The sequence below is a fragment of the Propionigenium maris DSM 9537 genome, from assembly GCF_027925155.1.
Taxonomy (GTDB): Bacteria; Fusobacteriota; Fusobacteriia; order Fusobacteriales; family Fusobacteriaceae; genus Propionigenium; species Propionigenium maris.
In genome coordinates, this window is the sequence record NZ_BSDY01000020.1 from 1 (window position 1) to 56,519 (window position 56,519).

The 56,519-nt window shown below is 41.5% G+C and carries 57 protein-coding genes, 2 pseudogenes and 1 riboswitch; of the genes and pseudogenes, 54 read left to right on the forward strand and 5 right to left on the reverse strand.

Going from position 1 to position 56,519, the window contains the following annotated elements; genetic code table 11:
* The first annotated feature begins 656 nt into the window (after positions 1-656).
* The 15 genes and pseudogenes from QMG11_RS15445 (at position 657) to QMG11_RS15515 (ending at position 14,663) form a co-directional block, all read left to right on the forward strand.
* On the forward strand, positions 657-1,172 hold the full coding sequence (locus QMG11_RS15445) for a transposase (protein WP_281837198.1): 516 nt from the start codon (positions 657-659) through the stop codon (positions 1,170-1,172).
* 146 nt (positions 1,173-1,318) lie between these two features.
* Positions 1,319-3,574, forward strand: coding sequence for a chitinase (locus tag QMG11_RS15450; RefSeq protein ID WP_281837199.1), 2,256 nt, complete (start codon positions 1,319-1,321; stop codon positions 3,572-3,574).
* A gap of 80 nt (positions 3,575-3,654) precedes the next feature.
* Positions 3,655-4,179: a TlpA family protein disulfide reductase gene (locus QMG11_RS15455; RefSeq protein ID WP_281837200.1), complete on the forward strand. Its 525-nt coding sequence runs from the start codon at positions 3,655-3,657 to the stop codon at positions 4,177-4,179.
* Positions 4,180-4,682: 503 nt separating this feature from the next.
* Positions 4,683-5,870, forward strand: a complete 1,188-nt coding sequence (locus QMG11_RS15460; RefSeq protein ID WP_281837201.1) for a type II secretion system F family protein — start codon at positions 4,683-4,685, stop codon at positions 5,868-5,870.
* A 10-nt stretch (positions 5,871-5,880) separates the two neighbouring features.
* Complete coding sequence (locus QMG11_RS15465) at positions 5,881-6,375, forward strand: type II secretion system protein (protein ID WP_281837202.1); 495 nt, start codon at positions 5,881-5,883, stop codon at positions 6,373-6,375.
* Complete coding sequence (locus tag QMG11_RS15470) at positions 6,317-6,751, forward strand: type II secretion system protein (protein ID WP_281837204.1); 435 nt, start codon at positions 6,317-6,319, stop codon at positions 6,749-6,751. The genes QMG11_RS15465 and QMG11_RS15470 overlap by 59 nt, the downstream gene beginning before the upstream one ends.
* Before the next feature lie 8 nt (positions 6,752-6,759).
* On the forward strand, positions 6,760-7,173 hold the full coding sequence (locus QMG11_RS15475) for a type IV pilin protein (protein WP_281837206.1): 414 nt from the start codon (positions 6,760-6,762) through the stop codon (positions 7,171-7,173).
* Positions 7,173-7,592: a hypothetical protein gene (locus tag QMG11_RS15480; protein ID WP_281837207.1), complete on the forward strand. Its 420-nt coding sequence runs from the start codon at positions 7,173-7,175 to the stop codon at positions 7,590-7,592. The genes QMG11_RS15475 and QMG11_RS15480 overlap by 1 nt, the downstream gene beginning before the upstream one ends.
* A complete protein-coding gene (locus QMG11_RS15485) occupies positions 7,589-8,131 on the forward strand; it encodes a hypothetical protein (protein WP_281837208.1) in 543 nt (180 codons plus the stop codon). Before QMG11_RS15480 ends, QMG11_RS15485 begins: the two co-directional genes overlap by 4 nt.
* Positions 8,121-8,648 (forward strand): hypothetical protein, encoded by a 528-nt coding sequence (locus QMG11_RS15490; RefSeq protein WP_281837209.1) that lies wholly within the window; start codon positions 8,121-8,123, stop codon positions 8,646-8,648. Before QMG11_RS15485 ends, QMG11_RS15490 begins: the two co-directional genes overlap by 11 nt.
* Positions 8,649-8,778: 130 nt before the next feature.
* Positions 8,779-9,150: a hypothetical protein gene (locus QMG11_RS15495; RefSeq protein WP_281837210.1), complete on the forward strand. Its 372-nt coding sequence runs from the start codon at positions 8,779-8,781 to the stop codon at positions 9,148-9,150.
* Positions 9,151-9,161: 11 nt separating this feature from the next.
* Positions 9,162-10,547 (forward strand): type II secretion system protein GspD, encoded by a 1,386-nt coding sequence (locus QMG11_RS15500; protein ID WP_281837212.1) that lies wholly within the window; start codon positions 9,162-9,164, stop codon positions 10,545-10,547.
* A complete protein-coding gene (locus QMG11_RS15505) occupies positions 10,528-12,225 on the forward strand; it encodes a GspE/PulE family protein (protein WP_281837214.1) in 1,698 nt (565 codons plus the stop codon). Before QMG11_RS15500 ends, QMG11_RS15505 begins: the two co-directional genes overlap by 20 nt.
* Positions 12,218-13,204, forward strand: a complete 987-nt coding sequence (locus QMG11_RS15510) for a hypothetical protein (RefSeq protein WP_281837216.1) — start codon at positions 12,218-12,220, stop codon at positions 13,202-13,204. Before QMG11_RS15505 ends, QMG11_RS15510 begins: the two co-directional genes overlap by 8 nt.
* A 235-nt stretch (positions 13,205-13,439) precedes the next feature.
* Positions 13,440-14,663, forward strand: a pseudogene (locus QMG11_RS15515) (IS256 family transposase).
* An 83-nt stretch (positions 14,664-14,746) separates the two neighbouring features.
* Here the strand turns inward: QMG11_RS15515 and QMG11_RS15520 are convergent.
* Positions 14,747-15,691, reverse strand: coding sequence for a transposase (locus QMG11_RS15520; protein WP_281837218.1), 945 nt, complete (start codon positions 15,689-15,691; stop codon positions 14,747-14,749).
* Between the two features lie 413 nt (positions 15,692-16,104).
* Here QMG11_RS15520 and QMG11_RS15525 point away from each other — a divergent pair, with 413 nt between their 5' ends.
* The 10 genes from QMG11_RS15525 to QMG11_RS15570 all read left to right on the forward strand — a co-directional run bounded on the left by QMG11_RS15525 (position 16,105) and on the right by QMG11_RS15570 (position 26,056).
* Positions 16,105-16,608, forward strand: coding sequence for an APC family permease (locus QMG11_RS15525; protein WP_281837219.1), 504 nt, complete (start codon positions 16,105-16,107; stop codon positions 16,606-16,608).
* Positions 16,609-16,716: 108 nt separating this feature from the next.
* Positions 16,717-16,899, forward strand: coding sequence for a hypothetical protein (locus QMG11_RS15530; RefSeq protein WP_281837220.1), 183 nt, complete (start codon positions 16,717-16,719; stop codon positions 16,897-16,899).
* A 412-nt stretch (positions 16,900-17,311) separates the two neighbouring features.
* Positions 17,312-18,736 carry an NAD(P)/FAD-dependent oxidoreductase gene (locus QMG11_RS15535; RefSeq protein ID WP_281837264.1) on the forward strand — a complete coding sequence of 475 codons (1,425 nt, stop codon included), beginning with the start codon at positions 17,312-17,314 and terminating at the stop codon, positions 18,734-18,736.
* A 17-nt stretch (positions 18,737-18,753) separates the two neighbouring features.
* The gene (locus QMG11_RS15540) at positions 18,754-19,101 is read left to right on the forward strand and encodes a DUF1667 domain-containing protein (RefSeq protein ID WP_281837221.1); all 348 of its coding nucleotides are present in this window, start codon (positions 18,754-18,756) and stop codon (positions 19,099-19,101) included.
* 26 nt (positions 19,102-19,127) lie between these two features.
* Positions 19,128-20,636 (forward strand): glycerol kinase GlpK, encoded by a 1,509-nt coding sequence (gene glpK / locus QMG11_RS15545; protein ID WP_281837223.1) that lies wholly within the window; start codon positions 19,128-19,130, stop codon positions 20,634-20,636.
* A gap of 172 nt (positions 20,637-20,808) precedes the next feature.
* On the forward strand, positions 20,809-22,545 hold the full coding sequence (gene ptsP / locus QMG11_RS15550; protein WP_281837225.1) for a phosphoenolpyruvate--protein phosphotransferase: 1,737 nt from the start codon (positions 20,809-20,811) through the stop codon (positions 22,543-22,545).
* Positions 22,542-22,811: an HPr family phosphocarrier protein gene (locus tag QMG11_RS15555; protein ID WP_281837227.1), complete on the forward strand. Its 270-nt coding sequence runs from the start codon at positions 22,542-22,544 to the stop codon at positions 22,809-22,811. The genes ptsP and QMG11_RS15555 overlap by 4 nt, the downstream gene beginning before the upstream one ends.
* Positions 22,812-22,815: 4 nt before the next feature.
* Positions 22,816-23,682, forward strand: a complete 867-nt coding sequence (locus tag QMG11_RS15560) for a 4-hydroxy-3-methylbut-2-enyl diphosphate reductase (RefSeq protein WP_281837230.1) — start codon at positions 22,816-22,818, stop codon at positions 23,680-23,682.
* The gene (locus tag QMG11_RS15565) at positions 23,682-25,310 is read left to right on the forward strand and encodes a S1 RNA-binding domain-containing protein (RefSeq protein ID WP_281837231.1); all 1,629 of its coding nucleotides are present in this window, start codon (positions 23,682-23,684) and stop codon (positions 25,308-25,310) included. The genes QMG11_RS15560 and QMG11_RS15565 overlap by 1 nt, the downstream gene beginning before the upstream one ends.
* Before the next feature lie 341 nt (positions 25,311-25,651).
* On the forward strand, positions 25,652-26,056 hold the full coding sequence (locus QMG11_RS15570) for a hypothetical protein (protein WP_281837232.1): 405 nt from the start codon (positions 25,652-25,654) through the stop codon (positions 26,054-26,056).
* A gap of 322 nt (positions 26,057-26,378) precedes the next feature.
* Here the strand turns inward: QMG11_RS15570 and QMG11_RS15575 are convergent, their stop codons facing one another.
* The gene (locus QMG11_RS15575; protein WP_281837233.1) at positions 26,379-26,891 is read right to left on the reverse strand and encodes a GNAT family N-acetyltransferase; all 513 of its coding nucleotides are present in this window, start codon (positions 26,889-26,891) and stop codon (positions 26,379-26,381) included.
* Positions 26,892-27,039: 148 nt separating this feature from the next.
* Between QMG11_RS15575 and QMG11_RS15580 the strand changes: the two genes are divergently transcribed.
* Positions 27,040-27,657 carry a non-canonical purine NTP pyrophosphatase gene (locus tag QMG11_RS15580; protein WP_281837234.1) on the forward strand — a complete coding sequence of 206 codons (618 nt, stop codon included), beginning with the start codon at positions 27,040-27,042 and terminating at the stop codon, positions 27,655-27,657.
* 35 nt (positions 27,658-27,692) lie between these two features.
* On the opposite strand, the gene QMG11_RS15585 is transcribed toward QMG11_RS15580, so the two are convergent.
* Both QMG11_RS15585 and QMG11_RS15590 read right to left on the reverse strand, forming a co-directional pair.
* Complete coding sequence (locus tag QMG11_RS15585) at positions 27,693-28,133, reverse strand: GNAT family N-acetyltransferase (RefSeq protein ID WP_281837235.1); 441 nt, start codon at positions 28,131-28,133, stop codon at positions 27,693-27,695.
* A 228-nt stretch (positions 28,134-28,361) separates the two neighbouring features.
* Positions 28,362-29,012, reverse strand: coding sequence for a hypothetical protein (locus QMG11_RS15590; protein ID WP_281837236.1), 651 nt, complete (start codon positions 29,010-29,012; stop codon positions 28,362-28,364).
* Between the two features lie 338 nt (positions 29,013-29,350).
* Between QMG11_RS15590 and QMG11_RS15595 the strand changes: the two genes are divergently transcribed.
* The 26 genes from QMG11_RS15595 to QMG11_RS15720 all read left to right on the forward strand — a co-directional run bounded on the left by QMG11_RS15595 (position 29,351) and on the right by QMG11_RS15720 (position 53,695).
* Complete coding sequence (locus QMG11_RS15595; protein WP_281837237.1) at positions 29,351-30,409, forward strand: hypothetical protein; 1,059 nt, start codon at positions 29,351-29,353, stop codon at positions 30,407-30,409.
* Positions 30,387-30,761: an ASCH domain-containing protein gene (locus QMG11_RS15600; protein ID WP_281837238.1), complete on the forward strand. Its 375-nt coding sequence runs from the start codon at positions 30,387-30,389 to the stop codon at positions 30,759-30,761. Before QMG11_RS15595 ends, QMG11_RS15600 begins: the two co-directional genes overlap by 23 nt.
* A gap of 462 nt (positions 30,762-31,223) precedes the next feature.
* The gene (locus tag QMG11_RS15605) at positions 31,224-31,826 is read left to right on the forward strand and encodes a DUF445 domain-containing protein (RefSeq protein ID WP_281837239.1); all 603 of its coding nucleotides are present in this window, start codon (positions 31,224-31,226) and stop codon (positions 31,824-31,826) included.
* 19 nt (positions 31,827-31,845) lie between these two features.
* Positions 31,846-32,841, forward strand: coding sequence for a Holliday junction branch migration DNA helicase RuvB (gene ruvB, locus QMG11_RS15610; RefSeq protein ID WP_309302096.1), 996 nt, complete (start codon positions 31,846-31,848; stop codon positions 32,839-32,841).
* 2 nt (positions 32,842-32,843) lie between these two features.
* Positions 32,844-33,269 (forward strand): RrF2 family transcriptional regulator, encoded by a 426-nt coding sequence (locus tag QMG11_RS15615; protein ID WP_281837241.1) that lies wholly within the window; start codon positions 32,844-32,846, stop codon positions 33,267-33,269.
* A 10-nt stretch (positions 33,270-33,279) separates the two neighbouring features.
* Positions 33,280-33,993 (forward strand): RsmE family RNA methyltransferase, encoded by a 714-nt coding sequence (locus QMG11_RS15620; RefSeq protein ID WP_281837242.1) that lies wholly within the window; start codon positions 33,280-33,282, stop codon positions 33,991-33,993.
* Complete coding sequence (mtaB, locus tag QMG11_RS15625; protein WP_281837243.1) at positions 33,980-35,284, forward strand: tRNA (N(6)-L-threonylcarbamoyladenosine(37)-C(2))-methylthiotransferase MtaB; 1,305 nt, start codon at positions 33,980-33,982, stop codon at positions 35,282-35,284. Before QMG11_RS15620 ends, mtaB begins: the two co-directional genes overlap by 14 nt.
* Entirely contained in the window at positions 35,271-36,257 is a 987-nt protein-coding gene (locus tag QMG11_RS15630) for a LytR family transcriptional regulator (protein WP_281837244.1), read from the forward strand. The genes mtaB and QMG11_RS15630 overlap by 14 nt, the downstream gene beginning before the upstream one ends.
* A gap of 8 nt (positions 36,258-36,265) precedes the next feature.
* Positions 36,266-36,601, forward strand: coding sequence for a ribosome silencing factor (gene rsfS, locus QMG11_RS15635; RefSeq protein ID WP_281837245.1), 336 nt, complete (start codon positions 36,266-36,268; stop codon positions 36,599-36,601).
* Positions 36,602-36,603: 2 nt separating this feature from the next.
* Entirely contained in the window at positions 36,604-37,023 is a 420-nt protein-coding gene (locus QMG11_RS15640; protein ID WP_281837246.1) for a hypothetical protein, read from the forward strand.
* Positions 37,023-38,813, forward strand: a complete 1,791-nt coding sequence (gene mrdA, locus QMG11_RS15645; RefSeq protein ID WP_281837247.1) for a penicillin-binding protein 2 — start codon at positions 37,023-37,025, stop codon at positions 38,811-38,813. Before QMG11_RS15640 ends, mrdA begins: the two co-directional genes overlap by 1 nt.
* A gap of 78 nt (positions 38,814-38,891) precedes the next feature.
* A complete protein-coding gene (locus QMG11_RS15650) occupies positions 38,892-40,760 on the forward strand; it encodes a ribonuclease J (RefSeq protein WP_281837248.1) in 1,869 nt (622 codons plus the stop codon).
* Positions 40,761-40,777: 17 nt separating this feature from the next.
* Entirely contained in the window at positions 40,778-41,083 is a 306-nt protein-coding gene (gene yhbY, locus QMG11_RS15655; RefSeq protein ID WP_281837249.1) for a ribosome assembly RNA-binding protein YhbY, read from the forward strand.
* Positions 41,084-41,103: 20 nt separating this feature from the next.
* Positions 41,104-41,565, forward strand: coding sequence for a divergent PAP2 family protein (locus QMG11_RS15660; RefSeq protein ID WP_281837250.1), 462 nt, complete (start codon positions 41,104-41,106; stop codon positions 41,563-41,565).
* A 13-nt stretch (positions 41,566-41,578) separates the two neighbouring features.
* Positions 41,579-43,405: a 1-deoxy-D-xylulose-5-phosphate synthase gene (gene dxs / locus QMG11_RS15665; RefSeq protein ID WP_373877240.1), complete on the forward strand. Its 1,827-nt coding sequence runs from the start codon at positions 41,579-41,581 to the stop codon at positions 43,403-43,405.
* The gene (locus QMG11_RS15670) at positions 43,398-44,225 is read left to right on the forward strand and encodes an HD domain-containing protein (protein WP_281837251.1); all 828 of its coding nucleotides are present in this window, start codon (positions 43,398-43,400) and stop codon (positions 44,223-44,225) included. Before dxs ends, QMG11_RS15670 begins: the two co-directional genes overlap by 8 nt.
* Before the next feature lie 32 nt (positions 44,226-44,257).
* Positions 44,258-45,058, forward strand: a complete 801-nt coding sequence (locus QMG11_RS15675) for a TlyA family RNA methyltransferase (protein WP_281837252.1) — start codon at positions 44,258-44,260, stop codon at positions 45,056-45,058.
* Positions 45,059-45,068: 10 nt separating this feature from the next.
* Positions 45,069-46,385 (forward strand): S41 family peptidase, encoded by a 1,317-nt coding sequence (locus QMG11_RS15680; protein WP_281837253.1) that lies wholly within the window; start codon positions 45,069-45,071, stop codon positions 46,383-46,385.
* A 140-nt stretch (positions 46,386-46,525) separates the two neighbouring features.
* Positions 46,526-47,230 (forward strand): 16S rRNA (cytidine(1402)-2'-O)-methyltransferase, encoded by a 705-nt coding sequence (gene rsmI, locus QMG11_RS15685; protein WP_281837254.1) that lies wholly within the window; start codon positions 46,526-46,528, stop codon positions 47,228-47,230.
* A 47-nt stretch (positions 47,231-47,277) separates the two neighbouring features.
* Entirely contained in the window at positions 47,278-48,201 is a 924-nt protein-coding gene (ylqF, locus tag QMG11_RS15690; RefSeq protein WP_281837255.1) for a ribosome biogenesis GTPase YlqF, read from the forward strand.
* Between the two features lie 142 nt (positions 48,202-48,343).
* Entirely contained in the window at positions 48,344-49,165 is an 822-nt protein-coding gene (locus QMG11_RS15695; RefSeq protein WP_281837256.1) for an NAD+ synthase, read from the forward strand.
* Positions 49,165-50,034 carry a dihydropteroate synthase gene (gene folP, locus QMG11_RS15700; RefSeq protein WP_281837257.1) on the forward strand — a complete coding sequence of 290 codons (870 nt, stop codon included), beginning with the start codon at positions 49,165-49,167 and terminating at the stop codon, positions 50,032-50,034. Before QMG11_RS15695 ends, folP begins: the two co-directional genes overlap by 1 nt.
* A gap of 14 nt (positions 50,035-50,048) precedes the next feature.
* Positions 50,049-50,429, forward strand: coding sequence for a hypothetical protein (locus QMG11_RS15705; RefSeq protein WP_281837258.1), 381 nt, complete (start codon positions 50,049-50,051; stop codon positions 50,427-50,429).
* Between the two features lie 191 nt (positions 50,430-50,620).
* Positions 50,621-52,171, forward strand: a complete 1,551-nt coding sequence (locus tag QMG11_RS15710; RefSeq protein WP_281837259.1) for a hypothetical protein — start codon at positions 50,621-50,623, stop codon at positions 52,169-52,171.
* Positions 52,171-52,788 carry a LytTR family DNA-binding domain-containing protein gene (locus QMG11_RS15715; RefSeq protein WP_281837260.1) on the forward strand — a complete coding sequence of 206 codons (618 nt, stop codon included), beginning with the start codon at positions 52,171-52,173 and terminating at the stop codon, positions 52,786-52,788. Before QMG11_RS15710 ends, QMG11_RS15715 begins: the two co-directional genes overlap by 1 nt.
* Before the next feature lie 133 nt (positions 52,789-52,921).
* Positions 52,922-53,695, forward strand: a complete 774-nt coding sequence (locus QMG11_RS15720) for a MerR family transcriptional regulator (RefSeq protein WP_281837261.1) — start codon at positions 52,922-52,924, stop codon at positions 53,693-53,695.
* Between the two features lie 185 nt (positions 53,696-53,880).
* Here QMG11_RS15720 and QMG11_RS15725 read toward each other — a convergent pair whose 3' ends face one another.
* Positions 53,881-55,362, reverse strand: coding sequence for a Na+/H+ antiporter NhaC family protein (locus tag QMG11_RS15725; RefSeq protein ID WP_281837262.1), 1,482 nt, complete (start codon positions 55,360-55,362; stop codon positions 53,881-53,883).
* A 100-nt stretch (positions 55,363-55,462) separates the two neighbouring features.
* A riboswitch (Lysine riboswitch) is annotated at positions 55,463-55,644 on the reverse strand.
* Between the two features lie 264 nt (positions 55,645-55,908).
* Between QMG11_RS15725 and QMG11_RS15730 the strand changes: the two genes are divergently transcribed.
* The gene (locus QMG11_RS15730) at positions 55,909-56,319 is read left to right on the forward strand and encodes an NfeD family protein (protein WP_281837263.1); all 411 of its coding nucleotides are present in this window, start codon (positions 55,909-55,911) and stop codon (positions 56,317-56,319) included.
* Positions 56,320-56,323: 4 nt separating this feature from the next.
* A pseudogene (locus QMG11_RS15735) lies at positions 56,324-56,519 on the forward strand (SPFH domain-containing protein); the annotation flags it as partial.

The following is a 56,519-nucleotide window of genomic DNA, read 5'->3' on the forward strand; positions in this document are numbered from 1 at the left end:
GTAGTTTGAGGTATATACATTACTGGTCATATCCTTTCGAGTAGAATTTTGTGTGGTAACTCAATTATTACTCTATATTGGATATGATTTTTAATTTTTTGTGAATTACTTTTGCAACACTCTATTTACTATTACTTAAATTAGGAAAGAAAGAAATCAGAGCAGAAATAAAACTTAAAATTAGATAATCCATATATGAAATGTTTTTTCACAATTTGAAAGACCGAGGAGAATTGCTTCACTTATAGCAAGTGTCGCTCCATTTTTAGCTTCTGCATAATGTAACCACATGTTAATATATCCAAATATTTCTTTTAAATTTTCTTCCCCTTTCTTCTAAGCTTAGAAGAAACGATCAGTTTGTCTTCCACCATTCTATAGAGAGTTTGTATAGGCTACAATAAATTGGACAGCCTATACAATTAAATTTTTAATACTCTCTCTTCCTTTAAATAAATTTGCAAAGGGCATTACCTTGAAAACCTATGTTAGTCAAGAGCGCTTACATTTAGGTCAACCACCATTAATATTTTCTTGTTTTAACGAGTGGCTTTGACACTTATGCTTGATGAGGTAAAAATGTTATTTTTAGAGGAGTGTTGCAAAAGTAACTCACAAAAAAATTAAAAATCATATCCAAAATGAAGTATAAACAAGTGACCAAACCAACTTATATTCAAAAGGATATGACTAATAATATATACTTTGAGAACAACACTCAGGGAATCCCTTTATCTTTTGGAATTACTACAGCAAATATTTACGACTCAAGGTGTGAATACTTAATAGATTCTTTAAGGAGAATTAAGCCAGGCGCTGACATTATTGCAAATAAAGGGTACGATGTCAGCAGATTACTTAAATACTCAAAAGACTTAGATATTAATTTAATCTGTCCTTTAAACAAGCGAAAAGCTAAAACTATTGAATTAGATAAGATAAAAGGTTCATTGAGGAGATCTAACTATACTTATCTACTATCTAGAAGAGGAAAAATGAGATATGGTAAGCGTTGGGAAATAGAAAGGTTGTTTGGAAATTTAAAAGAAAACTATTCCATAGATAATCGCAGAGTCAGAGTTATTAGTAGGAAGTTTTTCAATGTAAGCTTCAAATTACTATTATTAACACTAGCCTATACTTTGCTAATTAAGGCTACAGTATTTAAATAATGTGTTTATATTTTTTTTCAGAAAAAGAGTACTTACTTAAAGTCAGTATAATTCAACGGTGGTTCAGTCTATTACATGAACAGTGTTAAGGGTGCATAACTTCAACTAAAAAGTTGTGAAAGAAATATAAAAAAGGAGAAAGAGAAATGTTGAACAAATTTTACAGAGCAGCACTTTGCATTTGTGCTTCAATGGTCTACCTGGGTTTTTCAAATCCAGCTTACGGCGATGGTACAGTTATCAGGGATAGTGAACTTGAAAAACTAGATGTATGGAAGGATAGATCTCAAGAAGAAAAAGATCTTATATTTAGTATCCCGAACTTAAAAAAGGCCGCTGAGACCTCTTATGCCTACAGTCCTGAGGAAACAAGGGAGATACATGAAGTGATGAGAAGTGTCTACCCCGTCGGAGAAAAAATTTCAAGAGAAGCGTTCTCTGAAGAAGATTGGGCTAAACTTCCAGGAAATGTAAAAAGAGTTATCCGTGTTTTCCCTGAGGAAGACTTTGACTATGTTTTTCCTGTAAGAAGTTCTGTATATACTTATAAGGGGCTTATTGAGGCCATCGCCAAGTGGCCGCTCTTTGGAAGCGAATTATCTGCAAACCATAAGTATGTAGATACAACAAATACCGAAGAGGCCCTGGATATGGTGACCCGTGCAGAATTGGCATCGATGTTTGCCCACTTTGCACAAGAGGTAGGAGCTCACGCTGCCCAAGGGGAATCGGTGGCTCTGGATGGCTATGTCCATAGCGGTGCCATAAAACTTCATGATGATCACCCTGAGCAATTTCCAGAACAGTGGAGACAGGGACTATTTCACATAGAGGAAGTTGGATATGCTGGTACAGATAGAGTAGGATACAGACTTTGTGGCTATGAAACTTTCCAAGGGAAGGCATTTCCATGTGGAGATGAAAAAGCTTCCTATCATGGCCGGGGAGCAAAACAGCTTTCCTATAACTATAACTATGGACCATTTTCAAGATTGATGTATGGTGATTACAGACTTCTTGAGAATCCAGAAATGATCTCAGATACATCAACGCCTGAAAGTGCTCAGGAAGCAGGTTACCTTTCATTTGCAAGTGCGGTATATTTTTATATGACTCCAAGAAGTCCTAAACCGTCGATCCATGATACCGTTGTAGGTTTCTGGACTCCTAATGAAAGAGATATTGCAGCAGGACGTGAAGAAGGTTTTGGAGTTCAAACACTTATCATTAATGGTGGTAGTGAGTGTGGCGGTAGTCAAGAGGTAGCTCAATCTCAAAACAGATTGACATACTTTAAAGCTTTGGCAGAGTATTTTGGTGTGTGGAATGGATGGTATGACGGTTTAAAATCTGGTTGTACCAATACGCAGGTCTTTGATGAGGATCAGACGAGCGAATATTCATATGATGCTTTCTTCACAGAGGACTGGAATAATCCTGGAAAGTGTCAGCTTGTTCCTTGGGAGGAAACAGGGTTCACCCCGCTAATGACCGGGGACCAATCACAGTGTGCGGATAGCGAAGACAAGAAATCCTTCCCGAGTGACACTTATTATGAAGATGCTTACTTCACCTATAACTCTTCAACACTTTCTAGTGCTCCGTTGCACAATAGTGAAGTCGATTATTTTGTTAATGCACTTGTACAGGATGAGAATGCCGTCGCATATCGTGCAAGAAAGATAGTTCCAAAAAATATAGAAGTGACCAATAGTGAATATTGGGAAGAGATCGATGAAGCGGCTATTGTAGAAAATGAAGGAGATTCAGGAGATTCAGGAGACTCAGGAGCACCAGGACTAGTAGGAGTGTCAAACTTAGAAGATCTTACGCACGAGGATGTATTTATTGATGATCCTAATGTTTATTATAGTCACACATATATTATAGAAGGAGACTATGTATACTATGCTAAATGGTGGATAAACATAGCACCAAGTACAGGTGATGAGGCTTGGGAACTAACTGGTCATGTTGATGACATAATTAAGGATCCAGAAACTCCAGAGGATCCAGAAACTCCAGAAGTAGATAATGGTTTACTAGGGGACTCAAACTTAGAAGATCTTACGTTAGAGGATGTATATAGTCCTAATGGTAACTATAATCAGACATATACTATAGAGGGAGACCTTGTATACTATGCTAAATGGTGGGTAAACGTAGCACCAAGTACAGGTGATGAGGCTTGGGAAGAAGTCGGGTATATTAAAGATGGAGAGATAATTGAAGGAAAAAATCCGGAGGCATCTGCTGAATGGGATGTAACCAAGGTTTACAATGAGGGGGATATAGCTGTATACCTTGGGGAAACATACAGAGCTCACTGGTGGGTTCAAGGAGGAGATGACCCGAAAACTGCATATGAAAATGATGCTTGGGCTGTTTGGAGAAAACAATAATTAATCTGGAGAAGTTGCTGCCTTCGGGCAGTGACTTCCTGTTTAAAGAAGCATAAAAATTGAAACTATGGGAGTTGGAAATGAAAAGAACAATAATGATCTTTTTAATTTTATTAAGTACAGTGGCTTTTGGAGCAAGAGAGGGGCTGGAAAAAGGAGAAATCTTCCCAAAGTCTAAACTTTATAACACTGCGGGGGAGTTAGTGGGGAATACCGATGATTACAAAGGAAAGATAACCATCTATAACTTTGGTACAAGCTGGTGTTCTTGGTGTGTCAGAGAAAAACCTCTACTCAATGAATTTTACAATAAAAACAGTGGTAAAATAAATGTTGTTTCTATAATGTTGGATAGAAGTGGAAGTGCAATAGATAAGTTCTTCGAGGAAAATCCCGCTGATTTCCCTCATTTTTTTGACAAGGGCCAGGAGATGTCAAAAAAATATGCTGTGAAGACTCTGCCGACTACCTATATTGTAGATGAGGATGGAACAATTCTTACTGAATTTTCTGGAAGCATTGAATGGGACAAGAAGAGTAAGCAGTTTCTGGAAGATCTTAGGATTTTAAAAAGTAAAGCTGTAGCTAATAAGGGGGGGAATTAAGTTTTTGCGGTAATATTTCCGCATTTTATCTCTGAGTTCTATAATTTTACCAACAACTTTAAGGAAAAACCTTATCGGTTTCTAAGTTCGGGGCAATTCTGTGAAGAAAACTTTAGGCCTAACAAGGAGCCTGACCTTAAAAAATTTCAAGATAACAATGCTCGCATTTCATTTGATGATACTATTTTTGAAAAACCATACACTAAAGAAAATGATGATGGAAAAGAAGGTTTATTGTACCTAAATTACAGAGATATATTGCAATTCATAAAAAACTATCCTTTAGGTAAATCTTCAGTAAGAACTTCCAAAATATAGGCATATATTTTATTTGAAATATGCCTATATTTTGTTTGAAAAAATTAAAACTAAGAAAAATCAGTTTAGAATTAATTTTCTATACTATCATATAGACGGAAAATTGTTTTTTTATAAAAAGTTACGGATTACATCTGAAATATTTATTTTATATTTTGAGGAGTAAGATTTGTGGGAGGAAATTGATGTACTACTACAGGTGCGGGGACAGGGAAGGAAGGGTAGTGGAGGGCTATCTGAACCTAGGTTCCAAGGGAGAAGCAAAAAAGCAGCTGGAAGGCAATGAATACAAGATTTTTGAGCTGAGGAGGGAGAAATCTCCCATGAGGATGAGAAGAAGGGGGAGGGATAGAAGGGAGATCCTTCTTTTTTCCAAGATTATGGCTTCCCTCCTGAAAGCCAAGATACCCCTTCCTGAAACTCTCTCATCCGTGTATACCCAGATAAAGGACAGGGAGTTTAAAGATACCATAGAAGGAGTAATAAGGGAGGTCAAATCGGGGGTTCCCCTTTCTGGAGCTTTCAGGAAGTCCCCCAGGTATTTTAATGAGTTTTACTGCTCCATCATCGAGGCAGGGGAGAGAAACGGGGTGCTGGAAGAGACCTTTTCCATGATCTATACCTATCTTCTGAAAAAAAATAAGATTGAAAAGAAGATAGTGTCCGCCTCGGTTTACCCGGCATTTTTGCTGATATTTTCCCTGGTAGCGATATTCTTCCTGAGCATGGTGGTACTTCCCTCCTTTGCCAACATCTATGATGCCTTTGAGAAGGAACTTCCCTATGTGACTAGGGCAGTGCTGGCAGTAACGGGGGTATTAGCCTCCTACTGGCATGTGGCACTGGTTTTGCTGGGGGCGGGAGGATACTTTGCCTTTGAAGCTCTCAGGAAAGAGGAATACAGGAGAAGGTTGGATTCCGCGCTTCTTGCAATAAAACCTCTGAAGGCCTTTATCTATAAGAGAGAGATAAGCGGATTTTTTTCCATCCTCTCCCTTTCCATAAAAAGCGGGATGGATATAGTATCTGCTCTCAATATGTCCAAGAAAAATATAGGTAACCTGAAGATCAGAGGGGATCTGGAATTTGTTATTCAGGAGGTTGTAAGGGGGCAGAAGTTCAGCAGGGGACTATCCTACATAGGTTTCCCTCCCCTCACAATCCAGTTTATCAGTGCCGGTGAGAGTTCCGACAACCTGGAAGAGATGCTCGCCGATGTATCCAAGTATTACCAAGAAGAGCTGGAGGAGGGAATAGATATGGTGGTGAGTCTAATAGAGCCTGTTATGATAATTTTTGTGGGAGGGATAATAGGAGTAATAGTAATGGCAATAATGCTTCCCATCCTATCCCTCTCCACAGCCATAAGCTAGAGGAGGTACAATGAAGAGAGGAGTTACGCTCATAGAGCTTTTGATCTCGGTAGCAATAATTTCCATTCTGGCCTCTATGACGCTTCCTGCTACAAGAATCTCCGTGATAAGGACCAGGGAATATGAGCTCAAAAGGAATCTCATGGTTATAAGGGAAGCCCTGGATGAGTTCAAGAGAGAGTTTGAAGAGGCAGGGGAGAAGAAACAAGGGGATGAAAAGGTAGCTTATGGAGACAAAACTGATAATAAAGAGAAGAAGCAGGAGGACAAATTTATAGAGATAAGGGATAAGATGGAGAGCGGATACCCTCCCACCCTTGAGACCCTTGTGGAATACAAGTATCTGAGGAGGGTCCCTTCCGACCCTTTTTCCCAGGAAAAATCGGAGGGCGAAAACTCCAACTGGGGGATTATAAGTTACACGGAGAATGGAGGTGATGTATATGATGTCTACTCAAAAAGCTCCCAGACCTCCCTGGAGGGAAGCAGGTACAGTGAGTGGTAGGGGGGGGCTTACCCTTGTGGAACTTCTGATAACAATATCCATAATGTCCATTCTGACCCTGGCTATAAGACCGGCCTACAGTGAGATGGTGGTAAAGACCAGGGAAGCGGCCCTCAAGAAAAATCTTTATTTAATAAGGGAGGCTCTGGATTTCTATTATCTGGATAATAGGGATTCGGATAACAAAAACATCTATCCCTCGGCATTGGAGGAACTGGTGACCGGCCGGAACAGATATCTGAGATATATCCCCGAAGACCCCATTACAGGGGCGGAGGAGTGGTATCTTGTCTATGCTACGGAGGGGGGGATCTACGATGTGCGCTCCCTGTCCACAGAGATAGGAAGTAATAATAGAAGTTATAGCGAATGGTAGGAGGAGAGATGAAAGAGAGAAGAAGCAAGGAGAAGAAGGGATTTACTTTGATAGAGGTGATGATAGCGGTGGTAATTGTTGCCATACTTACGACGGTGGTCACACCGCAGTTTCACAGCCTGGTAATGAAGGCCAAGGAAAGCAAGCTCATGGAGAGTCTAAGCACAATAAGGAGTGCGGTGGATGTGGAGTATGCCAAGGCCAATGGTAGATATCCAGAGGAGATAGGAGTACAGATGTTTAAAGAGGGCAGGATTCCAGAGGATCCGGTGAAGGAAACCAGCCAGGTGTTCTACAACTACGACGAGGAGATAATTATAATGTCTACCGATGGAGGATGGGTCTACAATCCCACAAAAGGTGAGGTAAGGGTAAATAATACCGATGAAGATCTCGCCGGGACCCCTTACTCGGAGTATTAATGGAGAAAAGGGAAGGATATGCCTTTATAGGAGTGCTGATCATGACGACCCTCATGACGACCCTTCTCGCTTCCCAGGCCAGGATCTGGCTTGTGGCGGACAAACGGGTTAAAGAGAAGGAGCTGGGTTTTAACCTTATCCAGATAAAGAGAGCACTGGATGAGTACAGTGAGGAGGAGGGGGAGTATCCCAAGGGTCTAGATGAGCTCATAGAGGAGGGATTTCTGAGAAGAGGATACAGAGACCCCAATAACAACAGAAATCATGACTGGAAGAGGGACTGGGAGTATGACAGGGATTCCGGTGAGGTGTGGAGCAGAGTTAAAGGGAAGTCTCTGGGAGGAGTTTCCTACACCCGCTGGAAGGTAGAAAAATCCAATGAAAAATATATTATTGTTGAAGCAGAGGAAGATCTTTGAAGTATATAAAATTAAATCTTAACGAAAAATATATAAACAGAGAAAGAGAGATAATAGAAGATTATTTATTGAAGTTATCTGTCATTGTTTTTTTGGCGGGAATGATGATAATTTTAAAAAATTATCATAGGGACAGTTTTTTTTATGCCACTCGGATATCTGAGATAAGGAAAGCAGGAGAGGAGCAGAGGTTAGAGGTAACCGGGATCAATGAAGAGATTGGCGAGATCCTGAGAAAACAGAGGGAAACACGGGAAGAGATAGAGGGAAGTAAAGAGATTATCCAGCTGGTCCACGATGTCGGTATGTATCAGGTTACCGAGATCATGAATAAACTGGAAGCAATAACCAGGAGCAGTAGTTTTTATCTCACCGAATTTTCCATAAGGGGGGAAGAGGTGTCGGTGTATATTCAAAACCCCAGGGTGGATTTGATAAGGGTTATCTCGGAGTTTGAACCATATTTTAGAAGGGTAGTCATCACAGAACAATCGGATGAGAGGCTGACCCTGAGGCTGAGTGATATAAATGAACCTTAAAAAGATATATGTGGTATCTATAGTTTCTCTCGCCGTATTTTTATCTTCGGGAATCTACTGTTATCTTTCACTAAAGGGAGCAGAGGAGGAGCTGGAGAGGGAGTTGAAGATTTTGGAAGATGAGGGAAAACAGGTTTTGGAACTGAAGAGAAAGAAAAGCGAGGAAAAAGTAGAACTGAGTAAGAATCTTAAGATCCTGAAGGGGATACGGGAGATGGAGGAAGAGATTTCCACCCTGGATGAATTAAATACCTTTGTAAAAAAGTTTGAAGGGATAAGAAAAAAGTACAGGGGAGTAAACGAGGTAGCCTACGAGGTTCTGGAGGAAGAAAGCAAGGTGAGCATAAACCTCAGCTTTCAGGATACCTATAACAATATCAGGAAATTTTTATATGAAGTAGAAAAAACATTCTTCTTTCTGGAGGTGAAGTATCTGAAGATAGAAACGGACGGGGGAAGGGTGAAGGGAAACTTCAATATTCAAGTCTATTTTAGGAGCAGTAAAGGTGAAGGATAGGAAGGTATTAGTGCTTCTGTTTTTACTCGCGATTTGGTTGTTTTTTTTAATAAAGGGACCTGAGACCCAGCCAGCCAGAGGGACACCCTCTCAAGGAGGGGGGGGGCGAAGGAGAGTTCAGAGGGAAAAGTTGGTTTTAGAGTTGGACTATGAAAAATACCGAAGGAGAAGGGAAGTAGAGTTAAGTGAGGAAGGTAACCTCTTTGAAGCAGTCCTGAGAAGAGAGGAGATAGTCAATAAAGCCAAGGAAATTAAGGTGACGGAGCAGGATCTCATCATGAAGGAGTTAAAAGCAATAAGTTTTTTAGGAGTAGTATCTTCTTCCTCCCATAAGAAAATTTATCTGGAGTATAGAGGGGAGATCTGCGAGGTTGTAGATGGAAAGAGTATGGATATAAGCACTAAAAACGGTAAACATAGCGTAGTTGTCAGTTTGGAGGAGGAAGATCTTCTGACTATCTATGAACCTGTTGAACTGTTGAAGGTGAACATAAATATTTAAGAGGTTGAGATATGAAAAAAATATTAAATATGGTGCTGATCTTGTTTTTTATCGGTACCTATAGCTTTGCTCAGATAGAGAGTGATAAAAAATTGGATCTAACATTTAACACCACCCTGGCAAATACCTTTAAGATACTTGAAAGGGAGCTGGATATCAATCTTATTGTGGACACCCCCCTAAGGAATCAAAGGGTAGATATAAAGGCAAACGATATGAGTGCAAAGAATATATTTAAGCTGATCTTTCAGATGAAGGGTCTGGATTACGAAAAGATAGATGAAAAAACTTTTTTTATCTTTTCGGCAAATAGGTCTGCTGCCTACAATGCAGAGATAACCAGATCCTTTGACCTGAAGTATACAGATGTTCAGCTCTTTTCCAACCTTCTCAGAACAACCCTGAGGATACCCAATGTATATGTGAATCCTGCAGAGAACAACCTGGTTGTCAAGGCATCGAGAGCGGAGATTTTACAGGTGGAAAAACTTCTGGCAGAACTGGAGGATGAGGAAAAATACTTTGAGAAGACCTATGACCTTTCCTATATAGAGGCGGATAAGGCGGCCGAGACCATAGGCAGCTTTGCAAGAGTTTCTGCCACCGTTGTAGATGAGGTAAACAATAGGGTCAGCATAAGGGGAAGAAAAAATGAGCTTGGGAGAATAGAAAAACTTCTGGAAGAGCTGGATAAACCAGCCCCTCAGCTAGTGATAGAGGTTACCCTGATGGATGTGTCGGAAGGGTTTAGTGAGGAGATAGGTTTTGATTTTGATTCGATGTTTGAGCTGAACAGCGATACAGACGCAAGTATACTCTATAATATTATAAACCCTAACCTTCTGACCCTGTCTAAAAACAGCCAGAATACCGAGATACTTTCAAATCCAAGTATGATGGTGCTTAACAGAGAGGAAGCCTCTATAAATATAGGGGAAAGGGTACCTATTATAACTGCCAGAGATCTGGGAGAGACGAGCGGGGGCTACGACGTAGTTCCAGAAGTTGAGTATGTAAATGTGGGAATAATCCTCCACATAACTCCAGCTATCCACCAGGATGATGAGGTCACCATAAAGGTAGAGATGGAGGTAAGCTCTATATCGGAGTATGTTCAGAGTGACTATGGAGTATACCCTGCCTTTATGAATAAGAATATAGATACGATGATTAGGCTGAAGGACGGGGAGGGTGTAGTATTTGGAGGTCTCATAAGCAGCGAGGAGAGGGAGATGACTTCAGGTGTTCCCTACTTTCAGGATCTACCGGGGATTGGCCGTCTCTTTACCAAGAGCTCCAGTGACCCAAAAAAATCTGAAATTATGATGTTTATCACCCCGCGTCTTATCTATCCGGGAGAAGGAGTAGTAGAGAGCAATGTTGAAAAAGATGTTTAAAAAAAGGAAGGATGACGTTTCTACGGAGAAGAGGGGAGACCTCTATGAAAACTTGTATAAACAGGACTCCCTTGTCGAGATTATAAGGGCGGAAGGGGTGGGAGATCCGATCCTAATCACCTACCTTGATAACCTCATAGAGGAGGAAACTACAGATGAAAGGGTTATAGATCTTCTCCTAAGGGGAAAAGTCATGGATGAGGAGAAGCTGTTTAAGGCTGTGGGAAGATATCTTCACCTGCCCTACAGGTATGTGGAGGAGATCAGCTTTTCCGATGAAGTTCTTACCCTTATGAAGACCTTTGAAACCGAGTTTATAGAAAGAAACAGAGTGATTATTCTGGAGGTTCAGGGGGAGAGGGCAGAGGTGGCGGTATCTACATTAAATGATGTAGAGGTGAAGGACATTATCCAGTCTAGGCTGAATAATATCCAAGTGGATCTCTGCCTTATATCTTCCTCTGTTTTCAACAGGCTGTACAATATCTATCAGGATAAACTTTCTATTATCCATGAGATAAAAGAGGTGGATTTTGGCAGGGTAGATGATAAGGATATGGAGATAGATGATCTCACCAATGAGGACAACCCCGTTGTAAAGCTGGTGAACAATATCCTGGTGGAAGCTGTAAGGGTGAGATCTTCGGATATTCACATAGAGCCTTACAGGGATAGGGTCCTCATAAAAAATAGGATCGACGGTGTACTGATAGAGGATGATACCAGCATCTCCAAGACCTACCACGAAGCCATAATATCGAGGATTAAAATATTGTCGAAGCTAAACATAGCCGATCACCGAATTCCCCAAGATGGAAGGCTGAAGAAGGTGGTAAACAACAGGGAGGTAGACTTTAGGGTGTCCATTCTTCCCACGGTTTTTGGTGAAAGTGTGGTTATCAGAATTCTAGACAAGAGGGATGAGGTACTGCTTTTGGAGGGGCTTGGGACGGATTCCGAGGAGAAGAGGATGATCCTGAAAAATGCCTCCCTCCCCTATGGGATGGTCCTTGTGACGGGCCCCACCGGGAGCGGAAAGACCACGACCCTCTACGCCATCTTGAACGAGATAAGGAGCAGTAAGGAAAAGATAATAACCATTGAGGATCCCGTGGAATACCAGCTGGGAGGCGTAGTTCAGATTCCAGTAAATGAGAAGTCGGGACTCACCTTTGCCAAGGGGCTCAGGTCCATCTTGAGACAGGACCCCGATAAGATAATGGTGGGGGAGATAAGGGACAGGGAGACTGCAGAGATAGCGATCCAGGCGGCGCTGACGGGGCACCTGGTAATATCTACCCTACACTCCAACAATACGGTGGAGGCCATAGGGAGACTTACCAATATAGGGGTTGATTCCTATCAGTTTGCAAGTGCCCTCAACCTTGTTGTAGGGCAGAGACTCATGAGAAAAAGGTGCGAAAAGTGTTCTGGGGAAGGGTGTCTGGAGTGCAATCGTACCGGTTATCACGGTCGTACGGGGATATATGAGCTCTTTGAGCTGGATGAAGATATCAAGGAGATGATAATTCAAGGGGAATCTCCCATAAGGATAAAGGAGAGAGCTGTGGAAAAGGGGATGAAAGATCTCAAGGAAAATGCAGCTTTGAAGGTGAAGGGCAACATTACCAGTGTAGATGAATATGAAAGGGTGATAGGTGTTTGGGAGGGTGAATAAAAGAAAGTTAAAGAAACTGATAAATAATTACCCCGTGATTTCAGTGGAACCCATTGGGGACATGTTGAGGGTAGTGGAGTTTGATAGAGAGTTTCAGGGAAGCAGGAGATATTGTATAAACAATAGTGAGATATTAAAGAAAAAAAAAGTTCTCTTGAACCTGGGAGAGAAGATTTTGGAATATAAATTTATCAGGGTAGAGGGCACTAAAAAAAGTCCTAAAAGGATCAGGGATGAAGTGGTGTGGCAGGCTCAGGCTGCACTTAATGGAAGGAGAAACCTGGCTTTTAGCCTGAAAAGGATAAGCAGGGACACCTATCTGGTTTTTTACTACAGTTGTGAAAAGATAGAGGAGCTCATGGCGAATTTTCGCAGGGAGGAAACCCTTATCTTTCCCGAGATATTGGGGACCTATAATTATTGGGTTTATTTTCAGAAAAAAAAGATGAGAAAAAAGAATGCTGTTTTAATCCAGATGAAGGGGAGTAAAACAGTAGTGATATTTGTAAGGGAAGGGGTTCTTGCAAATATCAGAACCTTCAACCTGGGAATCGAGAGTTACAGGGAAAAAAGTGAACAGCTTCATATTCCAGCCTCTCTCGGGGACAGGGAGAAAGCCGAAGTTTTTAATAGGTTCAGGGGGGTCAATCTCAGGTGGATGAAGGAGGTAAAACACTCTATCTTTAACAGCTTCATGGCGGATTTGACCGATACGGAGGTTTTTTTACTTGGGCATGAAAATACAATAGTAAATTTGGATAAACTTCTGGAGAGTTATCTGGAGGTGGATATCCACCCTAGTCCGCTGGAAGCCACAGATCTCTCCTATGTAAATCTTATAGGAAATCTCCTTGCCCACAGAGGGAAAAAACACAGGAGGATATCCCAGGACAGCTTCTTTAGTCTAAATAGTTTATTTGGGAGGGGAGAAGTGAGATCCTCATTGAAACCTAAAAAATCTTGGGACTCTATAAAATAATAAAGATTTTAAGCAAAAAAACCTTAAGAAGGGGACTCAGGTGGCGGACCTTTAAAAACTTAGATAGATTTCAACTAAAAGATGAAAAAAAGTTAAAGAGAGTATGGAGTGGAAAATTCTGTAATCTTTTTCGTTGAGGAAGATTAGGTAATGTAAATAGTTTTGTGTTTTTAGATCCTTCTCTTGATTACTGGATGATACTGTTGTATCAAGGTAATTAAGGGAGGGATTTTTTATGTCTGGATTACCAAGGGAACTTGTAAGAGACTTTGTCAGAGAAGGAAATTTTAAATCTATCAAAGATATCGAAAATGCTTTGAAGGATATCTTTAAAGATACTATACAGGAAGTTCTGGAAGCTGAAATTGAAGAGGAACTGGGGTACTCCAAGTATGACTTAGCCAATAAATCAACTACTAATTCCAGAAATGGCAAGTACAAGAAGACTGTCAAATCAAGCGCTGGAAACCTCGATCTATTAGTTCCTAGAGATAGAGAAGGCGCATACCAACCTAAGATTGTTGAAAAGCATCAAAGGGATATATCAAACCTAGAAGATAGTATACTATCGCTCTATGGTAAGGGAATGAGTACTAGGGACATCAGCTCTCATGTTCGGGATATCTATGGAGTCAGTGTTTCTGCTGAAAGTGTAAGCAGAATAACAGATAAACTAATTCCTCTTATCCAGGAATGGCAAAATAGACCTCTTGATCCTGTATATCCCTTTATCTTTCTTGATGCAGTGCATTATTCTGTAAAGTAAGAAAGTAGAATTGTTAAAAAGGCTGCATACGCTGTATTAGGAATTACCCTCGAAGGAAGAAAAGAAATTCTTGGAATATACATAGGCGAAAATGAAACTTCGAAGTTCTGTTTATTTGTAATGACTGACCTCAAAAACAGAAGGGTTAAAGATATCTTAATAGCCTCTGTAGACGGCCTAAATGACTTTGATAATGCTATTCTGAGTGTCTTTCCACAGGCTCAGATTCAGAGGTGTATAGTTCATAAAATCAGGAATACTTTAAAATATGTAAGTTACAAAGACAGGAAATCTTTTGCGCATGACCTAAAATCAATATATACATCCCCTAATGAGCAAGCGGGCATAGCTGCTCTTAATTCTGTTAAGGATTCTTGGAAATCTAAATACCCATATGCTCTGAGGAGTTGGGAAGTGAACTGGGATCAGCTAAGCATATTCTATGAGTACACTGAAGAGATTAAAAAGGTAATGTATACCACCAACGTAATTGAAAATATCCACAGACAGTTCAGGAAAGTTACTAAATCCAAGGGAGTATTTCCAACAGACATGTCCCTTTTGAAGCAGCTATATCTTGTGGTAGTTGAACTAGACAAGAAGTGGGACCGTAGTTTTAAAAGGGGCTGGGATCAGATCCTTGGGCAATTGGCAATTAAATATGAAAACAGACTCTCGGAATATTTGTTCTAGAGAGTCTGATGGCTTATTCAGTAATTAAGTTTTGGAGAATACACAAAAGGCGTTACACTACCGAAGATTATAGTATAATTTTTTTATAACTTAAAAATTAGGCTGTTGCAAAAGCATTGTATTATTTTCAATGCTGCAATAGCCTTTTCTATTGAAAATAGTAATATTTTTAATCCTACGTTAAATTTCTTTCTGTTTAAACCTCTCACTCTGTGATTATCAATAGAATAATTTTCTTTTAAGTTACCAAATAGTCTCTCTACTTCCCAGCGCTTAGCATACTTTTTCTTGCCTTCTTTGGATAACAGATAAGAGTAATTGTCCTTCCTTAGAGGATCTTTTATCTTTTCCAGTTCTATAGTTTTAGCCTTTCGCTTATTCAAAGGGCAGACTAAATGAATATCTAAATCTGGAGAATACCTGAGCAACCTACTGACATTATACCCCTTATCTGCAATAACTTCTGCGCCTGGCTTAATCCTACTTAAAGATTTTAATAGAGCTTCACATCTAGAATCATGAATATTTGCCGTAGCGATATTAAAATCTATTGGTATCCCCTTACTATTACATACTAAATGAAGCTTATATCCACAATACCATCCAAGTCTGGTAGATTTACCAAACTTAGCTTCCGTATCTAATTTTGAAGTCACTAAAGAACTGGAATCCAGATAGAAAATGTTTATTTCGTTATCTATTTGACTCCCAATCTTCTGAAGATAAATTTTCATATTATTTTTAAGGTATTTGGTATAACTTTTAAAGATAACAGTAAAATCAGGAACAGTTTTAAATCCTAGAATTTTTAGTGAAAGAACATCTTCCTTTAAAGAACTTACAATTTTTCTAAAACTTAGATTAGAGCTACGCGCCTGATAAATCATAAGAGCCAGTATTTTTCCTAGATTATATTTACTAGGTCTTCCCAAAGTATTTCCTTTGAATAATTCAGGAAAATTAGCTTTTAAAATTTGAATTATCTTGTAGAGTAAATTGCTTTTAATCACAGTTTGAGGTATATACATTACTAGTCATATCCTTTTGAGTAGAATTTTGTGTGGTAACTTAATTATTACTCTATTTAGGATATGATTTTTAATTTTTTTGTAAATTACTTTTGCAACACTCTATTAAAAATGACTAAAGGGGGGATGCTGAAATAAGAGTTGTACAGGGGTTAGAAAAGGGAAGGGGAACAATAGCAATTTTAAGAAAATGAAATCTATAAGAAATGATGTATAAATTATAAACTTTAGCTTTAAATTTTAAGGCAAGGAGTAATTGAAATTAATTCTTTTAAAATAAAGTAAGGATCTCTAAGGAGGAAGAATGAAGAAAAATTAGAAAAGAGTATGGGGATGTTAGATGTGTTGTACCTCTAAATGCAATAGCTCTGTCCCTCATTGTATTTGCATGGTTGAATATCAAAGGAGTAAAGATGGTCTCTACATTCCAGACGGTTATGACCCTTACACTGCTGGAAATAATCCTTTATATGGCATCCTTCTTTATGACAAGACCAGAATTTAATATGACTCTTATGACGGGACATCTAGGTGTGAGCAAGATAAATATTGGAAATATCCTCAGGATAGTAGCAATCGCTCCATGGGCCTATATAGGATTCGACTGTATTCCACAGGTAGCAGAGGAATTTAACTTTGAAGCAAAGAAGGCATCCCACCTGGCAGTGGTATCTATCATAGCTGGACTTGTAATATACACGATACTAAATGTTATTACCTCCTCGGTATTTACCCAGGAGATGCTTCTGACTCAGAAGGTAAACTGGGCTACGGGAGATGCAATAGGGCTTCTCTTTGGTAGAATAGGTCTTTATTCTTTAGGATTATCCCTTTTTATGGTCATAGTGGCCGGAATAAATGGTTTCTACATGACTTCCAGCAGACTGATATTCCAAGGCTATACAAGAGTGGTTTGAGGAGCTGGATGAGGAGAGCAAGACACCTAGAAATGCCATAATCTTTGTAATGCTAATGTCCCTTATAGCCCCTTGGATGGAAAGAAGGGTTCTTCTGTGGATAGTTGAATGTCCTTTATAGGAGCTGCTATTGGGTATCTATATACAAGCCTTTCAGCCTATGTTCAGGCAAAAAAGGAAGGAAATAAAGTTATTCAGGCAACGGGAGTATTCGGAGGAGTGGCAGGAGTGGTGTTTATGATGTTTCTGATGTTACCGGTATTTCCAGGATCCATCTCAGCGCCATCCTAGTGTAGTTCTAATAGTTTGGAGTATTCTGAGCCCTGTATAAGGAGTATGGAGAGGGGGGCAGAAGTCTGGATTAAGGACATCTGAGCTATTTAAAAAAACGTTAAAAAATCGAAGAGGTATTTTTTAGTTTTAGAGTATTGGATTTTGTTGATACTAGGAAAGAAGGAAAAGAAAAATTGAAGGTAAACAAGGAATTTTATTCAATTTCCGAAGAAATAAAGGAAGAGAAAACTACAGGGATGGAAAAGTGGCAGCGAAAGCTTAGTCTAGAAGAGAAGAACTAAAAAGAATATAGGCATGAGACCGGAGAGCCAGGTAAACTTAAAGAGGATTTTAGATGCCTCGCGTTTGCCAGGTCTTTTTTCTTAATGGGAAGATTAAAATGTTAAAAAGGTTTGCAGGGGGAAGGATTATGAGGGATGTGGTGGTAGTAGGGGGAGGAATCGTTGGTGCTTCAGTGGCCAGGGAGCTTGCCAGGTTTAATCTGGATGTGGCAGTGGTGGAGAGGGAAAACGATGTGTCCAATGGGGCGAGCAAGGCCAACTCAGCAATAGTACACGCAGGCTACGATGCTGAACCAGGGACCCTTATGGCCAAGTACAATGTTCTGGGAAATGCAATGTTTGATAAACTTTCTCAGGAGCTGGATGTGCCCTTCAAAAGATGCGGATCACTGGTAGTGGCCTTTGCTGAGGAGGAGAGGAAGCACCTGAAGGACCTCATGGAGAGAGGAATGGAGAATGGAGTTCCTGGCCTAAAACTCATAGATAGTGAGGAGGCAAGGGTGCTGGAACCCAACCTGAACCCAGAGGTAAGGGGTGCGCTCCTGGCAGAAAGTGCAGGAATAGTTGGGCCGTGGGAGCTGACCATAGCCATGATGGAAAATGCAGTGGAAAATGGTGTGGAGCTGGAGCTAAACCAGGAAGTAATAGATATAGAGAGAATAGATGAGGGCTACAGGATCCAGACCAACCAGGGGTACCTGGACACCAGGATGGTTATAAATGCAGGAGGAATATATGCAGACAGGATCCACAATATGGTGGCCAAGCCCACCTACAGGATAAGACCCAGAAGGGGGCAGTACTTTGTCATGGATAAGAGTCAGGGTCGTTTAGTGGGCAGGGTGATATTTCAGTGCCCCACAGAGCTGGGAAAGGGGGTACTTGTAACCCCTACAGTCCACGGGAACCTTCTTCTGGGGCCAGATGCTCAGGATCTCACCGACAGGGAGGACCACGCTACCACAGAGGAGAGGCTCACCTTTGTAAGGGAGCAGGCAGTCAGATCTGTAGCGGGGATAGAACTCAGGGACGTCATAAGAGATTTTGCGGGACTGAGAGCAGAATCGGACAGGGGGGACTTTGTTATAGAGGAGGCTCCAGATGCTCCTGGATTTATAGATGTGGGAGGGATAAAGTCTCCTGGACTTACTGCGGCTCCGGCAATTGGAGTGGATGTGGCAAGGATGGTTGCTGAGAGGCTGGATGCCCAGGTGAACGATGAGTTTAATCCTGAGAGAAGGCAGATAGTCTTTATGGAGCTCTCCTCTGAGGAGAGGAGGGAGCTCATAGGAAGGGATCCCAGGTATGGAAGGATTATCTGCAGGTGTGAGAGCATCACAGAGGGGGAGATAGTGGCCTCAATCCACAGGAAGGTGGGAGCCATAACTGTAGACGGGGTGAAGAAGAGGTGCAGACCTGGCATGGGGAGGTGTCAGGGAGGCTTCTGCGGCCCAAGAGTACAGGAGATCCTTGCAAGGGAGCTTCACATAAGTCTGGAGGATGTGGTACTGGACAGGAGAGATTCATACATTCTTGTAGGGGAGACCAAGTAGGGAAGGAGGCACTTTAGATGATAATAGAATTGATATGTATAGTATGTCCCATAGGATGCCGCATGGAGGTTGATACGGAGAGGGATTACAGGGTAAAGGGAAACCAGTGTGAGAGGGGCCCTATCTATGCAAGGGAGGAACTCACAGCTCCCAAGAGGGTGGTAACCTCCACCATAAGAATTATTGGTGGGATCCATAAGAGGATACCGGTAAAAACCAATGGAGCCATTCCCAAGGAGCTCATATTTAAGTGCATGGAGGAGATAAATAAGCTGGAGGTAAAGTCCCCTGTGAAGATGGGGGATGTAGTTTTAGAGGATGTCCTGGGAACGGGAGTGGATATAGTGGTTACAAGGGATATGTAGCGCTGAAGAAGTAGAGGAGGGTATCGATGGAGAAAAAGTATATAATCGCTCTGGATCAGGGGACCACAAGTTCCAGGGCCATTATCTTTGACAGAGAGGAGAGGATAGTGGGGACAGCCCAGAAGGAGTTTAACCAGATCTATCCCAAGGCAGGATGGGTGGAGCACGACCCCATGGAGATATGGGCCTCTCAGAGTGCTGTACTCACAGAGGTGCTGGCAAAGACCGGGGTCAAGAGCGAGGAGATAGCAGCAATGGGAATAACAAACCAGAGAGAGACCACTGTGGTGTGGGATAAAAATACCGGAAAGCCAGTGTACAACGCCATAGTGTGGCAGTGCAGAAGAACAGCTGATATCTGCGATGAACTGAAAGCAAGGGAGGGGCTGGAGGAGTATGTAAGGAAGAATACGGGTCTTGTAGTAGATGCCTACTTCTCTGGAACAAAGGTAAGGTGGATCCTGGACAATGTAGAGGGAGCCAGGGAGAGGGCCGAGAGGGGAGAGCTCCTCTTTGGAACTGTGGATACCTGGCTCATCTGGAAGCTAACCAACGGAAGGGTGCACGTGACCGATCCCACCAACGCATCGAGAACCATGCTCTACAATATAAGGGATCTCAAATGGGATGAGAGGATGATGAGGGAGCTGGAGGTACCTGCATCCATGCTCCCAGAGGTGAAGGATTCCAGCGAGATCTATGGAGAAGCCAACCTTGGGGGAGTAGGAGGCAAGGGGGGACAGAGGGTTCCCATTGCAGGAATAGCCGGGGATCAGCAGGCGGCCCTCTTTGGACAGGCATGCTTCTCTCCGGGAGAGGCCAAGAACACCTATGGAACGGGATGCTTTATGCTCATGAATACAGGGGAGAAGCTGGTGGAATCGAAAAACGGCCTCCTCACAACTATCGCCATAGGCTTGGACGGCAGGGTGGAGTATGCTCTGGAGGGATCTATCTTTGTGGCAGGGGCAGCGGTACAGTGGCTAAGGGATGAGCTGAAGCTCATAAGCGATGCTGCAGACACCGAGTACTTTGCCAGCAAGGTGGAGAACAGCAACGGGGTCTATGTGGTGCCTGCCTTTGTGGGGCTGGGATCCCCCTACTGGGATATGTATGCCAGGGGAGCTATTGTGGGGCTCACCAGGGGAGCCAACAGAAACCATATTATAAGAGCCACCCTGGAATCCATAGCCTATCAGACAAAGGATGTGCTGGGGGCTATGGAGGAGGATTCAGAGATTAAGCTTCAGGCTCTCAAGGTAGACGGGGGAGCTGTAAAAAACAACTTCCTCATGCAGTTTCAGTCGGATATCCTGGGGACCAGGGTGCTCCGCCCAGAGATAACAGAGACCACAGCTCTGGGAGCTGCATACCTTGCAGGCCTCGCTGTGGGATTTTGGAGGGACAAGGAGGAGATCAGCAGGTCCTGGAGGCTGGACACCCAATATGAATCCTCTATGATCGAGGAGGAAAGGGAAAGGCTTCACAGGGGCTGGAGGAAAGCTGTAGAAAGGGCCAAGGGCTGGGAGGAATAGGGTATTATCATGAGGGGAGCCCCTGAGAGGGGGCTCCCCTTTATATGGGAGGGTGAGAGGAAGAAAAGGTCCGGTAAAATAGAGGGTAAGACAGGGTAAATAAATTGAAAATTGATTTAAAATGAGCTATAATAGTTTTGAGTGCACAAAGCGTAAAAAAGGGGTTATGCTCATGGAAAGGATCAAAGGAAAGTCCATATTTGAAGGTATTGTGATAGGGGAACCCTATCTGAGAAAGAAAAAGGTACTCAATATAAAGGAGTATAAGATCGACGAGGCAGATGTAGAGAAGGAGATAAACAGATTTATAGTTGCCTTGGAGGAAACAAAGAGTGAGATCAGATTTTTAAAGAATTCCCTCAAGGGGAAGATAAATGACGATGAGCTTAAGATTCTTAAGGTGCACCTCATGGTACTAGATGATCCAGTACTTCTTTCAGAGATAAACAGCGGTATATCTAAAAGACTTACCAATGCTGAAAAGGTAGTGGATACTGTAGTTGGAAATTACATAGAGATGTTTAGCAAGCTGAAGGACCCGGTATATAGGCAGAGAGCCCTTGATATAAAGGATATTGGTGAGAAGTTGATAAATCACCTGCTCAGTGAAAAGAGGGAGCTGGAGGACCTGGATGGTAAGATACTCCTGGCCAAGGAGGTTTTTCCAAGCGAGCTCCTCAAGGCACACCACAAGGGGATAGATCTCAAGGGGGTAGTGACTGAGCACGGGGGGGATACCTCCCATGTGGCTATACTGGCTAAAGCCCTTAAGATCCCTACATTGATGGGGGTAAGGGGAATAAAGCAGATGAAGTGGGAGGGGACCATAATCCTGGATACCCGTAAAGACAACTCCTGTGTAATTAAGGATCCAAGTGCTGAGGTGCTGGAGGGGTATATAGCTGAAAAGAACAGACTAAACCAACAGACTAAGGAATACGAGAAGTTAAGGGATCTTCCTGCAGAAACAATGGACGGGGAGAGGATAAACCTCTATGTAAATGTAGGGGGAAATCTGGACCTGGAAGAGATAGGAAAGCAGTGTCCAGAGGGAGTGGGGCTCCTGAGATCTGAGTTTATCTATATAGATTCGGAGTTCTTTCCAAGTGAAGAGAAGCAGATGGAGATATATGAAAGGGTATACAAGCAGATGGGGGGAGACGGGAAATCCCTCACCATAAGAACCCTGGATATTGGAGCAGATAAAAACCTGGATTACTATGAGATGCCAGAGGAGATAAATCCATCTCTGGGCCTCAGAGGCCTGAGATTTACCCTGGCCCATGAAAGTATATTCAAGGATCAGCTGAGGGCTATCCTTAGGGTGGCTCACGGCAAGAATATAAAGATAATGTATCCTATGGTGACCAACCTTTGGGAGCTGGAGGCAGCAGAGGAAATCTTAAATGATGTAAAGGCTGAGCTGAGAGCCGAGGGGAAGACCTTCAAGGAGGATATAGAGATAGGGATAATGGTGGAGGTGCCGTCGGTAGTACTGCTGGCAGATGTCTTTGCCCAGAAGGTGGACTTCTTCAGTATAGGAACCAACGACCTGACTCAGTATATCCTGGCTGCAGACAGACAGAGCAGCGAGGTGGCCAACCTCTACGACGGCTATGACCCAGCGGTTCTGAGAGCTATAAATATGCTGTCTGAAGCAGCTGCAAAGTACGGAAAAAAGGTAAGCGTATGCGGAGAGATGGGGGGAGATCCCATGGCTATCCTGGCATTTATGAGTTTCGGGATATTCGATCTCAGCATGCTGTCGGCCTTTGTTCCAAGAGCCAAGAGCATCATTAGAAATGTAAGCCTTGAAGAGGTAAGAAAGCTCAAGGATGAGCTCCTTGCCAGCAAGGATTCAGAAGAGGTAAGGGAAATATTAAAAAGATCGTTAAGGGGTAAATTATGAAGAAAATAGAGGTAGAGATCAAAAACAAAGCTGGACTACACGTGAGACCATCGTCTCTCTTTGTACAGACAGCAACTGAATTTGATGCAGATATTATTGTAAAGTGTGACGACGAAGAGGTAAATGGTAAAAGTATAATGGGACTTATGCTTCTGGCTGCAGAGCAGGGAAGAACCCTTGTACTGGAAGCAGACGGGGAGGATGCAGATGAGATGCTGGATGCCCTTAAGGAGCTAATAGAAGTTAAGAAGTTTAACGAGGAGTAGAGTTGTGCCTGAGGTAATAAGAGCTAAGGAGATGGGCTTCTGCTTCGGTGTAAAGGGAGCTGTGGAGCTCGCTGAGGAACTGGCAGAGACCAGAAGGGATAAGAAGATCTATATGCTTGGAATGCTGGTGCACAATGAGCACGTAATAGATAAACTCAAGGGTAAGGGCGTAGAAATACTGGAGGAAGCCGACCTCTTAGAGGGAAGGGATAACCTTAAGGAGGGAGATATCGTAGTGGTGAGAGCCCACGGGACTATAAAGCCCGTATACGACAAGCTCCTGGAAAAAAAAGCGGAGATCCACGATGCAGCCTGCATCTTTGTGACAACCATAAGAAAGACTCTTCAGGAGAAGGAGAAGGAGGGATATGAAATTCTCTTCCTGGGGGACATAAATCACCCAGAGGTAAGGGGGATAATCTCCTTCGGTAAAACCGTGAGGGTCATAGAGGGGATAGAGGAGCTCAAAGCCACTAAAATAGAGGCTGAGAAGAAGTATGCCCTTCTTACACAGACCACCCTGAACAAAAATAAATTCCTGGAAGTGAAAAAATATATTGAAAGTAACTATCACAATATAGATATATTTGATAAAATATGTGGTGCAACCTATGTAAGGCAAAAAGCGGTGGAGGAACTGGCAAAGGAAGTAGACCTGGTACTTGTTGTAGGGGGAAAGAAAAGTTCCAATACCAAGAAGCTTTACGAGATATCTAAAAGGATAAATTTAAACACCTATCTGGTACAGGATGAAAATTCCCTTGATAGGAGCTGGTTTGAGAAGGTGAAGAGGGTAGGAATAACTGCCGGAGCCTCCACACCAGAAGAGGTAATTGTAAAAATAGAAAATATAATAAGGGGGACAATCTAATGTCTGATATTACTAACACACATGATGAAATGGATTTTGAATCAATGCTAAATGACTACATGCCGGAGGAAGGTGCTGTAGAAAAGGGTGAAAGAGCAAGGGGAGTAATCTCTCAAATGGATAGAAACTATGCTTACCTAGATGTAACAAGCGCAAGAACAGCAGTAAGAGTAAGAGCTGAAGAGCTAGACGGATACAACATCGGGGATGAGGTAGAGGTAATCCTTAAGGGAGAGACTAAGGACAACGATTTCATCATCGGATCTAGACAGGAAATAGACAGAATTGAAAACCTTGAGAAGCTTGAGAAGGCATTTGAAGCTAAGGAAGTTGTAAAGGGTAAGATCGAGAGAAAGGTAAAGGGTGGATACATCGTTAAGGTAATGTTCCAGCAGGCATTCCTTCCTAACTCACTATCTGAGATCCCTATGAACGATACAACTAACCATATCGGTGAAGAGATCGAGGTTGTTGTAAAGGACATCAAGGACGACAGAAGAGGAAAGAAGATCCTTGTTTCCAGAAAGGACATCACTGTAAAGGAAGAGACTGAGTTCTTTGAAAAGCTGAACATCGGAGACATCCTAGAGGTAACTGTAAGAAACATCATGGACTTCGGAATCTCTGTAAAGGCTGGAAAGTCAAACGGATTCATCCACATCTCTGAGCTTTCTTGGGGGAAGGTAGAGAAGATCACAGATCACTACAGCCTAGGAGATAAGTTTGAAGCTAAGATCATCTCTCTAGACAAGGAGAAGAGATCACTTAAGCTATCTGTAAAGCAACTTTCAGAGGACCCTTGGTCAACTGTAGATGCTAAGTATCCTGTAGATTCAGTTGTAGAGGGAAGAGTATCTAAGCTTGTATCATTCGGTGCATTTGTAGAGCTTGAAGAGGGAGTAGAGGGGTTAGTTCACCTTTCAGACTTCACTTGGAACAAGAAGAAGGTAAACGTATCTGAGTATGTAAAGGTAGGAGACGTTGTTAAGGTAAAGGTAATCGAGCTAAACAAGGAAGGAAAGAAGCTTAAGTTTGGAATCAAGCAGCTATCTGAAAACCCTTGGGATTCAGCAGTTGAAAAGTACCAGGAAGGAACTGTAGTAAAGGGTAAGATCGTTGAGAGCAAGCCATTTGGTATCTTCGTAGAGCTTGAAGCTGGAATCGACGCATTCGTACACCAGTCAGATTTCTCATGGACTAAGAACGCTCCTAAGTACAAGATCGGAGACGAGGTAGAGCTAAGAGTACTTAACATCGACACTGTAGATAAGAAGATTAAAGGTGGAATCAAGCAGCTTGAGAAGAGCCCTTGGGATACACTACTTGAGAACCACAAGGTAGGAGATGTTGTAGAGAGAGCTATCACAAGCATCACTGACTTCGGACTATTTGTTGAGATGGTAAAGGGTGTAGACGGAATGATCCACACTTCACAGGTTTCAAGAAACTTCGTAAAGGATCTTAGAAATGAGTTTGAAGTAGGTCAGGAAGTAAGAGCTCAGATCATCGAGATCGACTCTGAGAAGAAGAGAGTAAAGCTTTCTATCAAGAAGGTTGAGCTAGCTGACGAGGAAAGAGAAAACAGAGAACTACTTGAGAAGTACGGAACTGTTGGAGAAGACGCATAATTAACTTTAAATAGGCAGCCGGTCTTAAGAGCCGGCTGTTTTTATTGTTTGGTATGGTACTTTCTTGTCATGATACAAGAAAGTACCCAAAGAAAATCTAGGAATTCATAATTGTCTTTTAGGGTACCTTCATCATAGCCGTTCCTTAGCTGGGCTCTCTACAGAGCCTAAAGTAGCCCGACGGACCGAAGTAGAATTTTATTGTGAAGTACGACGACTATGAACCCCGTTTTAAAAATTTAAAAAGGGCTTTTTAGTAAGGGATAGTAATATATGAAAAGTGTGAGTTCAAGAAGATATTAAAAGCTCAAAGAGCTATTTTATGTGAAGGGGATTTTATTATGGGAAAAAAAAGAGTGAAGAATAAAACAAATAACAAGGTGAATAATAAAGCAACTAATAAAATAAATAATCAATTGAATGAGAAGTATGAAAAAACAGTGAGAAGTCTTGTGGGGCTGGGTATATTTCCAATGGCTTACTTTCTGGCCTTCCTTCCAGAGATGACCCAATGGAAGAGTATGACCCTCTTTGCTGTTATAATGCTCACGGGGAATGCAGCTTTAATAAGAAACCACAGGTCAAATAGGTACCTGGTACCTATGCTTATAGGATTTTTTATCCTGGGAGCAGCTCTGAATATCACCTTTCACGGTACCGCAAATATGGGTGTTCTCCTAGCTGTGGGTGTTGTTTTTGCACTGAAGTTTAAGACCTATGGGGAAGTTAAAAGGGAAGTGGCTTAAGCCACTTCCTTTTCTATTTTCTGATTTTTTAAACACCAAAAGAAAATTCGATACCTTTGTCTTGATACAAATGTATCCGAAAGATCAAGTCCTCCGGCAATTATCTTTATAGGTATTCCAAGTTTTCCATTGCTCTCCGAGGCTCTCTACAGAGCCTGAAGTAGCTAAACGCAATGAAGTAAGTTATTGTTGTGGAGCTAGACGATAACCTGCAAACAGCCCCTTCAATTAAAAGGAGCAATTCGTGTAAATTGGTGTAATTCGCGGTTACTGATTTAATTGTATAGATCTGTGGGTGAAAAGGTATTAAAAGCTTGGAGAGCTATTTTTTTATAATGGCCATCCTGTAGGCGGAGTAGTAGTTGGAATCTACCAGGAAGTGGTTTTTCAGCTCCCCCTCTATCTCAAAGCCAAGCTTCCTATAGAGGGCTATGGCCCCCTCATTGTCCCTTCGTACTTCCAGTTCCAGCTTTGTGAGATCTGCCATAGAGTTGAAGTGGTCTATGGCTGCCTCCAGAAGGAGCTTTCCTCCTCCCTGGCCCCAGTGACCTTTGAGGATATTCATTCCCAGGGATACTCTGTGTTTGAACCTCTCCCTTGCCTCCTCGTGCATCCCCAGCATCCCCACAACCCTTTCTCCATCAAGACAGACAAAGAACTTGTTGTTTGTGGCGGTCCCTGAAGCGATAAACTCCCTGAACTTCTCTATGGGCATGGTTTCTTTTCTTTCAGAGGAACCACACGCCAGAAAATCCGTCTCATCTGAACACCTCAGGAGGACTTCATAGATCTCCTCTGCCTGCCATATCTCTGCTTCCCTAACGATTAAATCCATGATAATCCCTCCCTTAAATAAATTTACCAAAGATATTACACCGAAAATTCATGGGAGTCAAGGGCCTTATATACTGAGAGTAACTTTAAATTTAATTAAAAAAACAATTGGTATATGGTACTTTGAAATAAAGGAAGGGAGCAGATGAATGAAAAAGATACTCTACGGAACCACAAACAGGGCCAAGATAGAGCATATGAGGGAGATGCTTCATGGGCTGGGAATAGAGATTGTTGGGCTGAATGATATCTGTAAAGATATACCTAAGGTCATTGAAGATGGGGGAACTCCCCTGGAGAATGCCAGGAAAAAAGCTGAAAGATACTTTTCAGAGTTTGGGATACCTGTATTCTCCTGCGATTCAGGTCTCTATCTGGAGGGGGTCAAAGATGATGAACAGCCAGGAGTCAATGTGAGAAGGGTTAAGGGGAGGGAGCTCTCCGACGAGGAGATGATAGAACACTACTCGGATCTCGCCAGAAGAAACGGAGGGGAAGTTGTGGGCTGGTATGAGAATGCTGTCTACCTAAAGATAGATAAAGATACCAGCTTCGGATATCAGGGGCCTGAGATTTCTTCGGAAAAGTTTATAATATCGGAAAAACCCTTCGATAAAAGGGTGAAGGGGTTCCCACTGGATTCCCTGTCCAAGCACTTTGTAACTAAAAGATATTTCTTTGAAGGACCTCAACAAGGTGATCACAAGGATGAGATGGTGGAGGGTTTCAGAAGGGTTTTTAGAGAATATCTAAAGCACACCCTTTAAAGGTGTGCTTTTTTAAGTGGTAATCTTTTTGAATTTTATAGTTTGTACTCTAAAAAATAAACCTTCCGATTGTTTATAGTTGAACTCCCGATTCTGACAATTTCAGCTCCCAGCTTAGTATAGAAGCCTACCACTTCTGGAGTGGCAACCAGGGAAAAGGTATTAACAGCTTTATCTTTACAGTAGGAGATCAAGAGATCCCACATAACCTTTCCATATCCGAAGCCTATAAAGCTTTTGGAGATGTAAAAATGGTTGAGGATATTACCGTCAGTTTCCAGAGAAAAGAAGCCTAAGATATTTGAAGAATCCTCCAGAACCAACACATTATTGGTTTCTATATATTTTTCTGTGATTGAGTATTGTTCCTTAAATATATCGAGAAATTCCTGGCCGAACTTCCAGTAAGCTTCAGAAGAAGCTGCCAGGTCCGTTAAGATTGTTGATTCTGTTGGATGTGCCAATCTAATATTCATAATCCCTCACCCCTACTATGATAGATAATATATCTATATACCCTGACCAATAAGGGATATCAAGAAGGGATTTATTAGAAGGAATAAAAAGAAAAAAGAGAGGAAAATTTTCCTCTCGATTTCAACTTGGGAGATCCTTCTGGGAGAATGTAACCTTCAAAAGGATCAATTGATTATACACTATTCCTTTAGGGAACTTTAAAGTGAGGAGTGGAGATATTTTAAACTTTAAACTTCTGTATTGTTATAGGGGATATTAATTTTCCGACAATAATAAGCAGCTTCAGGGCACACTACATCATAGCTCTCCTCTACCTGGTCCTTATTGTCTAAAAGCCAGATAATTCTTAGTTCCTTCTGGTGGGAGTAGTTCTTAGATTTTATAAAGAATTCCTCTAAATATTGAATCTCAGAAATATTTGGTTGCCCCTCAAAATTCTTTCTTAGAAAATGAAGTCTAAAGCTCCTCCTATTGCCTTGTCTTCCAATTGGTAGGGAGTTCTCTTCTTCAAGGAGAAATCTCTCTTTGTTTTCATAGAAGCACTTGCTAAAAGCATAAGCCAGAGCACCTATTTTCATACCGATTCTTGAAGCAAAATCGTGTATGGATTTAATTTCAAGACATGAGTTTCTCTGGAGAGCTTCAGCTATGGAGGGATTTAACTCGCTGCTCCCACATAAGATGTAAGCATTGGCTTTAGCCTGGGAAAAGGAGATGGTACCCTTAGAGTAATCTACTACCATTGATCTTCCCTCGGTCTTATCCCCTCTTTCCTTATCTTTATATTTTTTAAATTTTTCAAGGGAGGATAACCTCAGCTTTCCCTCCTCTAAAAATGAATTTACATATTCTTCCTCCAAATACCTATAACAATTCATTCCTACCTCCATAAATTTTCAAAAAATCCTCAATACGTAGTTATCCATAAGTTTAAATTTCCTTTAATTAGCTTCCTATAAAATCTCCTCAGAAAAATTTTAAAAGAAAGTTTAAAGTGCTCTGTTTAAAGGTGTGCGTTTTAATTGATTGGAATAATTAAGATGGACTTTAAAACCAATTTTTTAAATTAATTATATAAAAATAACTATTTGTTCTCTGAATTTTATTTATGAAATTTAGACGAATTAGGTTACTGGTGGCTAGCGAGTAAACTATGTTTACTTATGAAATTATCATGGTATAATAGAAAATAATAATTATATTCATGGGGGGAGATATGGATAAAAAAAATATAGTTTATAAAAGGCTGCGAGATATTGATTTGAGTGATTCATTCTTTAATTCTTTAAGAGAAGATTACATTGATTTTGATAAATGGTTTAATAAAAAAGCTGACAAGGGTGATGGTGCATTTATTATTGAAAATAATGGTATTAAAGGTTTTTTGTTTTTAAAGAAAGAGCATGGAGAGGTTAAAGATGTTAATCCACCATTGGAAGATAGAAAATGGCTTAAAATTGGGACTTTTAAAATCGATGCTCATGGAACTAAATTAGGAGAAAGGTTTATTAAAATTATAATGGACATAGCTTTTGAAAGAGGATATGAAGGGTTATATGTTACTATTTATGATAAGCACAGCACATTAGTTGAGCTATTAGAGAAATATGGCTTTGAGCTTCATGGTAATAAAAAGGAAGAAAAAGTTTACAAGAAGATATTTTCAGAGTTAAAAGGTGATTTATATTGTGACTATCCAAGGTTTAGCCTAAATAAGAGGAAGTACTTATTAGCTATTGATCCTGAATATCACACTAAGCTATTACCAGATTCACAGCTTAATACGGAGAAAGAAGTAAAGCATAAAGATATTTCCTATACAAATAGCATACAAAAAATATACTTGAGTAGGAACTGGCAATTGGAAGGGTGTGGTAAAGGAGATGTTGTTGTTATGTACAGAACAGCAGAACCTGGGAGAAAAGCAGAACATAGTGCTGTCGCTACCTCTATTTTAGTTGTAGATGAGATAAGAAAAGCAAAAAGTTTTAGTACTTTTAATGAATTTTATGATTACTGTAAAAAGTATACGGTTTTAAGTGAGGAGGAAACAAAAGAGTATTGGGAAAGTACGGATAAATATGATAGAAAAAATTCTTTTGTTTTAAAGATGTTATATAATGTTGCTTTAAACAGTAGAATAACTAGGCATAATCTTATTGAAAAAATAGGAGTTGAAAGAGATCAATATTGGGGATTTATTAAGTTGAGCGATTCTCAATTTCTTGATATTTTAGAATGTGGAGGAATTAATGAAGGTACTTATGGCTATTAAGCCGAAATATGCAGATAAAATTTTTTCAGGAGAAAAGAATTTTGAATTTAGAAGAAGTATTTTTAAAGATAAGAATGTAAAAACGGTTGTTGTTTATAGTACAAAACCTGTCGGGAAAGTGATTGGTGAATTTACTATAGATGAAATCATAAATAAGTCACCGAAAGATTTGTGGAACTTATCTAAAGAGTCAGCAGGTATAGAGGAAAATGACTTTATGAATTATTTTGATGGGAAAGACCAAGGGTTTGCAATAAAGATAAAGAAAGCTAAACTTTATAAAGCCCCTAAAATGTTATCTGACTTTAAAGAGGGATTGAAAGCTCCTCAATCATTTATATATTTACGTTAGCACACTATAAAATAGTGTGCTTTTTAATAGGAGAAATTTTTTTATATTTAAAAATGACTGTAGGCAGTCGTCGAACTTCACAGAAGAGATTAACTTCATTGCGTCGGACTCCTTCAGGCTCTGTAGAGAGCCCGGGAGAGCAATGGTAAATTTGTATATGCCCACAAAGACAATTGCCGGAAGTCTTGAACTTTTGGTTACTTTTTTTTCAAGAGAAAAGTAACGAATTTTTTTAAATTCTTCTTTCACTCCAACTTCCATTCTTTTCCTCGACCAAAAAAGAAAAAACTATACCAATTTTCCCACCCCCTGATTTTCCTAAATAGATCAACATGTCCATGAACAAAAATAAAACAAAAAATAATTCTTTACCAAAAAATAAGGGAATTGAAAAAACCTACCATTTATGATAGAATATCCTGATGAAATATAAAATGGAAAAGTTTTTTTTTGGAGGTTATTATGCTTGTAAAAGGAATACTTATGATCTTTATAGGATCTCTGATCGGATGGGTAACAAATTACTTTGCAATTAAGATGTTATTCAGACCACACAACGAGGTAAATATACTGGGATTTAAGATACAGGGGCTTATTCCCAAGAGAAGAAATGAGATGGCAGAGAGCATTGCTGCAACTATAGATGCAGAGCTTATCTCCATGAAGGATATAACTGGTACCCTGGACTCTATTGAGATAGAGGATGAGATAGATAAGATAGTGGATGTTGTGGTAGAGGATAAGCTGAAGAAGGAGCTGCTGGCTAAAATGCCTATGGCGGCTATGTTTATCAACGACTCCATTATGAACAAGGTAAAGGGTGTAGTAAAGGATGCCATAGAGGAGAACAAGGGAGAGTTTGTGGAGATAGTTATAAACAAGCTCGAGGAAAATGTTGATCTCAAGGCTATGGTAGTGGAAAAGATGGAGGGATTCTCATTAGATTACATGGAGGAGCTCACATTCAGGATAGCAAAGAATGAATTAAAACATATAGAGATAGTGGGAGCTTTCCTTGGAGGAGTAATCGGAGCAGCTCAGTTTGGAATCAGCTATTTCTTATAAGGGGCTGTAGATGGAGAATATGGAAAGAATGCTGTCAGCAAATGAGTTTCAAGGGGAGAGAGAGGTCCAAAGAAGTCTGAGACCCAGAAGATTTGATGATTATATCGGGCAGAACAGCCTGAAGCAGAAGATGTCGATCTTCATAGAGGCAGCTAAGAGAAGAGAGGAGTCTGTGGACCACATCCTTCTCTATGGACCGCCTGGACTGGGGAAGACAACCCTGGCCGGGGTAATAGCAACCGAGATGGGAGTAAACCTGAAGATAACCTCGGGACCGGTACTGGACAAGGCCGGAGACCTGGCTGCCATCCTAACCTCACTGGAGGAAAATGATATCCTCTTCATAGATGAGATCCACAGACTGAATACATCTGTAGAGGAGATCTTATATCCAGCCATGGAGGACAAGGAGCTGGATATAATAATAGGTAAGGGACCATCGGCCAGATCCATAAGGATAGAGCTGCCAAACTTTACCCTCATCGGTGCCACAACAAGGGCGGGACTCCTAAGTTCGCCCCTCCGTGACAGATTCGGAGTGGTACACAGGATGGATTACTATGAGGAGAGCGAGCTCATAGACATAATCCTCAGAGGAGGAAGGATCCTGGGAGTAGAGGTTAAGCAGGAAGGGGCCCGTGAGATAGCCCTCAGAAGCAGAGGTACACCGAGGATAGCCAACAGATTTTTAAAGCGTGTAAGGGACTATGCTGAGATAAGGGGAGACGGAATAATAGACCAGAAGCTCTCTGTGGAGGCGCTGAGCCTTCTGGGAGTGGACTCCTACGGACTGGATGAACTGGACAGAGAGATCCTCACATCCCTGGTGGAAAACTACGGGGGAGGACCAGTAGGAATAGAAACCCTTTCCCTGGTACTGGGAGAGGACAGAAAGACCCTGGAAGAGGTATATGAACCCTACCTCGTTAAGATAGGTTTTATTAAAAGAACACACAGGGGACGTGTGGTGACGGAAAAAGCTTATAAACACCTGGAAACAGAAGGAGAAAGATAAGGATGAAGATAAGTACAAGAATAAGATATGGGTTAAGAGCCCTTGTATACATTGCAGAGCAGAACAGAAACAACAATAAACTTGTAAGGATCAAGGAGATCTCAGAGGATCAGAATATATCTGTACAGTACCTGGAGCAGATCCTTTATAAGCTGAAGAAGGAAAATATCATAGAGGGTAAGAGGGGTCCCAACGGGGGATACAAGCTTGTGGGAGAGCCTTGCGAGATAAGTGTATACAGATTATATGAGATCCTGGACTCAGAGGTACGTGTGGTGGACTGCAACGAGAACTCTGAAAGCAGAACCTGTGTAGATGCAACAGAGTGCAGAACAGCGTGTCTGTGGAGCAAGTTGGATAATGCCCTAACTGAGATCCTGGCTGGAACAACCCTTGAAGATCTTATGAACAACAAAGAGATGATATAGGAGATATATTGTGATAAGTGTTTTTGTAGAGAAGGAAAGTATTAAGGGAAATATTGTAGAGATTAGGGAGAAGCAGGATATAAACCACCTGAAAAACTCCTTCAGAATGAAGGCAGGAGACAAGCTGAGGGTAGTAGACGGTGAGTTTGAGTATATGTGCAGGATCATAGAGGTGGAGAAGAAGGAGATCTTAGCGGAGATAGAGGAGAGGATAGAGGACAGATACTCTACTGAGGCGGAGATAGATATCGCCCAGGGGCTTCTGAAGAACGATAAGATGGACCTCACTATCCAGAAACTCACAGAGATAGGAATAAACAGGATAATACCAATGGTCACAGAGAGAACTGTGGTTAAGGTAAAGGAGAAGAAGGCCAAGTGGGATGTGGTATCCAAGGAAGCTCTCAAGCAGTGTCAGGGAGTGAAACTTGTGGATATAACAGCACCTCAGAGGCTCAAGGATATAGCGTTTGAAAGTTATGATTTGGTACTACTGCCCTATGAGTGCGCAGAGGGAACGAGGATAACAGATATCTTAGACAGGTGCGAGGAAAAGCCTGGAAGGGTTCTGTATCTAATCGGTCCAGAGGGCGGATTTAGTGAAAAAGAGGTAGAGTTTTTAGTGGATAGGGGTGCAAAGGTTATTAGCCTCGGAAGAAGGATTCTGAGAGCTGAGACAGCAGCCATAGTAGCAGGAGGAATTTTAGTAAATGAACTCGGTTAAGAGAGTAGCCTTCTATACCCTCGGGTGTAAGGTAAATCAGTATGAAACAGAAAGTATTAAAAAGCAGTTGCTGGATATGGGTTATGAAGAGGTGGACTTCACAGAGAAGGCTGAACTCTACATCGTTAACTCGTGTACTGTAACAAGTATCGCAGACAGAAAGACAAGAAACATCCTGAGAAGAGCCAAGAAGAACAATGAGGATGCAGTTGTTGTGGCAACAGGATGCTACGCCCAGACCAACGCAAAGGATCTGGAGGAGATAGAGGAGATAGACTACGTTATCGGTAACAGTGACAAGGGAGCTATCATAGACCTTATCAAGACAATAGATGAGGGGGGAGACGTAGAGAGAACCCTTCACAGAAATATATTTGATGCCAATGAGTATGAGGAGCTTGAGTTCTCTACCCTTAGAGAGATGACAAGAGCCTACATCAAGGTGCAGGACGGGTGCAACAACTTCTGCTCCTACTGTAAGATCCCCTTTGCCAGAGGAAAGAGCAGATCCAGACAGCTGGATAGCGTGGTAGAGGAGAGCAGAAAACTAGCTTCAGAGGGATTCAAGGAGCTTATTATAATAGGAATCAACCTTGGGGCTTACGGGGAGGACCTTACAGAGGATGTAAACTTTGAGGACCTTCTTGTGGCAGTATCTCAGGTAGAGGGAATAGAGAGGATCAGAATAGGTTCTATGTACCCAGACAAGATAACGGATAACTTTATAGAGCTTATGAGGACAAATCCCAAGCTTATGCCTCACCTTCACATCTCCCTTCAGTCGTGTGACGACAAGGTGTTAGAGGGGATGAAGAGAAAGTATGACAGCTCAGTGATAAGGGAGAGACTTCTAAAGCTTAAGGAAGCTGTCCCAAATATGGAGTATACAGCAGATGTAATCGTAGGATTCCCAGGTGAGGAGAAGGAAGGCTTTGAAAATACATGCAAGGTCATAGAGGAGATAGGATTTTCCGATCTTCATATCTTCCAGTATTCCGACAGGGAAAACACAGTTGCCAGCAAGCTTCCTGGAAAGGTGAATCCTCAGGTGAAGAAGGAGAGAGCCAAGGCTTTAGAGGAAGTAGAGGACAGAATGTTTGAGGAGATGTCCAAGTATATAGGTAAGAGGGTAAGGGTTCTTGTGGAGGAATCCAAGCATGGTAAATCATATGGGTATACTGAAAACTATCTGAGAACTGAAATTTTAGATTATACAGGTAAACCCAATGAAGTGGTAGAGGTAGAAATAAATCAGCTAAAAAAGGGGATGCTGTCAGGTGGTAAGAAATAGTAGACAAAGAAAAAATAAATTAAAGTTTTTAATGTTTGTAGTAACTGCAATAGCAGTTCTTTCAGTAGTTCTCGTACTAAACATGGGTAAGAGAAACCTGGGAGAAACTGAAAACTGGGATAACTATATGGTTATAGGTAAGGACAACGTCTTTGTGGTATATGGAGAAAAGCTTGCTATTCAGGTTCCCTTTGAGATAAGCATGAACAAGGACAGAACCCTTGGAGACATAGCTAAGTCCAAGAACTACGAGGAGGTAGTGAGAAGCCTTAATGAGATCCTTCCTGAAAAGGTAGAGAACTTTAAGGTGGTAAGCAGAGGGCAGGTGGAGATCGATGCTAAAAGCATGAAGCAGATACCTGAGATCGCTATGAACGATAAGAGATATGTCCTTACATCAAGCCTTAACGGAATGTTTTTAGAGCTTTACTATGACAGTGCTACAGCTGAGGGGAACAACAACATAATAATAGATGTATTAAACGCCAACGGTAGAAGCGGATACGCAAGGGAAGCAGGGGAAAAGCTTGCTAAAACTTTCCCGCTGAAGTATAATGCGGCTAACTTTGATACATTTGAGCAGTACAGCTATATCCAGAATAAGGACCTCTCAGATGAGAAGCTTAAGGAGATAGTAATGGAGCTAGATGAAAAGTACTTTAAGATAAAGGAGGAGGGAGCTCTTCCTACCCTAGCCAACGCCGTAGTGGTTCTTGGAAGGGAGCAGGAGGGACTTCTCAACATAAACATCTACTCAACTGAAAAGACTGCAGCAGCTACAGAAAGACAGCTGAAAAGAATCGGATATAAGAGTGTTAAGGGGATTGCAGGTAAGGATATAGACAACAGCTTTGTGGAGTACAACAAGGCCGACTACTATACAGCTTATAAGCTGGCTGAGAGACTTGGAATCAAGCACATGGTTGAAAACAAGGATTTAAAGGAAGAGATAAATATATTTATAAATGACTAGGGGGAGTTATGGCAGAGAAACTGGATATCATAGTGGATGCAATAGAGGATAAGAAGGGCAGAGATATCTTGGCTTTGGATTTTGAGGGAAGCAGCTCTGTCTGTGACTACGTAGTAATATGCACTGGAAGTTCCAACAGGAACATCCAGGCTATTGCTGACGGGATAAATGAAAAACTAGGTGAAAACAATATGAGAAGGCTGAGCATGGAAGGGTATGACGACGCCAAGTGGATACTTGTGGACTGCGGAGATGTCCTCGTGAATATCTTTGACAGGGCTACCAGAGAGGAATACAGGCTGGAAGTGCTGTGGGCCGATGCCAAAGAAGTGCTGAGGAAGTAGCTATGTTTGAATTAGTATCTTTTATATTAGTATTTATAGAGAAGAGTATATCCTTTGACTACCCCTATAACTTTATAGCGGTGCCCTTTCTCACCTACCTGGTATACAGGAAGGGAGTAGAGGCTTTTTGGGGTGTACTCCTTCTGGCATTTTTGGTATCCATGGGAAGTATAACCATGGCAGCAGCTACCCTTGTGGGAATCTTCTACTATGTAGTTTTCTACCTGCTGTCCACCTTCATGGCCTATGAAAAGATAAACCTTCCCCTTATAACTGCCATCCAGGCAGTTACCTATAGCGGATTTGTCTACTATGGATCTGGGATCTTCTCCCTGGGGAATTTTGGTAAACTTGTAGTAGCTTATGCCATATTTAACTATTTATATATGGATAATGGAGAAAAGTTGTTTGGAGTTAAGTGATGAAGAATAGACTAGGTATAAAGTTAGGCGGCGATACAGAGAACAGATCCTTGATATTCCAAGTAATTGTAGTGGTGATCTTCACACTTCTTGCTACAAGGCTTTTTTATTTACAGGTAGTAAGAGGGGATGAATACAGGGAACGTGCAAATAATAACAGAGTTAAGTTAAAGAGAATAGAGGCTCCTAGAGGAAAGATCTTTGACAGTCAGGGAGAGCTCCTGGCTACCAATGAGGCCGGTTACAGGCTACTCTATCTAAAGGAGAGAAAATATAGTGAGAAGGAATTAAAGGAAATATCTGAATTATTGGGTCTCACAGAAGAATCGGTAGAAAGAAGGATAAAGTATGGAGAGATATTTCCATACACCAGAGAAAATATATTAGTGGATGATCTCGATGAGGATGAAGCCCACAGGATAATGGAGAAGCTATCGGAGTATCCATACCTGCAGGTTCAGGCCTATGCTAAGAGAGAATACCTATATGATACCTTGGCTTCTCATGTACTGGGATATGTAAAGAAGATCTCAGCTGAGGAGTATGAGGAACTGAAGGAATTGGGGTATACTCAGAGGGATACCGTGGGGAAGAATGGTGTGGAAAAGCAATATGACTACCAGCTCCAGGGGAAACCAGGTTATAAGTATATAGAGGTAAATGCTCTCAACAGAATTGTGAAGGAGCTTAGACAGAGACAGCCAGTTCCAGGAAAGGATATGTATCTAACAATTGACTCCAGGCTTCAGGAGGTTATGGAAAAATATTTTGAAGAGAAGAAACTACAGGGAAGTTTTGTAGCAATTAACCCTAAAAACGGAGAGGTTATCGCCATGGTAAGCTATCCGACCTACTCCCTGAATATGTTTACTTCAAGATTTACCTCTGAAGAGTGGAACTCGATTATGAATGATAAAAGAAAACCCCTAAGAAATAGAGCCATAGCAGGAGAATACCCCCCAGGCTCTGTATTCAAACCCATAGTATCTGTGGGCCTTTTAAATAACGGTCTCAATCCAAAAAAACAATACTTCGATAATGGTTACTATCAGATTGGAAAGTGGAAGTGGAGATCTTGGAAGAGAGGCGGACACGGATATGTGGACTTCAAGAAGGCCATCACAGAATCGGCAAACCCCTATTTCTATAGGCTAGGAGATGAGTTAGGGCCTACTAAGTTAATAGAGACAGCAGCTGATTTTGGAATGGGACAGAGGACAGGAATAGACACTCCGGGAGAGAGATCCGGAAGGCTGCCTGATGATGAGTGGAAGAGGAAAAATATGAATGAGCCGTGGTATAGAGGAGATACGATAAACCTCTCCATAGGACAGGGATACCTAACAGTGACACCACTTCAGATGGCTGAGGCCTATACTCTTCTTGCTAATAAGGGAGTGGCATACAGACCACACCTTGTAAGGACTCTTAAGGGGAAGGATGAAACAGTAGTAACAAAAATTGAAAAAGTGAAGGAATTAAATTATTCCAAATCTTATTATGACCTCATAACAGATGCAATGGTAAATGCTGTAGAAGCAAGTAATGGAACTGTAAAAGCTCTCAGAACAGAGGGCTTAAGGGTAGCAGCCAAAACAGGATCAGCACAAAATTCTCAGTTTAAGAAGACACACGCCTGGGTAGGAGGATATTTTCCTGCACATGACCCAGAGGTTGTTTTTGTGGCCTTTGCCGAGGGGGCAGGTGGAGGAGGCTCTGTAGCAGCGCCTGCAGCCAAAGCCTTTATTGATAAGTACCTTGAATTAAAAGGAAATAATCACTTTGACTAGAAAAGCTTATTATTAAATTTTGAAAAATTTTAAGGTTTTTTAGGGTGGCCTTAAAGTCTTTTGTAGACGGAGGAAGAAATGAGTATAAAACATCAGGAAAAGGAAATAAAGAAAAAATTTCCTTGGTACAGGAACAAGAAGAAAAAAGCAGCACCAAATTCAAATGAAGCTGTAGAAACTAAGGAAGAAAAGACAGAAGTAGCAGCAAAACCAGTTGCAACAGCAGAAGGGAAGCCGGCTCCAAAAAGGAAGTCAAAGGAAGCTGAAAAAGCTAAAAAAGAGGAGAAGATGTTTGTAATTCCTCTAGGAGGACTGGATGAGATAGGGAAAAATATGACCCTTATCCAGTACAGAGATGAGATAATTATCGTAGATGCAGGAATGGCCTTCCCAGACGATGAGCTTCTGGGAATAGATATAGTTCTTCCAGATTACTCATACCTTGAAAGCAACAGGGAAAAGATAAAGGGAGTATTCATCACCCACGGTCATGAGGACCACATCGGTGGACTTCCATACCTTTACGGGAAGATCGACACAAATATCCCTACCTACGGTGGAAGACTGGGACTGGCTCTGGCTAAATCCAAGTTTGAGGAACCAGGTCTTGGAAGAAAGACTCCTAAGATGAAGGAGATCAAGGGAAGAAGCAGAATTAAATCTGGAAAGTACTTCACTGTGGAGTTTATCAAGGTGACTCACTCTACAGCAGACTGTTATGCTCTGGCTATTACAACTCCAGCAGGAACAATCCTTCACACTGGAGACTTTAAGATGGACCTTACTCCAGTAGACGGTGTAGGAGTAGATTTCCTGAGACTGGCTCAGCTGGGAGAGAGCGGAGTAGACCTTCTACTTTCCGACTCAACTAACTCTGAGGTTGCTGGGTACACTCCATCGGAAAAGAGTGTAGGAGAAGCACTGAAGACAGAGTTTATGAAGGCCAAGGGAAGAATAGTTGTAGCAGCTTTTGCGTCTCACATCCACAGACTTCAGCAGATAATAGATGTAGCTCACCTGAATAAGAGAAAGGTAGCCGTTGACGGTAGAAGTATGGTTAAGGTCTTTGACATAGCTTCTAAACTGGGATACCTAAAGATACCTAAGAATATAATGGTATCACTAGCTGAGATAGAGAAACTTCCAGAGAATAAGGCAGTAATCCTTTGTACTGGAACCCAGGGAGAGCCTATGGCAGCCCTTTCAAGAATAGCTAAGAAGATGCACAAGCATATCAAGTTGAGAAAGGGAGATACTGTAATCATATCTGCAACACCAATCCCTGGAAATGAAAGAGCTGTGTATAACAACATAAATAACCTGCTAAAGCACGAGGCAGATGTAGTATTCAGAAAGATAGCCGGTATCCACGTATCTGGACACGCTAGTAAGGATGAGCAAAAGCTTATGCTTAACCTTGTAAAACCTAAGCACTTTATGCCTGTACACGGTGAGTACAAGATGCTTAAGGCACACAAGGAAACTGCAATGGAAACTGGAATACCTGAAAAAAATATCATCATTGCAACCAATGGTAATAAGATAGAGGTAACAAAGAGCAAAGCCAAGATAGCAGGTAAGGTAAACTCTGGAATAGTTCTGGTAGACGGACTGGGAGTGGGAGATATTGGTAATATCGTTCTACGTGACAGACAGCAGCTAGCTCAGGACGGAGTTGTAACAGTTGTTATGACTATCTCCAAGGAGACTGGAAGTATCCTTGCTGGACCGGACATCGTTACAAGAGGATTTGTATACTCGAGAGATTCAGAGAGAATGATAAATGAGGTAGCAGGTGCTATAAGGGAGAAGTTAAAAACCCTTGAAGAAAAGAATGTTACTGAGTGGGCAGCTCTTAAAACAGCAGCCAGAGATGTGGCATCTAAGCACTTTTACGATAAAACAAAGAGAAACCCGGTAATCTTACCGATAATAATGGAAGTATAAGAAGGAGAAAAAAGATAATGGAATTAACAAGTAAGCAAAGAGCATTTTTAAAGAAGCAAGCACATTCACTGGATCCTGTGGTAAGAATAGGTAAGGATGGGCTATCTGAAAATATAGTAAAGAGTCTATTGGATGCAATCGACTCTAGAGAACTGGTAAAGGTAAAGATACTTCAAAACTCAGAGGTAGAGAAGAGAGAAACAGCTTATGAGCTTGCCCTTAGAAGCGGATGTGAGCTAGTGGCGATAATCGGTAGAACTCTTATCTACTACAAGGAAAATGAGGACAAGCCAGTTATTTCAGAGGAGCTAAGAAGAATATAACATTTTAACGGGGGAGAGGTATGAAAGCAGGAATACTTTTTGGAAACAGAATAGCAGACGTTGTTTTCATAGCATGGTTTATAGCTCAGTTTTATAAACTGCTAAGCTGTGTGGTAACTGAAAGAAGGATTGACATAAGAAGAATGTGGGGAACTGGCGGAATGCCCAGTTCCCATTCCTCCACAGTAACATCCCTTGCAGCATCTGTGGCTATTGTTGAGGGAGAGAAGAGCACCCTCTTTGCCATAGCCCTGATATTTTCTGGAGTAGTAATGTATGATGCTGCGGGAATCAGAAGAGCTGCCGGTAAGCAGGCAGGGGTACTGAATAAGATTGTAGAGAGGCTGGCACATAAGATAGAGGAAAAAATACACGATGAAACCCTCAAGGAGCTATTGGGACACACACCATTTGAAGTACTTATAGGTGCTTTACTGGGAATAGTGGTGGCTTTCCTTATGAGGGGATACTTGCTGGCTTAGGAGTAGATGACAGATGAATTTAAAAGAGATGGATGTAGAACAGCTCAAGGCAGAGGCAGAAACAATAAGGAAAACCCTTATAGATGTGGTGAGCACCAATGGAGGGCATCTAGCTCCAAACCTTGGAGTGGTGGAGCTGACCCTAGCTCTTCACAAGGTCTTTGACTCACCCAAGGATAAGATACTTTTTGACGTGGGACACCAGTCCTATGTACACAAGCTCCTCACAGGAAGGGAGGGAAGATTTCACACCCTTAGAAAACTAGGGGGAATAGGTCCTTTTATGGATCCTGGTGAAAGTGATCACGATCCCTTTATTACAGGACATGCAGGAAGTGCACTATCTGCAGCCTGTGGTCTAGCTGTGGGAGATGAGAAGAGCAAGGTAATATCAATAGTAGGAGATGCTTCTATCTCCAATGGACACTCTCTGGAAGCCCTTAACAATATAGGCGGAAAGGTCAAAAACCTGATAGTGGTTTTAAATGACAATGAGATGTCCATAGGAGAAAATGTTGGATCTCTATCAAAATTTTTTGGAAAACTTATGGTAACCAAGACCTATATGAATATAAAGGATGAGGTTACTCAGCTTATAAACAGGGGAAAGATCGGAAGTAAACTTACTGGTGTACTTAAAAGGGCGGAACATTCAGTAAAGCACTTTTTAGCCCCTTTAAGTATATCAGAGGATCTGGGATTTAAATATATCGGTGTAATAGACGGCCACAACTTAGAGGAGCTTATAGAGACCTTTGAAAGAGCCAAGGAGATAGAGGGCCCTGTATTTGTTCACATAAAGACAAATAAGGGTAAAGGATATGCCTATGCTGAGGAAAATCAGGAGAAGTTTCACGGTATATCACCCTTTGATGCAGATACAGGAAGAGCCAAGAGCAGCGGTGACAGCTACTCAAAGATATTTGGGGATACCTTCTATGAGATGGCTAGGAAGGATGAAAGAGTCATGGCAATCTCCGCCGGGATGGTTAAGGGAACTGGACTTTCCAGAGCCTTTGAAGCATTTCCAGAGAGAACCTTTGATGTGGGGATAACCGAGGGACATGCAGTCACCTTTGCAGGTGGACTGGCAGCCTCTGGAAAGAAGCCCTATGTGGCAATCTACTCCACATTCATGCAGAGGGCCTATGGTCAGCTGATACACGATATCTCCCTTCAAAACCTTCCTGTAAGGTTTATTGTGGACAGGGCAGGAATAGTGGGAGCAGACGGAAAGACCCACCAGGGAATCTACGATATAGGATTCTTTACAGGGATACCTAACTTTACAGTGGTAGCCCCTACAACCTGCAGGGAATTGGAGGAGATACTGGAGTTCTCCACAGGAGATATCAGTGGTCCCATGGTAATAAGGATTCCAAGGGCATCCTGCTTCTATCTGGAGGAGGATAAATCCCTTACCTATGGAAAGTGGAAGAAACTCTATGAGGAGGAACCTGGGAAGGGAAGAAAAAACCTCTTTATAGCAACTGGAAGTATGCTCCAGGAACTGCTGGCTGTAAAGCCTCAGCTGGAGGAGAGGGGTATAGAGGTGGATATAGTAAGTGCAGCCTTTATATCACCAATGGATACAGAGTTTCTCTTAGGGGAAGCTTCGAAATATAATGAGATATTTGTTTTAGAGGAGGGCTACTCAAAGAGTTCCTTCGGAACCTCAGTAGTCGAATTTTTTAATGAGAATGGAATTTTGAAAAAAATCCACAAAATTTCGCTGGATACAGGAAGGATACCTCATGGAGAAAGAGGAGAGCTCATGGAGATCTACGGGCTTAGGGGAGAGAGCCTTATCAAGCGGATAGAAGGGTGTTTAGATGCATAAAAAAAATGAGAAAACAAGGATGTTTTTAGATGAGCTTTTAAAGCATCCTCTGGTAACTCAGATGGAACTGGTGGATGATCAGGGAGTAAAGGTATCCACCCATACCTATGATGTGCTGGATGTTACAGGAAATGAAATTACACGTGATTTTGGAAGTATGAGAAGAGCCAGCACAAAGATAGATTTCTTTGCCATAGTAATAGGTATAATAGTTCACGACCTGAGTAAGGGGAGCATCAGGATAAATGGTGAGGTTATGTCTCACTCCCAGATGATGCTCAAAAGACCAGAGTATATAATGAAGGAGACCGAAGGTGTAATAAGCCAGGTAGAGGAAGCTACCGGTCTGAAGATAAAACCTGATATTGTAAAAAACATATGTCATATAGTTATCTCCCACCACGGAAGATGGGGAAAGGTAAGACCTAGTACCAGGGAAGCTTCCATCGTACACAAGGCAGATGTATATTCAGCCAAGTACCACAGGATAAATCCCATAGGGGCAGACGATATATTAAAGCTTATGATCGATGGAATGAATATCGATGAGATAGCTGAAAAGCTGGACTGTACCACTGGCATTATAAAGGACAGACTTAAGAGATCCAAGCAGGAGATGGTTCTGAAAAATAATAAGCAACTGATAGCTTACTATAAAAAGAACAACAGGATAGCTATAGGAGATGACTTCTTTACCCAGAGGATAAAGGAAACAGCCCTTCTTATAAAGGCTGTGGAGAAGAAGGGGTTTATCAGGCTTATCAAGGAAAGTCCTATGATAGACTTTATAGATGACAGAAGGGTATTTGAGAGAAGATAAGGACATAAAAGAAAGTAGTAAGAGGAGTTTCTATGAAGGAAAGACTGGATGTATTACTGGTAGAGAAGGGTTTCTTTCCCACTAGGGAGAAGGCTAAGAGAGCTATTATGGCCGGACTGGTAATAGTAAATGAACAGAAGATAGAAAAAGCAGGAACTCAGATAAAGGTAGATGAGGAGCCTGAGATAAGGATAAAGGGTCAGGTGCTTCCCTATGTGAGCAGGGGAGGACTGAAGCTAGAGAAGGCCATAAAGGAATTTGACCTTGATTTTAACGGTAAGAAGGTGCTGGATGTAGGGTCATCCACAGGAGGGTTTACCGACTGTTCTCTTCAAAATGGTGCGGAGTTTGTGTATGCTGTGGATGTGGGTACAAATCAGCTGGACTGGAAGCTGCGTAACGATGAGAGGGTTCTTTCCCTTGAAAATATGCACATAAAAAATCTGAGATTAGAGGATTTGGGAGAAAATAAAGTAGACTATATAGTGATGGATGTTTCCTTTATTTCCATAACTAAGGTTCTGGAGCATCTGGTAAAGTTCATGAAGCCAGAGGCCAGAATAATGGCTCTTATAAAGCCTCAATTTGAAGTGGGAAGAGAGAATATTGAAAAGGGTGGAATAGTAAAAAACAGAGCTAAGCACAAGATGGCGATAGAGAGTGTTGTGGAAAATGCAAGTGTGAACGGCCTCTACCTAGAGAAGCTCGATTACTCACCTATTACTGGAGGTAAGGGAAATGTAGAGTATATCTCGCTATTTTCACTCCATAAAAATGAAAGCAAGGTCGATATTGACGAAGTGATAGAAAAGGGCAAAACATTAAAAAACTAGGGGGTATTTTATGAAGCGGCTTACCAGGGTTAAGATAATTGCAGTAGTACTATCAATAGTGGTTTTTAGTTTTGTCTATGCCAACACAAAGACAAGTCAGAGCCAGGAGGGAGCAAATAGAGGATTTCTTTCTAATCTGGCTGAGCTAAAGGAACTTTCCGATGTGATGGATATAATCATTGAAAATCACGTGGGAGATGAGGAAAAGCAACCTGAGAAGAAGGAGCTTATGCAGGGTGCATTAAAAGGAATGATAGATTCTCTGGGAGATCCATACTCTGTTTACTTCAGTAAGGAGGAGATGGAGAGTTTCAAGGAGGATATTCAGGGGAAGTATGCCGGTGTAGGAATGGTAATACAGAAGAAGGTGGATGAACCCCTTGTTGTTGTATCACCTATCGAGGATACTCCAGCCTTTAAAGCAGGAATAAGACCTAAGGATAAGATTATAAGTATCGATGGTGAATCTACTTATAAGATGACCAGTAATGAAGCTGTAAATAAGCTAAAGGGCGAACCAGGAACCGAGGTAAAGGTAACCATCTACAGAGAGGGAACCAAGGAAACCAAGGAGATCCTGTTAGAGAGAGCCATAGTTGAATTAAAATACGTTAAGTCTGAGATGAAGGAAGATAAGATCGGATACCTTAGACTTACTCAGTTTGGAGAGGATGTCTTCAAGGATGTAAGGAAAGCCCTTATAGACCTCCAGAAGGACGGGATGAAGGCACTGATCCTAGACCTTAGAAGTAACCCAGGTGGTGCTTTAGATCAGTCTATCAAGATAGCTTCTATGTTCCTAGACAGCGGAAGAGTAGTAAGTGTTAAGGGTAAAGTTGGTCAGGAGCAGGTATATATGAGAGAGGGAAGATACTACGGAGATTTCCCTATGGTAGTGCTTATCAACGAGGGAAGTGCTTCAGCTTCCGAGATCGTTTCAGGTGCTCTTAAGGACAGAGGAAGAGCTATCCTGGTTGGAGAAAAAACATTTGGAAAGGGAAGTGTGCAGAGTATACTGCCGCTGCCAGATGAGGATGGAATCAAGCTTACAATAGCAAAGTACTATACTCCAAACGGAACATCTATCCACGGTAAGGGGATAGAGCCAGATGTAAGGGTAGAGGAATCTGAGGACTACCTATTCTTTGACGGCTTCATCACAAATGTAGATGAGGAGAAGACAAAGGAGAACAGACAGGAGATACTGAAAGAAATAAAGGGCGAGGAGGAAGCAGAAAGAATCGCCAATATAAGAGATACTCAGCTGGAGACAGCTATGGGAATATTAAAGGGCATTATGGTGAATAGTGCCAGAAAAACCAAGTAAGGTCAAGATGTGAAGAGTGGACTCTTTTAGGGTTCACTCTTTATAATTAATATTTTCAGGATTAAAATCAGAGGAAATTTTGCAGGGAAACGCCTTAGAGTAAGAAGATTATTGAAAAATGAGAAAAGGAAGGATGAAATATGCTTTATATTGTAGCTACTCCCATTGGAAACTTAGAAGATATTACCTATAGAGCAGTGAGAACACTGAAGGAAGTGGACTATGTTTTTGCTGAGGATACAAGAGTAACTAAAAAACTTCTCAACCACTTTGAGATAGATACAGTGGTATACAGATACGATGAATTTACGAAAAGTCACCAGGTGGAAAATATAATGAACCTATTAGCTGAAGGAAAGGAGATAGCCCTTGTAACAGATGCAGGGACTCCATGTATATCGGACCCTGGATTTGAAGTGGTAGATGCAGCCTTAAATGAAGGGTATAAGGTAGTGCCTGTGGCAGGGGTAAGTGCATTAACAGCAGCAGCTTCAGTAGCTGGAATCTCCATGAAGAGGATAACCTTTGAAGGGTTTCTTCCCAAGAAGAAGGGAAGACAGACCCTGTTAAAGGAACTATCTAAAGAGGAGAGAGTAGTTGTACTATATGAGTCCCCTCACAGAATCCTGAAAACTCTAAAGGAGATAAAGGAGATATTTGGAGACAGGTATGTTGTTATTGTAAGGGAGATAACAAAACTCTACGAGGAGATAATCAGGGGAACTACTTCTGAGCTCATAGAAAGACTGGAAGAAAATCCCATAAAGGGTGAGATAGTACTTCTGATAAAGGAAGAGGTTAAGGAAAAGAAGAGAGTAAAGGTAAATAAATACGCAAGAGATTAATAACTTATAGCATTTTGGATAACCCCTAAGGAAAGGAAGTAATAGTAATGGCAATGACAAAGATAAACTGGTATCCAGGTCACATGAAGAAGACCAAGGAAATGATCCAGGAAAATATGAAGATAATAGATGTGGTATTGGAGCTTGTGGACGCGAGGGTTCCAATTTCCAGCATGAATCCCGATATAGCAAGGTTTTCAAAGAATAAGAAGAGAATAATTATCTTAAATAAAGCAGACCTTGTGAATAAGACGGAGCTAAAGCTGTGGAAGGAGTACTTCATCAAGAATAATATGGCAGATGAGGTAATAGAGCTAAGTGCAGAAACAGGCTTTAATGTAAAAAAATTATTTGCTATAATAGATAAAGTATCCAAGGAAAAGTTGGAGAAGATGAAAAAGAAGGGTCTCAGAAAGGTAAATACGAGACTTATGGTAGCAGGAATTCCCAATGTAGGAAAATCCAGACTGATCAACAGAATAGTAGGTAAGAAGAGTGCGGGTGTAGGTAATAAACCAGGATTTACAAGGGGAAAACAGTGGGTAAGAATCAAGGAGGGACTGGAACTTCTAGATACTCCCGGAATCCTCTGGCCTAAGTTTGAAAGCGATGAGGTGGGATACAACCTGGCTATAGCAGGAGCAATAAGAGATGACATCCTTCCAATAGAGGAAGTGGCTTGTCTCCTTATCACAAAGCTTAGAAGATACAGGATGGACTATATCTTCAAGAACAACTATAAGCTGACAGATGAGGATCTGCTTGAGACGATCCCAGAGGTGATCCTGGATAGGATAGCTCTTAGAATGAATATGATGCTAAAGGGAGACAAGGTAAATACCAAACAGGCTGCCTTTACAATCCTGAGAGATTACAGAAATAAAAAACTCGGAAACTTCGGTGTGGACAGGGAACTTTTTGAAGAGGAAGCAAAGAAGGAACTAGAGGCTCAGGAGACAGAGGAGAAGTAAGAGGAGGAAGGTGCCGACTTAATCTTGGGTATCTAGGAGGTGCCTTCAACTTCAATTTACTTATTTGAGACAGATCCTTTGATGAAACCTTGGAGGGTTGGATAGCAGCAAAAATTAAAGAGAGTAAAGTTTTGGGGGACATATGGAAAAATTGAACTTAGATTTAAATGTAGTGGAAGAGGTACTTCTTGATTTTATAAGGGATGAGATAAGAAAAGCAGGATTTTCCAAGGTAGTTCTGGGGCTATCTGGAGGAATAGATTCAGCCCTTGTGGCAGCTCTGGCAGCTAAAGCTCTTGGGCCTGAAAATGTTTTGGGAATAATGATGCCCTATAAGAGCTCTAGCAGGGAAAGTATATTGGATGCTCAAAGGGTAGCTGAAGCTACTGGAATTAGGACTAAGATGATAGAGATAACACCTATGGTGGATGCATACTTTGCTCTAGAGCCGGAGATCTCAAATATGAGAAAGGGAAATAAGATGGCCCGTGAGAGGATGACTATCCTCTACGATTATTCAGCTAAGGAGGGAGCACTTGTACTGGGAACCTCCAACAAGACAGAGGTACTCCTAGGGTATAGTACTCAGTTTGGGGACTCGGCGTCGGCAATCAATCCCATAGGGGACCTGTATAAGACCCATGTGTGGAAGCTTTCCGAGCAGATGGACCTTCCCAAGGAAGTAATAGAGAAGAAGCCAAGTGCAGATCTCTGGGAGGGACAGAGCGATGAAAGCGAGCTTGGATTCTCATACTACCTGGCAGACAGGATCCTTCACAGGTTTATAGATGAAAGATATACCAGGGAGGAGCTTCTAGAGGAGGGCTTCGACCAGGAGATAGTGGACAATATAATAAGAAGAATAAAGATAAACCAGTATAAGAGAAAGCTACCTCTAATAGCCAAGATATCCAGAAGAACCATAGGAAGAGAGTTCTGCTATCCTAGGGACTGGGGGATCTAATGGTGAAGAGAGAGGAGATGTTTGAATCCCTGACTATAGGTGGCAGGGAGTTTGACTTTAATGAAAAAACCTATGTAATGGGAATATTAAATATAACTCCAGATTCCTTCAGTGACGGGGGATCCTATGACGGAGTAGAGGAAGCAGTGAGAAGAGCTCAAGAGATGGTAGAGGAGGGAGCCCACATCATAGATGTAGGGGGAGAATCCTCGAGACCTGGGGCTGAGTATGTGCCAGAGGAGGAGGAGCTTTCAAGGGTTCTTCCGGTAATAAGGAGGCTGGCTCAGGAGATAGATGTACCAATCTCCATAGATACATATAAAGCAGGGGTAGCCAAGGCCTGTATCCAGGCAGGGGCACACATTATAAATGATATCAGCGGCTTTAAGGGGGATCCCGACATGGCCAATGTGGCAGCAAGATTAGGGGTACCATGTATCCTTATGCATATGAGGGGAACTCCCAAGACTATGCAGGATAATCTTCACTACCACAGCTTTATGGAAAATCTCAGGGAGGAGCTCTCTGAGAGTATAGAGATGGCTGTGGAAGCAGGTATAGAAAAGAAGAATATAATTTTAGATCCAGGGGTTGGTTTCAGTAAATCATCGGACCATAACCTGGAGATAATAAAAAATATAAAGGAGCTTAAGAGGATGGGGTACCCGCTTCTTGTGGGAGCCTCAAGAAAAAGATTCATTGGGGAGATCTTAGACGCAACAGCAGATGAGAGACTGGAAGGCAGTCTTGCAGTGGCTGTGGTATCCTCTTGGGAGGGGGCAGCGATCCTTAGGGTGCACGATGTAAAGGAAACAGTAAAAGCACTCAAGGTGACAGATGCCATCAGAAACATGAGATTAAAGGATTAGGAGGAAGAAGGTAGATGAGAGGTGAAGAGCAGTTAAAACAGGAGCTGCATGATTTCCAGAGGGAAAAGGACAGGATAAGAAGTATAGTTGGACAGATAGGTGGAAGTGTTGGAACAAAGCACAACAATATAATCAATACGGTACTTCTCTGCATCATCGGTATCCTACTTCTACTAGGGGGGCTCTTAAGAAAGATAGAGCTTCAGCTGGCAATAGAGGTAGCTATCCTTGTGGGAATACTAAAACTTCTTTGGATGTTCTATGAAGCACAGAAGGCAAGCCACTTCCAGTTTTGGATCCTAAACTCTTTGGAATTCAGGATAAATGAGATCCATAAGAGGGTAAGGAAGATGGAAAAAAAGTTAAGTGATATGGATAAGCCTAGGGAAGAGTAGTAAGAACTCGGTAAAGGGCTCCTGCTCCAGTGGCAGGAGCCCTTTACTTTCCCCTGGGGAAGGAAAGAAGTGATCCAAGGATTAAAGGGGGATAGAGAAGAACTGTTCTCTTAAAATTGAAAAACTCTATGGAGGAGGATATAATAAACTATATGAAATTTTATATCTGTCTTTAACAGGAGGAAGATTTAATGAAGTATTTAGGATATATAATATTGACCCTTATTTTAACAGGTATTCTCTATATCAAGGGAAGTGACCACATGATATCTGAGAACTATATAAGGGGTCGGGTATACTGGGATATAGACGACAGCTCTCTCTGGACCAAGGACCTGAGTCTGGAGCTACTGGATCAGGATGGAAGCAGGATATCTGAGAGCAGTGTGGAGAAGAATGTCTTTTATTTTTCAGATATCCCCAATGGCAGCTACACCCTGAAGGTTATAAAAGAGGGGGAAGCCATCCTTGAAAGGAAGGTGGAGAAGGAGAGAAAGGCACTGAACTATGGAACTATACTCCTCAAGGCGGAGCCCTACTCCAGGGAGTACTCCAAGAAGCTGAGGCTTGCCATAAGCTACTATGAATCCCTCATCTGGATAGTAACCCTTACTATGATAAGTCTGGGAGTGGGAATAGCCAACAGAGATATAAGAAGGATAGCTTTCCTTGTGGTCCTTCGTTTCAATATAAGGTGGATCTACCTTATCAAGGAGACGGGCCTGGAAAATATACTTACCAGCATCTATATAATCTATGATACCATGCTCTTTCTCTACATATTTGAAAGGGTTATGAGTATCTTTAAGAGCAAGAAGCTCTCCAGGATTTACTATATTATTATGGTTCTCTGGTCCGGGTTAAATGCCGGAGCTATAGTTTCCCTGCTGAGAAGCAGAAATGTTGCTATAGACAGCAGGTACTATGAGTTCCTCAAGGAATCCTACAGTTTTTCAGCCTACTATCTAAATGTTTTCTTTGTTCTTCTGGGAGTGTTGGTATTCGGAGGATATCTTCTGGTAGGTAAGAGGCTGGAAAAGAGTGTGGAAAATGTAGAGGTATTTAAGACTACCCTTATCCAGCTGGGAATCTATATATTTGTATGGCTTGCAGACCTTGATATATCCGAGCATTCGCAGTTTCTGATAATACTCCTCTATATCTTCAACATCATAGGCCTAGAGGAGAGAAAGAAGCACCGTTCAGTTATAAAGTTTTATAAGAGGGTCTTCTTCCTCTGCATGGTATTCTTTACCTATGAACATATGACAGAGGTGGAAAAAACAGACCTCTATATGTTTGGAGGACTTCTCCTCTTCACCCTTGGAAACTACGGAAAGGATCTGTGGGAGAACAGGGTAATGGGAATAAGGGAGGGGCTCTTCAATAAGCTCATCATGACCAGATCCCTTGAGAGGATAAGAGAGGATATGGTGAAGATACCATATATCAAATCGGCAGAGTACAGGGACGGAACCCTCACAGGATCCCACGACCTTCTTATAGAGAGGGAGGGAAGGATGATAGGGGTATCCTTTAAGGGGGCCTTTAAGATAATCCCCATAAAAAAAGAGGTGGAGAGTCTGAGAAAGTTCCTGGAAAAGGTCCTCTACTACCATTCGGTGCTTAATAAACTCTCAGATGTTCCCAAGGAGGGTGAGAAGAAGTATGAGGTTCTCTACAGAAGGGAGCTGAAGAAGAGGATCCTTCTAGAGAAGCAGCTCAAGGGAGGGGGATCTTAATGATAGGATATATAGGAGATATTGATTATCACTCTATCCTTCAGGAGTATTCGGAAAATGAGATCTTCCACATAAAGGATTCCAGGGTTGAAAGGTTTGAGATCCTCATAGTGGAGAGTTTAGATGACAGAGTAGTGGAAATAATAGAAGAAATGGCTAACCGTCCTCCTCTTATAATCTATGAGGATGTTATCCGGGTGGATCATATAGACAGGATAAGGGAGCTAGGCTTCTACTACGTCTATCTGCCCAAGGAGAGGTATGAAGAGGTGGACAGGAAGATAAAGATAGCAGCGGAGCAGAGAAGGGACAACTGGAGTCCTAGCCCCAAGTACAGGATATATGCCCCTGAGAATCTCATAGAGTATATAGAGTTTCAGAAGGCAGAGAGAAAAACCTGTGTATTCCTGGAAAACAGTGAGAGGATCCTTCTGAGCAGAACCCTCAAGGAGGTAGAGGATGAGCTGGGAAGATACAGCAACTTCTTCAGGGTAGACCGGAGTACAATTGTAAATCTGTCCAAGATAAAGTACCTCAATCTGGAGGAGGAGTTTTTAAAACTTGAAAGCGGCGCAAAACTGTATTTCAGCTCCAAGGTACTGAAGAAATTACCATAACCATATCCCGCACAGGGATATGGTTTTTTTATACAAGAAAACAGCCTCTCCATTCAAAAAACAATATATCGTGTAAAAATTGTGTAAAATAATGGTAACTTAAGGTAACGAAGATAGAAGAGGGGTGAGAGAAATGTGTTCAATAGGAGAGGTATGCAGAGCTTTAGATATTACACCAAGAACTTTGAGATACTATGATGAGATAGGTTTATTGAAGCCAGCATCGCAGGAGAGAGGAAAGAGGATATATTCAGAGAGGGAGTTTTTAAAGCTAAAAAAAATTCTTCTTATGAAGAGGGTAGGTTTCTCTCTGGATAAGATACAAGAAACTTTAGATGGTAGCTCGGTAGAGAGTGTGGAGAGCATACTGGTTGAAAACTATAAAAGTCAGCTGGAGGAACTTAACAGGCTGAAGAGAAGTATAGGTGTAACCCATAGATGGATGAAAAGCCTTGAAAATAATAGTTCAGGGATAGAGGATGGAGAGATAAGCATAGAAACCCTGGAGGAGCAGAAGTTTGTGTGGACAGAGGTTGCCAGGGAAGAGATGAAGGAGCTGGAAGCTCTGAAACTCATCAAGTGGAGTCAGGAAAATCTCGATTCCACAGGGGACAGGTATGGATTTACTTTGAGAGAGGATGGAAGAGCAACTGGAACCCTGGTTCTTCATAACGATCAATGTGGAGGAGCTCAGGAAGCTATGAGGACCCTTGAGGGTGGAAGATATGTGACCTATGAGTACTCCCAGGATGAGTCTTTAGAGGAGATAATGTTTCTGATTAAGCTCTATACTATAGAGCATAAGATCAAGGTTAAGAATGAGTTTTTTCTTCTAAGAAGTATATCTCAGACTGCTCTAAAGTCTGAGGTAAGAAATAAACTTGTTGTTAAGATTTTGGGAAACTAAAGAGTAAAACTATAGAGAAGATTCAGGGAAGAGAGACGAAGGCCTTGAATTTAAAAGAGAGTAAATTAAAAGCAGCTCATCTGAGCTGCTTTTTTATTACCAAGGAAAGTATAGAATTTATAAAAAAATTACGTGAAGTAATTAATGCTCCAATTGATTATAAGGATGCAATGTCCCGTTGCTTTTTATGCATTCTGATAAACTTCTTTAGCTGCAGGTTCCTTTCTCAGGGAAACCTCTGAATCCGATGGCAGGGCAAATAGTGGTATAAATCTGTCCAGACCTGTAAGGGTAAGGAAGAGAATACTAAATACTGCTATAACTGCCATTATATTAAATCTTATAAGATCTATAGCTACAAACTGATGTAGTGGGTAGATGGCATTTGCAATACCGATGAAGAATCCAACATATACATGCCAAGGAATAAGCTGAGAACCAAATACTCCAAGGGCATCACTGAATGTGGCATTTCTAAGTCTCAGAGTCTCCAGAGCTTCCTCGGATCCCTCTACATTCTTTTCCACAAGGTCTCTGATAACTGGCCCCACAGTAACGATCTGAGCCATCTCATCGGAAAGGGCAGCATTTCCAAGAACCGAAAGGATACCGTTGTAGAACATAAGCTGTCTAACATTTCTAGACAGAGCCACCACGAGGTTTGATAGGGGTCTGAAGGCATCTATTCTCTTCATGATACCACCAAAGGCAGCAACCCACATCATCATTATAATAACCCATGAACCTGCATCTTCAAATCCTGTGTAGATAAGGTCAAGAAACTCCTGAGCTCCACCTACTGTACCTGCAATTCTACCAAAGATAAAGGATGAAGCTATACCTGCAAAGAGACAAGCCAGTGTAGGAAGTCCTCTTACAGCCAGTATAAGAACCACAACAAGAGGAAGAGTCATATATACTGGAACTCCTGCCTGTACCTGCTCAAGAAGTGTAACTGCTGAAGCCCTCTCATTTGCCAGTGCTTCCCATACCTCTGCAGGAATCTGTGAGATTGCAGTGGATGCTTCTATAGAGTGTGATGGAAGACCCATAAAGAGACCAACAAGGTAGAAAACAACTGCTGACAGAACAAGAACCATAGCAGACCATACTCCTTGGTGTCTTATTCTCTTAATTACCTCAACACCCTGTATTCCTGAACTAACAACTGTAGTGTCTGAGATAAGTCCGATATTGTCTCCAAAACAAGATCCCCCTGCAATAGCAGCCAAAGTAAGAAGAACGTTACCCCCAAGGATGTGGTTTAACCAGAGGAAGATCGGAGCAGATGCTGCAAAGGTTCCCCAGCTTGTTCCAGTAGCTATGGAAAGAATAGCAGAAACCATCAGAGCAACTACAGCCACAGACTGAGCTGTGATTCCAAGGGAAAGGGAGATGGAAATTATAGAAGCTCCCACTCCTGTAGACATAAATGTTTCAGCCATGGCATAGGCAGCCATAAGGATAAAGAATACAATCTGCATCTCCTTAACATTATCTATTCCAGAATCAAGGATCTCCTTGAAGGAAAGTCTCTCTGTAAAAGCAGCTACAACAGCAGCATAGATAGTAGCGATAGGGGCAGCAATGAGAACATCAAAACCTGATATCATCATCCCCGCCATTACAAACACCGGCGAAATCTTCATTAAAGCGTTAAAATTCATAAAAAATATCCTCCTAAAAAATTTAAATATTTTCGAAGATACTAATCAAATAAAAAAGAGCCACCGTGTGCACACGGCAGCTCTAAAAAATCATAGTCAGAACACCGACAGCACCCCATTAAACCGATTAGTTTAATGACAGTAGTATAGATATTATCCATACTCCCAGAATCAGCAGTAGGCACTGCTTTCATCTTCGGCAAACGTTCCTTTCATCCATCCTCACAGCTCTGCCTGAGCTCCGATAAATTACTGATAAAGTTTGCGACCTCTATCTTCGAATTATATAAGTTGATGTTAGTATACTAAAAAAAAACTAATGTGTCAAATCTGAATGAAAAATAATATTTCTGAGAGAGTGTGTTTTTCAATAAGGGCGGACTATACTGCCCATTAAACATAAAAAAGATGGAAACTTTATTTTTTTTATGAAGAGGATCTTATAAAGTGTTGAAAAATCCTGAAGGAAGAGCAAACAAAAGTAAAAAAGTATTGAGTTTTGAGGTCCTATACTATATACTTCCTTATAAAAGGCAGGTGAAGGTAATGGAAGGATATATTTGGCTGGCACTGACCATTGTATTTGTAATAGGAGAGCTATCTGCTCCTGGTCTGGTGTCCATATGGTTTGCACTGGCAGCGGGAATACTAACCCTGGCAGCCAGGTTTATAGAATCCCCCTTAAATCAGATCTATCTCTTTATAGCCCTGAGTACCTTCTTTTTAATAGTGACAAGACCCCTCAGTAAGAGGATACTCTCCAAGAGGGAGTATAAGCTGGAGGACAGGATAATTGGTCAGATAGTTGTTATTGAAAGGGTACTAAAGGACGGAAACTACGAGGTGAAGCTCGATGGAAAGCACTGGAAGGCTATATGTCAAGAGGAGCTTTCAGAGGGAAGCAGAGCTAAGGTGCTCAGAATAGAAGGAATAAAATTAATATTAGAAAAGGAGTGATAATATGTTTTTTGCATTTCCACTGCTATTGCTTATTGTAGTAGTAGTAGTAACCAACGTAAAGATTGTACCTCAGTCTCAGGCATATGTAATTGAGAGGCTGGGAGCGTATCTCAGCACATGGAAGGTGGGACTTAACATTACAATCCCATTTATCGACAGAGTAGCTAAGAGGGTGTCCCTGAAGGAGCAGGTAGTGG

Coding starts and splice junctions, on each gene's coding strand:
- QMG11_RS15450 (WP_281837199.1), top strand. CDS start 1,319: ATGTTGAACAAATTTTACAGAGCAGCACTTTGCATTTGTGCTTCAATG.
- QMG11_RS15455 (WP_281837200.1), top strand. CDS start 3,655: ATGAAAAGAACAATAATGATCTTTTTAATTTTATTAAGTACAGTGGCT.
- QMG11_RS15460 (WP_281837201.1), top strand. CDS start 4,683: ATGTACTACTACAGGTGCGGGGACAGGGAAGGAAGGGTAGTGGAGGGC.
- QMG11_RS15465 (WP_281837202.1), top strand. CDS start 5,881: ATGAAGAGAGGAGTTACGCTCATAGAGCTTTTGATCTCGGTAGCAATA.
- QMG11_RS15470 (WP_281837204.1), top strand. CDS start 6,317: ATGTCTACTCAAAAAGCTCCCAGACCTCCCTGGAGGGAAGCAGGTACA.
- QMG11_RS15475 (WP_281837206.1), top strand. CDS start 6,760: ATGAAAGAGAGAAGAAGCAAGGAGAAGAAGGGATTTACTTTGATAGAG.
- QMG11_RS15480 (WP_281837207.1), top strand. CDS start 7,173: ATGGAGAAAAGGGAAGGATATGCCTTTATAGGAGTGCTGATCATGACG.
- QMG11_RS15490 (WP_281837209.1), top strand. CDS start 8,121: ATGAACCTTAAAAAGATATATGTGGTATCTATAGTTTCTCTCGCCGTA.
- QMG11_RS15500 (WP_281837212.1), top strand. CDS start 9,162: ATGAAAAAAATATTAAATATGGTGCTGATCTTGTTTTTTATCGGTACC.
- QMG11_RS15505 (WP_281837214.1), top strand. CDS start 10,528: ATGTTGAAAAAGATGTTTAAAAAAAGGAAGGATGACGTTTCTACGGAG.
- QMG11_RS15520 (WP_281837218.1), bottom strand. CDS start 15,691: ATGTATATACCTCAAACTGTGATTAAAAGCAATTTACTCTACAAGATA.
- QMG11_RS15525 (WP_281837219.1), top strand. CDS start 16,105: ATGGTCTCTACATTCCAGACGGTTATGACCCTTACACTGCTGGAAATA.
- QMG11_RS15530 (WP_281837220.1), top strand. CDS start 16,717: ATGTCCTTTATAGGAGCTGCTATTGGGTATCTATATACAAGCCTTTCA.
- QMG11_RS15535 (WP_281837264.1), top strand. CDS start 17,312: ATGAGGGATGTGGTGGTAGTAGGGGGAGGAATCGTTGGTGCTTCAGTG.
- QMG11_RS15540 (WP_281837221.1), top strand. CDS start 18,754: ATGATAATAGAATTGATATGTATAGTATGTCCCATAGGATGCCGCATG.
- glpK (WP_281837223.1), top strand. CDS start 19,128: ATGGAGAAAAAGTATATAATCGCTCTGGATCAGGGGACCACAAGTTCC.
- ptsP (WP_281837225.1), top strand. CDS start 20,809: ATGGAAAGGATCAAAGGAAAGTCCATATTTGAAGGTATTGTGATAGGG.
- QMG11_RS15555 (WP_281837227.1), top strand. CDS start 22,542: ATGAAGAAAATAGAGGTAGAGATCAAAAACAAAGCTGGACTACACGTG.
- QMG11_RS15565 (WP_281837231.1), top strand. CDS start 23,682: ATGTCTGATATTACTAACACACATGATGAAATGGATTTTGAATCAATG.
- QMG11_RS15570 (WP_281837232.1), top strand. CDS start 25,652: ATGGGAAAAAAAAGAGTGAAGAATAAAACAAATAACAAGGTGAATAAT.
- QMG11_RS15575 (WP_281837233.1), bottom strand. CDS start 26,891: ATGGATTTAATCGTTAGGGAAGCAGAGATATGGCAGGCAGAGGAGATC.
- QMG11_RS15580 (WP_281837234.1), top strand. CDS start 27,040: ATGAAAAAGATACTCTACGGAACCACAAACAGGGCCAAGATAGAGCAT.
- QMG11_RS15585 (WP_281837235.1), bottom strand. CDS start 28,133: ATGAATATTAGATTGGCACATCCAACAGAATCAACAATCTTAACGGAC.
- QMG11_RS15590 (WP_281837236.1), bottom strand. CDS start 29,012: ATGAATTGTTATAGGTATTTGGAGGAAGAATATGTAAATTCATTTTTA.
- QMG11_RS15595 (WP_281837237.1), top strand. CDS start 29,351: ATGGATAAAAAAAATATAGTTTATAAAAGGCTGCGAGATATTGATTTG.
- QMG11_RS15600 (WP_281837238.1), top strand. CDS start 30,387: ATGAAGGTACTTATGGCTATTAAGCCGAAATATGCAGATAAAATTTTT.
- QMG11_RS15605 (WP_281837239.1), top strand. CDS start 31,224: ATGCTTGTAAAAGGAATACTTATGATCTTTATAGGATCTCTGATCGGA.
- ruvB (WP_309302096.1), top strand. CDS start 31,846: ATGGAAAGAATGCTGTCAGCAAATGAGTTTCAAGGGGAGAGAGAGGTC.
- QMG11_RS15615 (WP_281837241.1), top strand. CDS start 32,844: ATGAAGATAAGTACAAGAATAAGATATGGGTTAAGAGCCCTTGTATAC.
- mtaB (WP_281837243.1), top strand. CDS start 33,980: ATGAACTCGGTTAAGAGAGTAGCCTTCTATACCCTCGGGTGTAAGGTA.
- rsfS (WP_281837245.1), top strand. CDS start 36,266: ATGGCAGAGAAACTGGATATCATAGTGGATGCAATAGAGGATAAGAAG.
- QMG11_RS15640 (WP_281837246.1), top strand. CDS start 36,604: ATGTTTGAATTAGTATCTTTTATATTAGTATTTATAGAGAAGAGTATA.
- mrdA (WP_281837247.1), top strand. CDS start 37,023: ATGAAGAATAGACTAGGTATAAAGTTAGGCGGCGATACAGAGAACAGA.
- QMG11_RS15650 (WP_281837248.1), top strand. CDS start 38,892: ATGAGTATAAAACATCAGGAAAAGGAAATAAAGAAAAAATTTCCTTGG.
- yhbY (WP_281837249.1), top strand. CDS start 40,778: ATGGAATTAACAAGTAAGCAAAGAGCATTTTTAAAGAAGCAAGCACAT.
- QMG11_RS15660 (WP_281837250.1), top strand. CDS start 41,104: ATGAAAGCAGGAATACTTTTTGGAAACAGAATAGCAGACGTTGTTTTC.
- dxs (WP_373877240.1), top strand. CDS start 41,579: ATGAATTTAAAAGAGATGGATGTAGAACAGCTCAAGGCAGAGGCAGAA.
- QMG11_RS15670 (WP_281837251.1), top strand. CDS start 43,398: ATGCATAAAAAAAATGAGAAAACAAGGATGTTTTTAGATGAGCTTTTA.
- QMG11_RS15675 (WP_281837252.1), top strand. CDS start 44,258: ATGAAGGAAAGACTGGATGTATTACTGGTAGAGAAGGGTTTCTTTCCC.
- QMG11_RS15680 (WP_281837253.1), top strand. CDS start 45,069: ATGAAGCGGCTTACCAGGGTTAAGATAATTGCAGTAGTACTATCAATA.
- rsmI (WP_281837254.1), top strand. CDS start 46,526: ATGCTTTATATTGTAGCTACTCCCATTGGAAACTTAGAAGATATTACC.
- ylqF (WP_281837255.1), top strand. CDS start 47,278: ATGGCAATGACAAAGATAAACTGGTATCCAGGTCACATGAAGAAGACC.
- QMG11_RS15695 (WP_281837256.1), top strand. CDS start 48,344: ATGGAAAAATTGAACTTAGATTTAAATGTAGTGGAAGAGGTACTTCTT.
- folP (WP_281837257.1), top strand. CDS start 49,165: ATGGTGAAGAGAGAGGAGATGTTTGAATCCCTGACTATAGGTGGCAGG.
- QMG11_RS15705 (WP_281837258.1), top strand. CDS start 50,049: ATGAGAGGTGAAGAGCAGTTAAAACAGGAGCTGCATGATTTCCAGAGG.
- QMG11_RS15710 (WP_281837259.1), top strand. CDS start 50,621: ATGAAGTATTTAGGATATATAATATTGACCCTTATTTTAACAGGTATT.
- QMG11_RS15715 (WP_281837260.1), top strand. CDS start 52,171: ATGATAGGATATATAGGAGATATTGATTATCACTCTATCCTTCAGGAG.
- QMG11_RS15720 (WP_281837261.1), top strand. CDS start 52,922: ATGTGTTCAATAGGAGAGGTATGCAGAGCTTTAGATATTACACCAAGA.
- QMG11_RS15725 (WP_281837262.1), bottom strand. CDS start 55,362: ATGAATTTTAACGCTTTAATGAAGATTTCGCCGGTGTTTGTAATGGCG.
- QMG11_RS15730 (WP_281837263.1), top strand. CDS start 55,909: ATGGAAGGATATATTTGGCTGGCACTGACCATTGTATTTGTAATAGGA.